The sequence below is a fragment of the Kitasatospora sp. NPDC088742 genome, from assembly GCF_055584905.1.
Genome location: NZ_JBVJLD010000002.1, coordinates 377099 through 431326 on the forward strand (window position 1 = coordinate 377099; position 54228 = coordinate 431326).

General features: G+C 73.8%; 52 protein-coding genes and 1 pseudogene (1 of these 53 running past the window's edge). 28 read left to right on the forward strand and 25 right to left on the reverse strand.

All coding sequences use genetic code 11. The annotated features are described in order from the left end of the window. Window positions 1-27: 27 nt before the first annotated feature. Window positions 28-297 (reverse strand): hypothetical protein, encoded by a 270-nt coding sequence (locus ACZ6ZR_RS03830; protein ID WP_465639042.1) that lies wholly within the window; start codon window positions 295-297, stop codon window positions 28-30. A gap of 141 nt (window positions 298-438) precedes the next feature. Beyond that, window positions 439-1293 carry a hypothetical protein gene (locus ACZ6ZR_RS03835; protein WP_465639044.1) on the reverse strand — a complete coding sequence of 285 codons (855 nt, stop codon included), beginning with the start codon at window positions 1291-1293 and terminating at the stop codon, window positions 439-441. A 450-nt stretch (window positions 1294-1743) separates the two neighbouring features. On the opposite strand from ACZ6ZR_RS03835, the gene ACZ6ZR_RS03840 reads away from it, so the two are divergent. After that, window positions 1744-2775, forward strand: coding sequence for a glycosyltransferase family 2 protein (locus ACZ6ZR_RS03840; RefSeq protein ID WP_465639045.1), 1032 nt, complete (start codon window positions 1744-1746; stop codon window positions 2773-2775). 141 nt (window positions 2776-2916) lie between these two features. Here ACZ6ZR_RS03840 and ACZ6ZR_RS03845 read toward each other — a convergent pair whose 3' ends face one another. Further along, entirely contained in the window at window positions 2917-3510 is a 594-nt protein-coding gene (locus tag ACZ6ZR_RS03845) for a TIGR03086 family metal-binding protein (protein ID WP_465639047.1), read from the reverse strand. 99 nt (window positions 3511-3609) lie between these two features. Between ACZ6ZR_RS03845 and ACZ6ZR_RS03850 the strand changes: the two genes are divergently transcribed. After that, window positions 3610-4638, forward strand: a complete 1029-nt coding sequence (locus ACZ6ZR_RS03850) for a helix-turn-helix transcriptional regulator (protein WP_465639049.1) — start codon at window positions 3610-3612, stop codon at window positions 4636-4638. A 131-nt stretch (window positions 4639-4769) separates the two neighbouring features. Continuing rightward, window positions 4770-5438 (forward strand): lysophospholipid acyltransferase family protein, encoded by a 669-nt coding sequence (locus ACZ6ZR_RS03855; RefSeq protein ID WP_465639051.1) that lies wholly within the window; start codon window positions 4770-4772, stop codon window positions 5436-5438. On the opposite strand, the gene ACZ6ZR_RS03860 is transcribed toward ACZ6ZR_RS03855, so the two are convergent. Both ACZ6ZR_RS03860 and ACZ6ZR_RS03865 read right to left on the reverse strand, forming a co-directional pair. Further along, on the reverse strand, window positions 5411-7297 hold the full coding sequence (locus ACZ6ZR_RS03860) for an ABC transporter ATP-binding protein (RefSeq protein ID WP_465639053.1): 1887 nt from the start codon (window positions 7295-7297) through the stop codon (window positions 5411-5413). The two genes, ACZ6ZR_RS03855 and ACZ6ZR_RS03860, sit on opposite strands and share 28 nt — an antisense overlap. A 122-nt stretch (window positions 7298-7419) precedes the next feature. Next, on the reverse strand, window positions 7420-8193 hold the full coding sequence (locus tag ACZ6ZR_RS03865; protein WP_465639055.1) for an SDR family NAD(P)-dependent oxidoreductase: 774 nt from the start codon (window positions 8191-8193) through the stop codon (window positions 7420-7422). 162 nt (window positions 8194-8355) lie between these two features. On the opposite strand from ACZ6ZR_RS03865, the gene ACZ6ZR_RS03870 reads away from it, so the two are divergent. From ACZ6ZR_RS03870 to ACZ6ZR_RS03885, 4 genes are all read left to right on the forward strand, one after another. After that, window positions 8356-8556, forward strand: a complete 201-nt coding sequence (locus ACZ6ZR_RS03870) for a hypothetical protein (protein ID WP_465639057.1) — start codon at window positions 8356-8358, stop codon at window positions 8554-8556. 234 nt (window positions 8557-8790) lie between these two features. Next, entirely contained in the window at window positions 8791-9441 is a 651-nt protein-coding gene (locus tag ACZ6ZR_RS03875) for a hypothetical protein (protein WP_465639059.1), read from the forward strand. Beyond that, window positions 9438-10349, forward strand: a complete 912-nt coding sequence (locus ACZ6ZR_RS03880; RefSeq protein WP_465639060.1) for a DUF6895 family protein — start codon at window positions 9438-9440, stop codon at window positions 10347-10349. Before ACZ6ZR_RS03875 ends, ACZ6ZR_RS03880 begins: the two co-directional genes overlap by 4 nt. A gap of 163 nt (window positions 10350-10512) precedes the next feature. Beyond that, the gene (locus tag ACZ6ZR_RS03885; RefSeq protein WP_465639062.1) at window positions 10513-11088 is read left to right on the forward strand and encodes a Uma2 family endonuclease; all 576 of its coding nucleotides are present in this window, start codon (window positions 10513-10515) and stop codon (window positions 11086-11088) included. A gap of 107 nt (window positions 11089-11195) precedes the next feature. Here ACZ6ZR_RS03885 and ACZ6ZR_RS03890 read toward each other — a convergent pair. After that, window positions 11196-12242 (reverse strand): annotated as a pseudogene (locus ACZ6ZR_RS03890) (ISL3 family transposase); the annotation flags it as partial. A 22-nt stretch (window positions 12243-12264) separates the two neighbouring features. On the opposite strand from ACZ6ZR_RS03890, the gene ACZ6ZR_RS03895 reads away from it, so the two are divergent. Beyond that, window positions 12265-12690, forward strand: coding sequence for a hypothetical protein (locus ACZ6ZR_RS03895; protein WP_465639210.1), 426 nt, complete (start codon window positions 12265-12267; stop codon window positions 12688-12690). Between the two features lie 109 nt (window positions 12691-12799). Here the strand turns inward: ACZ6ZR_RS03895 and ACZ6ZR_RS03900 are convergent, their stop codons facing one another. The 3 genes from ACZ6ZR_RS03900 to ACZ6ZR_RS03910 are packed head-to-tail and all read right to left on the reverse strand — an operon-like array spanning window position 12800 to window position 16166. Continuing rightward, window positions 12800-13681, reverse strand: coding sequence for an SDR family oxidoreductase (locus tag ACZ6ZR_RS03900; protein ID WP_465639064.1), 882 nt, complete (start codon window positions 13679-13681; stop codon window positions 12800-12802). Beyond that, window positions 13678-14616, reverse strand: a complete 939-nt coding sequence (locus ACZ6ZR_RS03905) for an alpha/beta fold hydrolase (RefSeq protein WP_465639066.1) — start codon at window positions 14614-14616, stop codon at window positions 13678-13680. The genes ACZ6ZR_RS03900 and ACZ6ZR_RS03905 overlap by 4 nt, the downstream gene beginning before the upstream one ends. Further along, window positions 14613-16166, reverse strand: coding sequence for a flavin-containing monooxygenase (locus ACZ6ZR_RS03910; protein WP_465639068.1), 1554 nt, complete (start codon window positions 16164-16166; stop codon window positions 14613-14615). The genes ACZ6ZR_RS03905 and ACZ6ZR_RS03910 overlap by 4 nt, the downstream gene beginning before the upstream one ends. Window positions 16167-16393: 227 nt before the next feature. On the opposite strand from ACZ6ZR_RS03910, the gene ACZ6ZR_RS03915 reads away from it, so the two are divergent. Both ACZ6ZR_RS03915 and ACZ6ZR_RS03920 read left to right on the forward strand, forming a co-directional pair. Further along, window positions 16394-17137: a MerR family transcriptional regulator gene (locus tag ACZ6ZR_RS03915; RefSeq protein WP_465639070.1), complete on the forward strand. Its 744-nt coding sequence runs from the start codon at window positions 16394-16396 to the stop codon at window positions 17135-17137. Between the two features lie 250 nt (window positions 17138-17387). Then, complete coding sequence (locus tag ACZ6ZR_RS03920; RefSeq protein WP_465639072.1) at window positions 17388-18599, forward strand: MFS transporter; 1212 nt, start codon at window positions 17388-17390, stop codon at window positions 18597-18599. A gap of 251 nt (window positions 18600-18850) precedes the next feature. On the opposite strand, the gene ACZ6ZR_RS03925 is transcribed toward ACZ6ZR_RS03920, so the two are convergent. Beyond that, window positions 18851-19630: an iron-sulfur protein gene (locus ACZ6ZR_RS03925; RefSeq protein ID WP_465639074.1), complete on the reverse strand. Its 780-nt coding sequence runs from the start codon at window positions 19628-19630 to the stop codon at window positions 18851-18853. Between the two features lie 187 nt (window positions 19631-19817). Here ACZ6ZR_RS03925 and ACZ6ZR_RS03930 point away from each other — a divergent pair, with 187 nt between their 5' ends. The 10 genes from ACZ6ZR_RS03930 (at window position 19818) to ACZ6ZR_RS03975 (ending at window position 31927) form a co-directional block, all read left to right on the forward strand. Beyond that, window positions 19818-20777: a FecCD family ABC transporter permease gene (locus tag ACZ6ZR_RS03930; RefSeq protein WP_465639196.1), complete on the forward strand. Its 960-nt coding sequence runs from the start codon at window positions 19818-19820 to the stop codon at window positions 20775-20777. Beyond that, the gene (locus ACZ6ZR_RS03935) at window positions 20777-21832 is read left to right on the forward strand and encodes a FecCD family ABC transporter permease (RefSeq protein WP_465639076.1); all 1056 of its coding nucleotides are present in this window, start codon (window positions 20777-20779) and stop codon (window positions 21830-21832) included. The genes ACZ6ZR_RS03930 and ACZ6ZR_RS03935 overlap by 1 nt, the downstream gene beginning before the upstream one ends. Beyond that, complete coding sequence (locus ACZ6ZR_RS03940) at window positions 21829-22668, forward strand: ABC transporter ATP-binding protein (RefSeq protein ID WP_465639078.1); 840 nt, start codon at window positions 21829-21831, stop codon at window positions 22666-22668. The genes ACZ6ZR_RS03935 and ACZ6ZR_RS03940 overlap by 4 nt, the downstream gene beginning before the upstream one ends. A gap of 97 nt (window positions 22669-22765) precedes the next feature. Further along, entirely contained in the window at window positions 22766-23752 is a 987-nt protein-coding gene (locus ACZ6ZR_RS03945) for an ABC transporter substrate-binding protein (protein WP_465639079.1), read from the forward strand. An 83-nt stretch (window positions 23753-23835) separates the two neighbouring features. Then, on the forward strand, window positions 23836-25032 hold the full coding sequence (locus ACZ6ZR_RS03950) for an ATP-grasp domain-containing protein (protein WP_465639080.1): 1197 nt from the start codon (window positions 23836-23838) through the stop codon (window positions 25030-25032). Continuing rightward, window positions 25029-26747 carry an IucA/IucC family protein gene (locus ACZ6ZR_RS03955; RefSeq protein ID WP_465639082.1) on the forward strand — a complete coding sequence of 573 codons (1719 nt, stop codon included), beginning with the start codon at window positions 25029-25031 and terminating at the stop codon, window positions 26745-26747. The genes ACZ6ZR_RS03950 and ACZ6ZR_RS03955 overlap by 4 nt, the downstream gene beginning before the upstream one ends. Next, on the forward strand, window positions 26744-27958 hold the full coding sequence (locus tag ACZ6ZR_RS03960) for an MFS transporter (protein WP_465639084.1): 1215 nt from the start codon (window positions 26744-26746) through the stop codon (window positions 27956-27958). Before ACZ6ZR_RS03955 ends, ACZ6ZR_RS03960 begins: the two co-directional genes overlap by 4 nt. Beyond that, complete coding sequence (locus ACZ6ZR_RS03965; protein WP_465639085.1) at window positions 27942-29681, forward strand: IucA/IucC family protein; 1740 nt, start codon at window positions 27942-27944, stop codon at window positions 29679-29681. The genes ACZ6ZR_RS03960 and ACZ6ZR_RS03965 overlap by 17 nt, the downstream gene beginning before the upstream one ends. Further along, a complete protein-coding gene (locus tag ACZ6ZR_RS03970) occupies window positions 29681-30868 on the forward strand; it encodes a type III PLP-dependent enzyme (protein ID WP_465639087.1) in 1188 nt (395 codons plus the stop codon). The genes ACZ6ZR_RS03965 and ACZ6ZR_RS03970 overlap by 1 nt, the downstream gene beginning before the upstream one ends. Before the next feature lie 264 nt (window positions 30869-31132). After that, window positions 31133-31927, forward strand: coding sequence for an inositol monophosphatase family protein (locus tag ACZ6ZR_RS03975; RefSeq protein ID WP_465639198.1), 795 nt, complete (start codon window positions 31133-31135; stop codon window positions 31925-31927). A 4-nt stretch (window positions 31928-31931) separates the two neighbouring features. Here the strand turns inward: ACZ6ZR_RS03975 and ACZ6ZR_RS03980 are convergent, their stop codons facing one another. Then, window positions 31932-32837 (reverse strand): MBL fold metallo-hydrolase, encoded by a 906-nt coding sequence (locus ACZ6ZR_RS03980; RefSeq protein WP_465639089.1) that lies wholly within the window; start codon window positions 32835-32837, stop codon window positions 31932-31934. 100 nt (window positions 32838-32937) lie between these two features. Between ACZ6ZR_RS03980 and ACZ6ZR_RS03985 the strand changes: the two genes are divergently transcribed. Then, window positions 32938-33945 (forward strand): AraC family transcriptional regulator, encoded by a 1008-nt coding sequence (locus ACZ6ZR_RS03985; protein ID WP_465639091.1) that lies wholly within the window; start codon window positions 32938-32940, stop codon window positions 33943-33945. On the opposite strand, the gene ACZ6ZR_RS03990 is transcribed toward ACZ6ZR_RS03985, so the two are convergent. The 5 genes from ACZ6ZR_RS03990 to ACZ6ZR_RS04010 all read right to left on the reverse strand — a co-directional run bounded on the left by ACZ6ZR_RS03990 (window position 33908) and on the right by ACZ6ZR_RS04010 (window position 39683). Continuing rightward, complete coding sequence (locus ACZ6ZR_RS03990) at window positions 33908-35104, reverse strand: cytochrome P450 (RefSeq protein WP_465639092.1); 1197 nt, start codon at window positions 35102-35104, stop codon at window positions 33908-33910. The genes ACZ6ZR_RS03985 and ACZ6ZR_RS03990 overlap by 38 nt on opposite strands. Window positions 35105-35136: 32 nt before the next feature. Continuing rightward, complete coding sequence (locus ACZ6ZR_RS03995) at window positions 35137-35859, reverse strand: tRNA-dependent cyclodipeptide synthase (protein ID WP_465639094.1); 723 nt, start codon at window positions 35857-35859, stop codon at window positions 35137-35139. A gap of 360 nt (window positions 35860-36219) precedes the next feature. Further along, entirely contained in the window at window positions 36220-36678 is a 459-nt protein-coding gene (locus tag ACZ6ZR_RS04000; RefSeq protein WP_465639096.1) for a peptidylprolyl isomerase, read from the reverse strand. A gap of 48 nt (window positions 36679-36726) precedes the next feature. Further along, a complete protein-coding gene (locus tag ACZ6ZR_RS04005; RefSeq protein ID WP_465639098.1) occupies window positions 36727-38169 on the reverse strand; it encodes a pyridoxal phosphate-dependent decarboxylase family protein in 1443 nt (480 codons plus the stop codon). Window positions 38170-38345: 176 nt separating this feature from the next. Beyond that, window positions 38346-39683 carry a diaminobutyrate--2-oxoglutarate transaminase family protein gene (locus tag ACZ6ZR_RS04010; RefSeq protein WP_465639100.1) on the reverse strand — a complete coding sequence of 446 codons (1338 nt, stop codon included), beginning with the start codon at window positions 39681-39683 and terminating at the stop codon, window positions 38346-38348. A gap of 265 nt (window positions 39684-39948) precedes the next feature. On the opposite strand from ACZ6ZR_RS04010, the gene ACZ6ZR_RS04015 reads away from it, so the two are divergent. Then, the gene (locus ACZ6ZR_RS04015) at window positions 39949-41139 is read left to right on the forward strand and encodes a UDP-N-acetylglucosamine--N-acetylmuramyl-(pentapeptide) pyrophosphoryl-undecaprenol N-acetylglucosamine transferase (protein ID WP_465639101.1); all 1191 of its coding nucleotides are present in this window, start codon (window positions 39949-39951) and stop codon (window positions 41137-41139) included. On the opposite strand, the gene ACZ6ZR_RS04020 is transcribed toward ACZ6ZR_RS04015, so the two are convergent. Next, window positions 41136-41711, reverse strand: coding sequence for a putative glycolipid-binding domain-containing protein (locus ACZ6ZR_RS04020; RefSeq protein WP_465639103.1), 576 nt, complete (start codon window positions 41709-41711; stop codon window positions 41136-41138). The two genes, ACZ6ZR_RS04015 and ACZ6ZR_RS04020, sit on opposite strands and share 4 nt — an antisense overlap. Window positions 41712-41794: 83 nt before the next feature. On the opposite strand from ACZ6ZR_RS04020, the gene ACZ6ZR_RS04025 reads away from it, so the two are divergent. After that, window positions 41795-42826: a PQQ-dependent sugar dehydrogenase gene (locus ACZ6ZR_RS04025; protein WP_465639105.1), complete on the forward strand. Its 1032-nt coding sequence runs from the start codon at window positions 41795-41797 to the stop codon at window positions 42824-42826. A 58-nt stretch (window positions 42827-42884) separates the two neighbouring features. On the opposite strand, the gene ACZ6ZR_RS04030 is transcribed toward ACZ6ZR_RS04025, so the two are convergent. Then, on the reverse strand, window positions 42885-43838 hold the full coding sequence (locus ACZ6ZR_RS04030; RefSeq protein WP_465639107.1) for a GNAT family N-acetyltransferase: 954 nt from the start codon (window positions 43836-43838) through the stop codon (window positions 42885-42887). A 74-nt stretch (window positions 43839-43912) separates the two neighbouring features. Here ACZ6ZR_RS04030 and ACZ6ZR_RS04035 point away from each other — a divergent pair, with 74 nt between their 5' ends. The 4 genes from ACZ6ZR_RS04035 to ACZ6ZR_RS04050 all read left to right on the forward strand — a co-directional run bounded on the left by ACZ6ZR_RS04035 (window position 43913) and on the right by ACZ6ZR_RS04050 (window position 46330). Next, the gene (locus tag ACZ6ZR_RS04035; protein WP_465639109.1) at window positions 43913-44737 is read left to right on the forward strand and encodes a class I SAM-dependent methyltransferase; all 825 of its coding nucleotides are present in this window, start codon (window positions 43913-43915) and stop codon (window positions 44735-44737) included. Between the two features lie 33 nt (window positions 44738-44770). Further along, window positions 44771-45358: a class I SAM-dependent DNA methyltransferase gene (locus ACZ6ZR_RS04040; RefSeq protein ID WP_465639111.1), complete on the forward strand. Its 588-nt coding sequence runs from the start codon at window positions 44771-44773 to the stop codon at window positions 45356-45358. A 90-nt stretch (window positions 45359-45448) separates the two neighbouring features. Further along, entirely contained in the window at window positions 45449-46051 is a 603-nt protein-coding gene (locus ACZ6ZR_RS04045) for a class I SAM-dependent methyltransferase (protein WP_465639113.1), read from the forward strand. A 9-nt stretch (window positions 46052-46060) separates the two neighbouring features. Then, complete coding sequence (locus ACZ6ZR_RS04050) at window positions 46061-46330, forward strand: hypothetical protein (RefSeq protein WP_465639115.1); 270 nt, start codon at window positions 46061-46063, stop codon at window positions 46328-46330. A 100-nt stretch (window positions 46331-46430) separates the two neighbouring features. Here the strand turns inward: ACZ6ZR_RS04050 and ACZ6ZR_RS04055 are convergent, their stop codons facing one another. Beyond that, window positions 46431-47135 carry a response regulator gene (locus ACZ6ZR_RS04055; RefSeq protein WP_465639117.1) on the reverse strand — a complete coding sequence of 235 codons (705 nt, stop codon included), beginning with the start codon at window positions 47133-47135 and terminating at the stop codon, window positions 46431-46433. Beyond that, window positions 47132-48766 carry a sensor histidine kinase gene (locus tag ACZ6ZR_RS04060; protein WP_465639119.1) on the reverse strand — a complete coding sequence of 545 codons (1635 nt, stop codon included), beginning with the start codon at window positions 48764-48766 and terminating at the stop codon, window positions 47132-47134. Before ACZ6ZR_RS04060 ends, ACZ6ZR_RS04055 begins: the two co-directional genes overlap by 4 nt. 158 nt (window positions 48767-48924) lie before the next feature. Between ACZ6ZR_RS04060 and ACZ6ZR_RS04065 the strand changes: the two genes are divergently transcribed. Continuing rightward, window positions 48925-50283: a cation:dicarboxylate symporter family transporter gene (locus ACZ6ZR_RS04065; protein ID WP_465639121.1), complete on the forward strand. Its 1359-nt coding sequence runs from the start codon at window positions 48925-48927 to the stop codon at window positions 50281-50283. 75 nt (window positions 50284-50358) lie between these two features. Here ACZ6ZR_RS04065 and ACZ6ZR_RS04070 read toward each other — a convergent pair whose 3' ends face one another. The 5 genes from ACZ6ZR_RS04070 to ACZ6ZR_RS04090 form a co-directional block, all read right to left on the reverse strand. After that, complete coding sequence (locus ACZ6ZR_RS04070) at window positions 50359-51327, reverse strand: hypothetical protein (RefSeq protein ID WP_465639123.1); 969 nt, start codon at window positions 51325-51327, stop codon at window positions 50359-50361. A gap of 89 nt (window positions 51328-51416) precedes the next feature. After that, complete coding sequence (locus tag ACZ6ZR_RS04075) at window positions 51417-52028, reverse strand: GTP-binding protein (protein ID WP_465639125.1); 612 nt, start codon at window positions 52026-52028, stop codon at window positions 51417-51419. Continuing rightward, window positions 52009-52344 (reverse strand): DUF742 domain-containing protein, encoded by a 336-nt coding sequence (locus ACZ6ZR_RS04080; protein WP_465639200.1) that lies wholly within the window; start codon window positions 52342-52344, stop codon window positions 52009-52011. The genes ACZ6ZR_RS04075 and ACZ6ZR_RS04080 overlap by 20 nt, the downstream gene beginning before the upstream one ends. Before the next feature lie 104 nt (window positions 52345-52448). Further along, complete coding sequence (locus tag ACZ6ZR_RS04085) at window positions 52449-52859, reverse strand: roadblock/LC7 domain-containing protein (protein ID WP_465639127.1); 411 nt, start codon at window positions 52857-52859, stop codon at window positions 52449-52451. Beyond that, window positions 52856-54228: the 3' portion of a sensor histidine kinase gene (locus ACZ6ZR_RS04090; protein ID WP_465639128.1), read on the reverse strand. It continues 1015 nt past the right edge of the window; only the last 1373 of its 2388 coding nucleotides appear in the window; its start codon lies off the right edge, out of view; it ends in the stop codon at window positions 52856-52858. Before ACZ6ZR_RS04090 ends, ACZ6ZR_RS04085 begins: the two co-directional genes overlap by 4 nt.

A 54228-nucleotide genomic window follows, 5' to 3' on the forward strand; every position in this document is an offset into this window, starting at 1 on the left:
GTGCCGGGTCGTCCGGGGCGGGGGCGGTCAGCCCCTGCTGCCGAACAGGCTCCGCTTGAGCCGCCGCAGCGGCGCGAGCAGCAACACCCGCGTGCTCCGCCGGGTCACGGCCGCCGGGGGCGTGACGCCACGGGGCGTCAGCTCCCTTATCAGGCCGAGCGCCTCGACGGTGTCCACCGCGGGGATCGCCGGAGCACCGAGCACCGAGAGATGGCGGTCGAGGCGGCGGCCGGTCGAGCCGACACCGCACTGGATCGCCGGCACCCGAGGCCGGGGCCGCACTTGCATGTGTTCCATCAGTTTCCCACCCCTACGAGGCGCCAGGGCCGTGAGGCGAAGACTATCCGCGAGTGCCGGAGTCCGCGCAACCGTCCTGGTGTATCTGCCACCGTATCGTGCGACAAGAACTGACGCCGCACCAGATCCGGTCGCAATCGATCACGAGTGCGCATCGACGGGGGCGGGCGGCGCCTGCGGGAGCGCCGGGTCGAGCATCCAGCCGACCCCCAGCCCGGAGAGGCCGAGGCCCAGGAACGCGCAGAGCACCAACACCACGGCCCAGGCGCCGGTCTGACCCCAACTCACCTGCCCCGCCTCGCGGACCAGGCCGACCAGGCCGAACACCCCGGTGACCAGCAGGGCCGCCATCCCGTTGCGCACCCGGCGCAGTTCGGCCTCGACCCAGGTGAGCAACAGCGCGGCCCCGAAGACCAGGCACCAGGCACCGAGCATCCGGACCTCCAACTGGCCTGCGGTCCAAGGCCAGTGACGGACCGCCAGACCGGGCGCCGCGTACAGCAGCAGGCCGAGGGCGGTGAGGCCCAGGCCGTGGCCGGTGACCGGCCCGGCGACCCACCAGGGCAGCCGGGGCGGACGCGGCGGACGCTCCTCCCGGGCCAGCCACTGGGCGGTCAGCGCGATCAGGCCGAGCAGCGGGGCCCCGGCGTGCACGGCGGCCCAGCCCCAGGCGGCCAGCACCCCGAGCAGCGGCCCGCCGGTGAGCTGGAGCGAGCCCCGGCCGAGCAGGGTGGCCAGCCCGGCCAGCGGCATGAACAGCGCCCCGGCGGTCACCGCGACCCGGACGTCCACCCAGCGCCGGGCCCGCAGCGCCAGCAGGTACATGACGCAGCTGCCGCCGTACCCGGCGCCGAGCAGGGCCGCGGAGACCGGGGACATCCGCCAGGCGAACAGGGTGCCGGTGGAGCCGGGGAAGAGGGTGAGCAGCACGAAGAGGTACCCGGCGCCGAGCGCCAGCGGCGCCACCATCAGCGCCTTGAGGACCGGGCTGACCATGGCACTCCCCCTTGTGAGACTAGTCGTCAATATAGAAGTCCGACAGGCTCACGACAACGCATCGCGCAAGATTCAAGAAGTGAACACATTCAGGGGATTGACGCAACTGAAACCTACAAGCAATATCTCTAATGACGCCGAAACGTGGGCCGACTCCGGTCGATTGCCTGCGAGAGCTGAACAGAAGCTGAACAACTGAACTTCCGACACCAGGTGAGCCACTGTCCGGCCGTCTCGACGCTGCGGCGGCCCGGCTCCCCCCTGGTGGACGGGACCGGCGGTCGGCCGTTGAGGGTCGGCCGGACCGCCAACACCGGACCGCCGGTGCCCGCGCTCGCACGGCGCGGGCACCGGCGGTCGCCTTTTCCGGGCCGGTGCGACGGTTCAGTAGAGTGGCGCCAGACCCGGTCAGCCGCCCCTCGGCCCGGCTTCCCCTCGGAGTGAACCAGCGTGAGCCCCCTCCTCAGCATCGTGCTGCCCGTCCACGGCGTGGAGCGCTTCCTCCCCCAGTGCCTGGAGTCGCTCGACGGCCCGCGGGACGGCGAGGTCGAGGTCATCGCGGTGGACGACCTCTCCCCCGACGGCTGCGGCGCCCTCCTGGACGCGCACGCCGCCACCGACTCCCGGTTCAAGGTGCTGCACCTGACGGAGAACCAGGGCCTGGGCGGCGCCCGGATCGCCGGGATGGCCGAGGTCACCGGACGGTACGTCTGGTTCGTGGACAGCGACGACTGGGTGCCCGAGGGGACGCTGGACGCGCTGCTCGCCGAACTCCGCAAGGAGGCCGCCGCCGAGCACCCCGTGGACGTCCTGCTCACCGACTTCGTCCACGTCTACCCCGACGGCACCACCGAGCCCAACCCCTGGGGCCACGTGCTGCGCGGCTCCCCGTTGGAGGCCGGCTGCCGCGCGGTGGACCACCCCGCGCTCTTCCAGAGCGTGATGTCGGTCTGGAACAAGGTCTTCCGCTGGGAGTTCCTGCTCGGCCTGGGCGTGGAGTTCGGGCGCGGGTTCTACGAGGACATCTCCGTCACCTACCCGGCACTGCTCACCGGGCGGCTGCGCTACCTCGACCGCTCCTGCTACAACTACCGGCGCGGGCGCCCCGGCGCGATCACCGCGACGGCCTCCCCCAAGCACGCCGACGCCTTCGCCCAGTACGACGCGATCTTCGCCACGCTGGACCGGCCGGGCAACGACCCCGGGCCCGCGATGCGGCAGCTGGTCTTCGACCGGACGGTCCGTCAGGCCCTCACCATCCACGACACCCCGGGGCTCGTCCCCGCCGAACTCCGGGCCGACTTCTTCGCCCGGATCGCCGGCCACTTCGCCCGCCACCGCCCGGCCGGATACCGCTTTCCCGGGGGAGTCCGCGGCATCCAGTACCGCCTCGCCGCCCGCAACTCCCGGATCGCCTACAACGAACTCCGCCGCGGCGGAGCCCTCCCGGGCAAGCTCCGGAAGGTGCTGGCCAGGGGGTAATACCGGGGGCGCGGGGAACTGCGCGATTCGGAAGGCGGACCAGCGTGCGATCGGAGCACGTCGGCCAGTTGCACGTGTTGCCGTTCCCCCACGCGCCCGCGCGGCGGAGCCGCAGATCAGCAGAGCCTCGCGCCCCCGGCGTCACCACTCCCGTGAGACGTCCCGCCCGAGCCAGGCGGCGAGCTGGGCCGTCGGGCCGGCGTCGGCCGGTGCGGGGCGGACCGGCCCGAAGGGGACGGTGGCGTCACGGCCGTCCGCCGGGAGGACCTGCCGGGCGGCGGCCAGGGCGCCGAGGCCGAGCTCCTCGTCGAACTCGGTGGTGGGGTCGACCACCTGGGCGACGTCCCAGGTGTGGGCGACGGCCTCCATCACGTAGCCACCGAGGGCGAAGCGCCCGGGGATGACGCCCCACGGCACCGAGGCCGGGCCGTCGAGCTTGGCCTCGTCGGCCCAGGCGGCGGCCGCCCGCTCCCGCGCCCGTCCGAGCGCCTGCGCCCACTCCCCGTCCCCGACCTCCCCCACCGAGGCGGCGACGTCCTGGCTGCGACCGCCCTCCCCGACGTAGGCGATCCGGTGGACCCCGCCCACGGCGTGGGAGAGCAGCGCGCGCAGGTCGTACTCCTCGCACGGGGTGGGGCGGTCCAGCTGCTCGGGGGTGACCAGGAGCAGCAGCTTCTCCAACTGCTCGAGGGCGCGCAGGTAGTCGGGGCGGGGGTCGTAAGCGGTGGCGTCCATGGCGGGCGGACCTCTCTCGGATCTGACGTTCCGTCGGGCTGACGAGGGGCACTCTGCCTGGATTACCGGACATCCTCTGTCAGGTTTTACGCTGACCCGGTGCGAGCCGACCGTCTGCTGTCGATCATGTTGCTGCTCCAGACCCGCGGTCTGGTCCCGGCCTCCGAGCTGGCCGAGCGCCTGGAGGTCTCGGTCCGAACCGTGTACCGGGACGTGGAGGCGCTGTCCGCCGCCGGGGTGCCGGTCTTCGCGGAGCGCGGCCGCAACGGCGGGATCCGGCTGCTGGCGGGCTACCGCACCGACGTCACGGGGCTGACCGCGGACGAGGCGCGGGCGCTGTTCGTGCTGGCGACCGACGGCACGCACGACGCGCTGGGCCTGGGCGGGGCGATCGGCTCGGCGCTGCGCAAGGTGATGGCGGCGCTCCCGGCGCCGCACCGGCCGGAGGCGGAGCGGATCAGCGAGCGGATCCTGGTCGACCCGGCCCGCTGGGCCAAGGGCCAGGCGGCCCCCGGCCCGGCCGACTTGGGCGAGCTCCAGCGGGCGGTCTTCGAGGACCGGCGGCTCGAACTCGACTACCGCCACGGCCGGGCGAGCGGACCGAGCGAGTACACCGTCGACCCGTACGGCCTGGTGAGCAAGGCGGGCGTCTGGTACCTGGTGGCCGATCTGGACGGGGAGCCGCGGCTGTTCCGCGCCGACCGGGTGCTGCGGGCCGGAACCACGACGGAGCCCGTGCGGCGGCGGGACGGGGCGGGGCTGGCGGAGGTGTGGGCCGTGCTGAGGGAGAAGGTGGAGCGGCAGCGGGACGACGTGCGGGTGCGGGCCCGGGCGCACCGGCGGCGGCTGGACCTGCTGCTGCGGATCCACGGCTCCTCGCTGCTCGGCCCGCCCGTGCCGGACGGTCCGTCACATGTGCTGGCGGAGTTCGGGTTCGGGGCGGTCGAGGAGGCGCGGACGCTGCTGCCGTTCGGCACCGACGTGGAGGTGCTGACCCCGCCGGAGGCCCGCCGACTGCTGGCCCGGGCGGCGGCCGACACCCTGCGGATGTACTCCGACGCGCGGGGCGAGGGAGACGATCCGTCAGAAGAGCACCCCAACACGGACATTCCACCCCGCGCGGCGTGACGCGGATCGCACCGTCCACGGAGCGGAGCAGTGGACGGGCGGCGGGGTCGATGACGTAACCTGCGGACTGGTCCCGCCCGAAGTTACCGGGCGGGAACTTAGCGCGACGACCGGCCGGCCAGGGAGACCAGATGATCAACCTCATCACCAAGCTCGTGCTCAAGCCCCTGGCGAAGGCGGTCTACCGCCCCGTCATCGAGGGGCTGGAGAACGTGCCGCGCGGTGGTGGCGTGATCCTGGCCAGCAACCACCTGTCCTTCATCGACAGCGTGGTGATCCCGCTGACCGCGCCGCGCCAGGTGTTCTTCCTCGCCAAGGCCGAGTACTTCACCGGCACCGGCCTCAAGGGCGCGCTGTCCAAGGCGTTCTTCAACGCGATCAACGCGGTGCCGGTCGAGCGCGGCGAGTACCGCTCGGCACAGGCCTCGCTGGAGTCGGCGCTGGAGATCTTGAACGACGGCAAGGCCTTCGGCATCTACCCCGAGGGCACCCGCTCGCTGGACGGCCGGCTCTACCGCGGCAAGACCGGGGTGGCCTGGCTGGCGCTGACCGCCGGGGTGCCGGTGGTGCCGGTGGCACTGGAGGGCCCGGAGGAGATCCTGCCGGTCGGAAAGCGCTTTCCGCGCCTGCGGAAGGTCACCGTCCGCTTCGGTGAGCCGCTCCGCTTCGACGAGCTGCACGGCCAGGCCCGCTCGGCCCGGGCCCGCCGCGAGGTCACCGACCAGGTGATGGCGGCGATCCACGAGCTCTCCGGCCAGGAGCTGGCCGAGGTCTACAACGAGCGCCCGATGGCGGCCTGACGCTCCGTCTCCTCCTCGACCGCGTCCTCGACTGCCTCCTCGGCCGCCTCCCCGGCTGACGGGGTCGGCAGCTCCCGGCGCAGCAGCGCCGCGTACCGCCCGTCCAGCGCGAGCAGCTCCTCGTGCGTGCCCAGCTCGGCCACCCGGCCGCCGTCCAGCACCGCGATCTGGTCCGCCCGGCGGACCGTGGAGAGCCGGTGCGCGATGGTGATGGTGGTGCGGCCCTCGGAGAGCGCGTCCACGGCCTGCTGGACGGCCCGTTCGGTCTGGTTGTCCAGCGCGCTGGTGGCCTCGTCCAGGATCAGCACCGGCGGGTTGCGCAGCACGGTGCGGGCGATGGCCAGCCGCTGCTTCTCGCCGCCGGAGAAGCGGTGCCCGCGCTCGCCGACCACGGTGTCGTAGCCCAGCGGCAGGGCGGCGATCAGCTCGTGGATCTGGGCCGCCCGGGCGGCCTCCTCCAGTTCCTCATCAGTGGCCCCGGGCTTGGCGAAGCGCAGGTTCTCCGCCACCGAGGCGTGGAAGAGGTAGGTCTCCTGGGAGACCACGCCGACCGCTTCGGCCAGGCTGTCGAAGGCCAGCTCGCGCACGTCGGTGCCGTCGATCGTCACCCGACCCCCCGTCACGTCGTAGAGCCGGGGCACCAGGTAGCTGAGGGTGGTCTTGCCGGAGCCGGTCTCGCCGACCACGGCCAGCGAGCCGCCGGCCGGGACCTTGAGGTTCACGCCGCTGAGCGTGGGCCGCTCCTGCTCGGGCTGGTAGCGGAAGTCCACGTCCTCGAAGACCACGTCGCCCCGGACGGCCGCCGGGCGGACCGGCTCGGCCGGTTCGGCGATCTCCACCGGGAGGTCCAGGTACTCGAAGATCCGCTGGAACAGCGCGAGCGAGGTCTGCACCTGCACACCGGTGGAGAGCAGGCTGACGGTGGGCCGGAGCAGCCCCTGCTGGAGCGAGACGAACGCGACCAGGGTGCCGATCGAGACGAACGGGGCGCCGCCCGCGACCGCCATCCCGGCGGCCCAGTAGATGACGGCCGGCATCGCGGCCATCACGATCCCGATGGTGGCCATCCGCCACCGCCCGGCCATCGAGGTGCGCACCTCCAGCCCGGCCAGCTCGGCGGACTGCCGGTCGAAGTCGGCGGAGAGCGAGTCGGAGCGGCCCATGGTGCGGCCGAGCAGGATGCCGCTGACGGAGAGCGACTCCTGGACGGCGGAGCTCATCGCGGCCAGCTGCTTCTGCCGCTGAGTGGTGATCTTCTTGCGCTCCTTGCCGACCCGGCGGCTGATCCAGACGAAGAGCGGGAGCAGCAGCAGCGAGACCACGGTCAGCCTCCAGTCCAGCGCCACCATCGCGACCACGGTGGCCACCACGCCGGTGAGGTTGGAGACCAGGGAGGTGGCGGTGGAGGTGACGGTGGACTGCATCCCGCCGATGTCGTTGGCGATCCGGGACTGCACCTCGCCGGTGCGGGTGCGGGTGTAGAAGGCCAGCGACATCCGCTGGAGGTGCCGGTACACCGCGGTGCGCAGGTCGTGCATGACGTGCTGGCCGACGGTGGTCGAGATCAGCGTCTGCAGCACCCCGAAGACCGAGCTGACCACGGCGGTCGCGACCATGCCGAGGGCCAGCAGGCTGAGCAGGCCGGTGCGGCCCTGCGGTATGGCGGTGTCCAGCACCGCGCGGAGCAGGAACGGCGTCACCACCGAGACCAGGGCGGACGCCGCCACCAGCAGCCCGACCCCCAGCAGCCGCCACCGGTAGGGGCGGAACAGGGCCAGGATCCGGCGCCACTGCGCCGGCGGGCGCGGTTCGTCCTTCGCCCTGGCGGGCGGTGTCCAATCGACCGAGTCGGGCCGCACAGGCGTCCTCCATGAACCGGGTACGCGGGCAGGGGGTGTCCCAGCCGCGTACCGAGCATAGCTCATAGTTAGGCGCGCTAATAATGAGCTCCGGTCCTGATCCGCCGTCAGGACCCACGGCCTCAGTCCGTGCGGTACGTGCGGGCCGCCTTGGAGGAGACACCACCCAGGCCGCCGCTCGGCAGCAGCCGGGCGATCGCCACCACGGCCTTGTACCGCTTGCCCGGCACCGACAGCGAACGCCCGCGCGCCAGGTCGGCCAGCGCCTCGTCCACCACCCGCTCCGCCGACAGCCAGCCCCAGCCCGGCACGTTCTTGGTGCCCATCCCGGCCCGCTGGTGGAACTCGGTCCGGGTGAAGCCCGGCGCCAGCGCCATCATCCGCACGCCCGTCCCGCCCAGGTCCCGGGCGATGCCCTGGGTGAACGAGACCACCCACGCCTTGGTCGCCCCGTACGTGCCGCGCGGCAGGAAGGCCGCCACCGAGGCGACGTTGACGACGGCGCCGAAGCCGCGCTCGCGCATGCCCGGGATCGCGGCGGAGGTGGTCCGCAGGATCGCCTCGACGTGCACCTTGAGCATGTCGAGCTCCTGCTCCAGCGGCACAGTCAGATACGCGCCCCGGTTCCCGAAGCCGGCGTTGTTGATCAGGATGTCCACCGGCTTCACAGTGGCCCGCAGCCGGTCCTCGACGGCGGTGATGCCCTCGTCGGTGGCCAGGTCGGCCGGGAGCACCTCGACCTCGACCCCGTACCGCTTGGTGAGGTCGGCCGCGGCGTCCGCCAGCCGCTGGGCGTCACGGGCGACCAGCACCAGGTCGCGCCCGTCCCTGGCCAGCCGGGTGGCGAAGGCCGCGCCGATTCCGGCGGTCGCGCCGGTGATGAGAACAGTCGTCATGCACCGACCGTACCGGTCGGTAATCACCCGTGCACCGGCGCGTCGCCGCCGATCTGACGGCACGTCCGGCGCGCCCCGGGCATTCCGGTCGATTCGTGCTCATAGCGTTGCCGGGTGCGGCGTCAATGTGGACGCCGTACCCGAACAACATGGAGACATCTGATGCCCACTCAGATCCGCACCGGGATAAGACCGGTCGCCGGCCCGGCCGCACGTGCCGCGCTGGCCGCCCTGCTGGCCGAGGGCGAGACGACGCTCAGCGCCGCACCGGCCCACCGTCCCGAGGCCACCGGCGCCCTCCTCCTCACCCCGAGGACCACCCCGGAACGGCGCCCGGCCAGGCCCCCCGAGGAACGCGGCTGACCCCGTCCCCCTGGCGCCCGCCGTCCCACCGGGCCCAGGGGGACACCCTTCTGCAGGCTTGCGCACCTGGCTGCGCCACCGGGGGCGCGAGGAACCGCGCGAATCGGAAGACGGCCCAGAGCCGGATCGGGGCACGTGAGCCAGGTGCACGTGCTGCCGTTCCCCTGCGAGCAGAGCCCCGCGCGCCCGGGGTAACCACCCCGGCCCGAAGCGACCACCTGCCAGGAGCCGTCCGTGCCCAACACCGCCCTGCGGGACCAGTACACCGCCGCGGCCGAGCGCCTCGCGGACCGCGTCCTGGACGCCCTCGACGGCGTCGCACGTCCCGTCGCCCCGTCCCACCCCACCGACCCGGCCGAGCTCGCCGCACTCCGCCTGCTCGGCCCGGACCTCTTCGTCCCCCAACTCCTCACCGGCACCGCCCCCGACCGCCGCACCGCCACCGCCCTCTCCACCGCCCTCGACGTCTTCCCGCCCTCCCCCGACCCCCTCACCACCGCCTGGCTCGACCACACCTCCGGCCTCCTTGCCGGACGCCCCGTCCCGCAGCCCGACCGCACGCCCGACCCGGCCGACTCCTGGCAGCGCTGGTCGGCTCAACTCGCCCTCCTGGCACCGCTCGCACTGCCCGGCCTGGACGGCCCCGTCCACCGCTCCGTCCGCCGCGAACCCCTCGCGCTGGCCCGCGGCACCGTCCGCGCCGTGCTCCGCGGCGACCACCGCACCGCCCTGCGGCTGCTCCGCTGGTGCGCCTGGCTCTCCCATCACCACGAGCCCGCCCTCGACCTGCCCCCGCTGCTCGCCAGGCTCCGCCTCACCGGCGACGGCAGCCGCCGCACGTCCCTCCAACTCGCCGTCACCGAAAGACTGTTGAGCACCCGATGACCGATCGCCTGCTCCGGGCCGCCCAGCAGCTCTCCTCCCGCGCCCTGCACTGGCTGCACCGGGCCCACCAACTCGGCCACGGCGTCTTCCCACCCGACGCGACCCTCGACCCGACCACCCCGGACAGCACCTACAAGCCGCTCGGCGAGTCCGCCCTGGCCGCCTCGCTGGTCCTGCGGGACGGCGTCGCCGGGCGGCGGGACCTGGCGGCGGCGGGCGAGACCATCGAGTTCTGCTGGCACCAGCTCCAGAGCGGGAACCTGCTCTACGAGCGGCAGTTGCGCTTCCCGCAGGCGACCGATCCGCTGGAGGCGTACGCGCACTTCGCCCGGGTCGGCTACCGGCACCGGGAGCTGGACGAACTGCTGCGCACCCTCACCACCCTGCGGGCCGCCGACGCCGTCGAACTCCTCCCCCACCACCGCCTCGCCGTGGCCAACGCCCGCCGCCTCACCGGCCTCCCCCACCAGCGCACGGACTGGGCCACCCTCGCCGCCACCACCTGGCTGGGCGCCACCCCCGAACCCTGGACCATCGACTGGCCCACCGGCTACCACCTCGCCCAGACCGTCTTCCACCTCACCGACTGGGGCGCCGAACCGGACCGGATGCCCGAGCCCCTCCGCGACTACCTCCGCACCTGGCTCCCGGTCTGGGTCGACATCTGGCTGGAGACCGGCCAGTGGGACCTGGTCGGCACACTCCTCGCCGCCGACTCCTGCACCGCCACCCCCGCCTGCGGCCTCGACCCCTGGGAACGCCTCTGCGCCACCCAGCACCCCAACGGCCTCACCCCCCGCGACACCACCCCCGTCAGCCCCGACCCCTCCCAAGCCTTCCGCGACCACGAACACACCGCCACCGTCGCCGTCATCGCCGGCACGCTCGCCCTCGCCCGCGCCCTGTGACTCACAGGGGGAAGGCCGGACAAGCACGGAACGAAAGGAGTTGGTGCGGATGGCCGATCGCGCGGCAACCGAAGGCGTCCCGGACTTCACCCGCCACGACCGATGAAGCGATGACGCGTCCGGCAGAATGAGCTCCGGCCACGAAAGGTGAAAGGCAGAGGACATGACGCAGGCAGAGCCGGCGTACGACCGTCATCGCAGGCTGCTCGAGGACGCTCGGCAGGCCCAGGCTGCCTTGCCTTCCGGCTACAAGATCGAGATCTCCGGCGACGAGATCATCATGATGTCGGCGCCCACCATCATCCACCAGCGGAACCTGCTGCTGGTGCGGCGTCAGTTCGACGCGCACTGCCCGGACGACCTGATCCCGTCCGAGAACACCGACCTCTCCTCCCCCGAGACCGCCAAGCTCCGCAATCCTGACCTCACCTACCTCTCGCTCGACGCCCAGCACGGCTTCGGCACCGAGACCCCCGCGCACTACGCCGCGATCGTGGTCGAGGTCGTCTCGCCGACCAACCCCGAGAACGACTGGCACGGCAAGGTCCGCGACTACCCCCTCATGGGCATCCCGACCTACCTGATCGTCGACCCACGCGACAAGCAGGTCACCCTGCTGACTGGCCTCGCCTCCGGCCGCTACCACCTGCGCACCACGGTCGACTTCGGGACCCTGCTCCCCGTCCCGGCGCCGTTCGGCTTCACGCTCCGGACCGACGCCCTCATCCCCTACACCTGATGGCACGACAACGCCCGGGGCGGGGCGGACCATTGTGGTCCGCCCCGCCGGGAGTGTCAGTTTTTTCTTGGCTCTGTCCCGCATCCGGTGGTAACGCTGCGTGGTGATCACTGGAGGAGGATGCGGTGGCGGAGCAGGGGGAATCCGGCCCGGCCGTGCATCTGCCTCATGATCCGCTTGGTTCGCGTGTTGACGCCCTCGGTGCGGCCGTTGTGGAACGGGAGGGTGAGGCCGGCGTCGACGGCGGCGCGGTCGAGTTCGAGGCCGTTCGCGAAGGAGTGCAGCTGGCGAAGGTCGGTGGCGCGGAGTGCCGTGATCCAGTCGGTGAGCTTGGCGTTGTTGCCCTCAACTGGGGTCAGTAGCTGCGCGAACTCGCGGGTGAGTATGGCGAGTTCGGCCATCCCTGGGCAGGCTTGGGTGAGGTGCCGCGGAAGGACGGTGTCCTTGTCGTACGGATTCTCGGGGCGGGTGAGCAGGAGGCGGGCGAAGCGCTGCGGGGTGGTGACCGGTCTGTCGCCCTCGGCGCGGCCCTGGGTGAGGTAGCGGACCAGGAGGTTCGCGCTGCCGGTGTAGCCCAACTCTTTGATCTCGCGTAGGAGGTGGGTGACGTGCACCGCGGGGTCCTCGGCCCGGCGCCTGCGCAGGTGTCGCGGTAGGGATCGACGAGCGTGGGCTTGTAGCTGGGTGCGCGGCGCTCGCCGGTGGGCTCCTTCATGCGGGCGTACCGTTTGACGGTGTTCAGGGCGACGTCGGGGCGGTGGGCGCATTCGAGCAGTCCGACGCCTTGGTCGAGCAGGTGGTGGACTCGCTGCCAGCGCTCACGGGTGGTCTGCTCGCGTACGCCCCCGGGCCGGGCGGGGTTCACGGCGGTGGCCCGGCAGGCGGCGTGGGAGCGGACCTCGGCCAGGACCCTTGCCGCAAAGGTTGCTCCATAGGTGCCATCTGTCGCTGACCTGCACCGCTTCGGGCAGGGCCTGGCGAATCGCCTCACCGTAGGAGTCGGAGCCGTCGCGGCAGACGTACTCCGCGCCGGGGTGCTCGCGCAGCCACGCGACCAGCGTATGGGCGGTGCGGTCGGGCAGAACAGCGACACGTTCGCCGGTCTCGGCGTCGATGATCACGGTGGCGTAGCGGTGCCGGCGTTTGAGGGCGAATGTACCGGGACGGACGAGACCAGTGACGCACGGGACCCAGCAGCTGGACCCGTTCCTGGACGGCGCGCAGGTGCGTCTGTCACCCGACCGGGTGGTCTCCCTGCGGAGTCTGCTGGAGTTCTGGGCCCAGGACGTCGCCCCCCTCTCCGAGCAGACTGCGGAGGAGGCCGGGGGGCGTGGCGGGTGGAACGCGTACGACACGGCTGGTGCGCTGTACTTCCGCGACCGGGTCGAGCGGGAGATCGAGTCCGCGCCGGAGGCCCTTGTGGTCAAGGAGGCGGACGACCGGTACGGGGCCTGCACCGAGGACGATCCGCGGATGCTCGTCGCGAGGAACGCGGGCGACGAGATCGGTGATCAGGGCTGGTGGTGGAGGCGGCTCTCGGTCTCCGGTCCGGTCCGCGCGGACGCGCTCGAGTACGGCAGGTGGCTGGAGACGGACGAGTAGAGGCGGCGCCCAGGCGCGGCCTGTTCGGCAGCCGCACCCGTCATTGACGGTCCGGCAGTTGAGGGGTGGTCCTTCCGCGTGGTGCGGGAGGGCCACCCCTCGGGTGTGTTCAGTGCACCGGGCGGGAGGTGTCGGCTTCGCCCCCGGCGCCGACGGGGCGGAGGCGGGTGGTGGCGGTGGCCTTGAGTTGGGGGGCGAGGCGGGCGACGTCGCGGGAGCCCACGGCGGCGATGAGGGTGGGGAGGGTCCAGCGGAGGGGTTGCATGGCGCGGAGCCAGGGCTGGGCGTAGACGTGGGCGGAGCGGCGGGCGATGCCGTCGACGATGCGGTCGACGGCGGGCGGGAGGGGGTAGGTCTTGTTGGCGGGCCAGGGGAGGCGGGCGCGCATCTGGCGCAGGACGTCGTCCTGGTCGGCGCCGCGGACCATGTCGGTGTCGGTCCAACTCAGGTAGCCGACGCCGACCTTGACGCCCTGGTGGGCGACCTCCGCGCGGAGGGAGTGGGCGAAGGCCTCGACGCCGGCCTTGGAGGCGCAGTAGGCGGCCATCAGGGGAGCGGGGGTCATGGCGGCCAGCGAGGCGATCTGGAGCAGGTAGCCGCGGCTCTCGGTGAGGGCGGGGAGGAAGGCCCGGGCGGTGGCGACGCTGCCGAGGAGGTTGACCTCGATGACGCGGTCGAAGGTGCGCGGGTCGGAGTCCACCAGCGGGCCGCCGATGGCGATGCCGGCGTTGGCCATCACGGCGTCGATCCGGCCGTGCCGCTCCTGGATCTCGGCGGCCACCGCCGTCAGACCGGCGAGGTCGGTGACGTCGGCCTCGTGCCAGGTGGCCAGCGGGCCGCAGGCCTCCGCCGCGGCCTTGAGCTCGGTGGGCTCCAGGCCGACCAGCGCGGGGCGGGCGCCGCGTTCGGCGAGCTTACGGGCCGTCAGGGCGCCGACGCCGCGGGCGGCACCGGTGACGACGACGACCTGACCGTTCAGCTGGGGGCTCATGAGGCGGCCTTCCGGGAGCGGGAGGGACGGGCGGACGGCAGGTGCGCGGCCACGAGGCGGCGGATCTCGCCGGCCACCTCGGCGGGCCGTTCGACCGGGGCCATGTGGCCGATCCGGGGCAGTTCGACCAGGCCGGCCGGGGCCGGCAGGGCGGAGAGCAGGCGCCGGGAGTGGACCGGCGGGGTGAGCCGGTCGTGGGTGCCGACCAGCACCGCCGTGGGGGCGGCCAGCTTGGCGACCTTGGCGTAGAGGTCGAGGGTGCCGAGCACCCGGGACCACCGGTGGCGGACGCCGGTCGGGCAGGCGTGCACCACCTCGGCGGTGGCGGCGACCCGGTCGGGGGAGGTGTCGGGGCCCATGGTGGCGTACTTCAGGGCGGCCCGGCTGACCGCGCTGGAGCGGCCGAGCGGCATCCGGGACTGGAGCAACTGCCGCCCCAGGAAGGTGCGGAGGGGGCGCGGCACGGAGGCCGGCACCACGTTCAGCTCGGCCAGCAGGTCGCCGGGACCGGTGGAGCAGAGCAGGTTGGCGGCGGTACGGGCGGCCACCTCGCCGCGTTCGGCGGCGGCCATGATGGTCATGCCGCCCATGCTGTGCCCGGCGACCACGGCCTGCCGGCCGTCCGGGACGACCCTCAGCAGCACCGCCTCCAGATCGTCGGCCAGCTTGACGGTGGAGTAGCCGGAGACGGTGGCCGGGATGTCGCTGCGGCCGTGGCCGCGCTGGTCGTAGGCCACCACCCGGTGGTCGGCGGCGAGTTGGCGGATGACCGGGGCCCAGAAGACGGTGGAGCAGGTCCAGCCGTGGGCCAGCACGACCAGCGGGGCGTCCTCGGGACCGAAGGCGGCGGCGTGGATCCAGTGGCCGTCCTCCGAGCGGATCCGGTACTCCTCGGCGGGCACCGGCATCACGCAGTCGGGCGGAAGTGCGGTCATGCGAGGGCCTCCTGAGGATTCGTCACGGTCCCGGCAGTGGTCGAGGAGCGGCGGACCACCTCGTACTCGGCCAGGTCGATCCGGCGGGTGGCGCGGCGGAAGGAGCTGGTGGAGCCGGGCCAGAGCACGGTGTTCTTGCCGCTGCCGTCCAGGTACCAGCTGAGGCAGCCGCCGGTGGACCAGACGGTCCGGTCCATCTTGTGCTGGAGTTCGAGGTTCCACTGCCGCTGGGCCCGGGCGGTGGGCTGGAGGGCGCCGCCGCCGATCGCGTCCAGGGTGGTCAACGCGTCGATCAGGTAGTTCAGTTGGGACTCGATCATGAGGATCATCGAGCTGTTGCCGAGGCCGGTGTTGGGCCCGATCACGAAGAACAGGTTGGGAAAGCCGCGCACCGTGGAGCCGCGCAGCGCCTCCATGCCGTCCTTCCACTCCTCGGCCAGGCTGACCCCGTCCACGCCGAACACCCGCTGGGCGATGGGCATGTCGGTGACGTGGAAGCCGGTGCCGAAGACCACCGCGTCCACCTCGTGCTCGCTGCCGTCGGCGGCGACCAGGGTGGAGCCGCGCAGCTCGCGCAGGCCGCCGGCGACCACCTCGGTGTTGGGGGCGGCGAGCGCCGGGTAGTAGGTGTTGCTGAGCAGGATGCGCTTGCAGCCGATCCGGTAGTCCGGGGTCAGCTTGGCCCTCAACCCCGGGTCCTTGATGCCCTGGTGGATGTTGCGCACGGCCAGCTGCTGGACCAGCTTGAGGGCTCCGGGGCGGCGGACGAAGGCGTCCACCTGGAGCTCGCGGAGCGCGAAGAGCACGCCGCGGCGGAGCTTGCCGGTGGGCGGCAGGGCACCGTGCAACCACTTCTCGGCGGCCGTGATCTCGCGGTCGTTGCGCGGCAGGACCCAGGCGGGGGTGCGCTGGAAGACCGTCAGCTTGCCGACCTTCGGCTGGATGGCCGGGATGATCTGGGCGGCCGAGGCGCCGGTGCCGACGACGGCGACCCGCTTGCCGGTCAGGTCGAAGTCGTGGTCCCAGCGGGAGGAGTGGAAGACCTTGCCGGTGAAGTCCTGCAGGCCCGGGAGGTCGGGGATCTGCGGGTCTGCCAGCGGGCCGGCGGCGGAGACCACGGCGTCGGCGGTCCAGGTGCCGGCGGCGGTGGTGACCCGCCAGCGGGTCTGCTCCTGCTCCCAGCGCAGCTCCAGCACCTCGGCGCCGAAGCGCAGGTGCGGGCGCAGGCCGAAGGTGTCGGCGACGCGCTCCAGGTAGGCGCGGATGTCCGGCTGGAAGGAGAAGCTGCGCGGCCAGTCCGGGTTGGGCGCGAAGGAGAAGGAGTAGAGGTGCGAGGGCACGTCGCAGGCGCAGCCGGGGTAGCTGTTGTCCCGCCAGGTGCCGCCGACCGAGGAGGCCCGCTCCAGGATCACGAAGTCGGTGATCCCGGCCCGGCGCAGCCGGACGCCGGCGCCGAGGCCGCCGAAGCCCGAGCCGACCACGGCGACCCGGACGTGCGGGGCCTCCTCCGGGACGGGGTCCTGCTTGGAGAGCTTGGGGCTGGCTGCCATGCGTCGGCCTCCGGTGGGGTGGGAGCGCTGAGGGGCGGGAGCGGTGCGGAGCGGGAGCGGTGCGGAGCGGGAGCGGTGCGGAGCGGGCGTCTCCGCTCCATTAGAACCGCGCCAGTAATTGCTGGCGCGATTGGCAGGGTAGTCCTTGCTGACACTCAGTGGAAGAAGGCGGACAGCATCGGTTTTCCACGACCGGCCGGGCCCGCGCCGCGCCTATGCTGGGCGCCGTGGAGATCGAGCAGCGGCGCGGACAGCGCGAGTACCGGGTCGAGGAGCTGGCCGAGGCGGCCGGGATCACCGCCCGCACGCTGCGGTTCTACCGGGAGCGCAAGCTGCTCCAGCCGCCCCGCCGGGAGGGCCGGATCGCCTGGTACGGGGAGCGGCACCTGGAGCGGCTGCGGGTGATCGGCGAACTGCTGGAACGCGGTCACACCCTGGGCGGGATCGCCGAGTTGATCGGGGCCGGGGAGAGCGGGCAGGACGTGGCCGGGCTGATCGGGCTGCGCGACGCCATCACCGCACCATGGTCCGACGAGACCCCGGTCCACCTCAGCTGGACCGAACTGCAGCAGGCCTTCGGCGAGCAGCTGACCGAGACCACCACGGCCGAGTCGATCGCCCAGGGCTACGTCACGGTCGAGGAGGACGGCATCACCCACGTCAGCCGCCGGCTGATGGACGCCACCCGGGAGCTGGTGGCCGAGGGCGTCCCGCTGGAGGCGGTACTGGAGGTCAGCCGGAAGGCGCAGGAGTACGCGGACGCGATGGCGGAGGCGTTCACCTCGCTGATCCGCGATCAACTGCTCGGCTCGCTGGAGCACGTGGCGGAGCTGACGCCGGGTGAGGCGGCCCGGCTGGCCGAGAAGGTGCGGCGGCTGCGGCCGCTGGCCCGCTCGGTGGCGGACGCCCAGTTCGGCCTCGCGATGGACCGCCGGGTGGCGGCGGAGTACCGGGCACTGGTCGAATCCTGAGACGGCTTGCGCCGCCGGGCAGCACCAACCTACGAGGTGCGTGGCCCGCCCCCCGATTGCCGGTCGGTCTTGGTAGGACGCCCCCTGTCACGGTCCGTCAGGGGGCGTCCCGCTTGGGTGATCGCACTGTTCCTTCACACCGTCCAGCCGCCCTAGGGTCGGGTCACGCACCCGCGGGATGACCACTCCTCAGGGCCGGTGGACGGGAGGCGGGCGCCCCGAGACCGGCCCGGACTCCCGGGGGGCTGGGATGGCCGCTGTCTTCTCCACCGGCGTCGTCGCCACGTTCGCGACCGCCGCACGACTCACCGGCGGGCGGGTGCTGCTCTGGTCCGCGCTCGGCCGGCTGCCCAACGCCATGTGCCCGATCGGCGCGCTGCTGCTGGTCACCCACGACTCCGGCAGTGTCTGGCGCGGCTCGGCCGCGACCGGCGTGCTCGCCCTCGGCCAGGCGGCCGGCGGCCCGCTGGTCGGACGGCTGGCCGACCGGCACGGACAGCGCGGCGTTGGGCTCGTCGCGGCTGCCGTCAACGCGCTGGCGATCGTGGCCCTGGTGCTCGGCTCGCGACTGGACGCCGCCATGCCGCTGCAACTCGCCGCCGCCACCCTGATCGGGCTCTCGGTGCCGCTGATCGGCCCGCTCGCCCGCAGCCGCTGGATCCGACTGGCGGACGGGGACGGCGAGTTGACCTCGGCGACGCTCTCGCTGGACGGCACCGTGGACGAGATCAGCTTCACGGCCGGGCCCGCGGTGATCGGTCTGCTGGCCACCCTGGTCGATCCGGCCGCCGGACTGCTGCTGGCCGCCGGGCTGGTCGCGGTCTGCGGCACGCTGTTCGCCCTCCACCCGACGGCCGCACCCGGCCACGGCACCCAACAGCGGTCACCCGGGCGGCTGTTGAGCACGCCGTACGCGCTCCTGCTGGCCGGGATGGGGCTGCTCGGCGCCTGCTTCGGCTCGGTCCAGGTCGGGGTCACCGCCTCCGCCGAGGCCTTCGGCCACCCGGGGGCGGCGGGACTGGTCTACGGACTGATGGGCGGCACCAGCGCGGTGGCGGGCGTCATCACGGCGGCGCTGCCCGCCCGTTGGGACCTGCCGCTGCGACTGCGGGTCTCGGCGGGGCTGCTGCTCGCGGCCGCACTGCCGCTGCTGCTGGTCTCCACCGTCACCGGCCTGGCCCTCGCGGTGGGCGGGCTCGGGCTGGCGGTCGCGCCCCAGATGATCACGATGTTCGGCCTGGTCGAACGGACCGTCCCCACCGCCCGGTTGGGCGAGGCGATGGCCGCCCTGGTCAGCTCGATCACCCTCGCCCAGGCGGCCGGCACCCTGGCCGCCGGCCGGATCGCGGAGAGCTACGGCTCCACCGCGCCGTTCACCCTCACGGCCTGCTTCGCACTCGCCGCCCTGCTCCTCACAGCAGCGACCGCCACCGCCGACCGCTACCGCCCCGCAGTGGCCTAACGCCTCCGGGGGCGGGGGGAACGGCGCGCGGGGGAACGGCAACACGTGCAACTGGCTCTCGTGCCCCGATCTAGCGCTGGTCCGCCTTCCGAACTCGCGCAGTTCCTCGCGCCCCTACGGGGCGCAGCCGCGGGCGAGGCCGGTCCCCGTCGCCCTCAGGAAGTGGCGGGGACCGGCGCACTGCACCACGGTAGGCAGCCGGCGGTGGCGTGCCCAGGGCGAGGGGTGCTCTCCGTCAACTGCCGGGTGGGTCAGGCCTCCAGGCGGGCGACGCGTTCGGCGTCGGGGGTGCGGGGGCAGGTGACGCAGGCGGCGGGGGGCTTGACGGCGTAGTAGAGGCAGCAGCCCAGGCGGGTGCGGGTGAGGTGGGTGCGGCCCTCGGTGCCGGGGAGGGTGCGGAAGTCGGCTCCGCCGGGGAACGGGGCCGTGGAGCCGGGGAGGACGGCGGCGGCGGTGCGGGCGGCGTGGTCCTCCTGGCCGAGCATCCGGCCGAGGTACCAGATGCCCGAGACCAGATCGTCCGTCACCATGCCCCACAGGGCGCGGGCTCCGCGCCGCAGGTGCGGCTGGAAGGCGTCGAGCACGGGGGTGACGTGGTCGGCCACGGCGGCCCGCAGCAGGTGCTCGTCGCCGGGGGCGGAGCAGCCGGGGCGGAGCGCCAGGTCCCCGGTGGCGGGCGAGATCCAGAGCTGTTCCGGGTCGATCGCCGGGATCCGGCCGGTCAGGTACCAGGGGCCGGTGAAGAGCAGGCAGACGGACCAGAGGTAGTGGTGCAGCAGGCGGGAGGCGGCCACGTGCGGGCGAGGGACGGCGCCGTGCTCCTCCGTGATCCGGGTCACCTCACCGGCGATCAGGTCCTCGACCCGGGCCGGGAGTTCGGAGACCGGGATCCAGCCCTGACGGTCCGTCGGCGCGTCCTTGCCGGATTCGATGATCCGGACACGGAGCGTCCCGCAGACGTCGACCACCGAGCGCAGCGTCTCGGCCAGTCGGGCAGCCTCGGAGGGGGCTGCGGGCACCACCTGGAGCATCCGGTCTCCTAGATCGAATAAGGTGAGCCTCACCTTATAGACATCGGGGCGAGATGAGAAAGCCACACGATCCGGCTTGACTCACTTAGGGCAAGCTAACCTAAGATCTTGCCCTGTGCTCACCACCGACCAGCCGGACTCCACAGCCCCGGCGCAGCGGACCTCCCCGGCCAGGCGAACTCTCGTCCTGCTCGTCGGTCTCGCCGCGCTCGTGCTGTGCGCGGCGCTCAGCCTCGCCCTCGGGACGCGACCGATCCCGTTGGGCACCGTCCTTGACGCGCTGTCAGGGCGGATCACCGGAGGCGACGCCGACGTGGTCACCGGCCTGCGGGTCCCCCGCACGGTGATCGGACTCGCGGTCGGCGCCGCGCTCGGCGCCGCCGGAGCGGTCGCCCAGGGCGTCACCCGCAACGCGCTGGCCGCCCCCACCACCCTCGGGATCAACGCGGGCGCCGGCCTGGCCGTGGTGGTGGCCATCTTCGCCCTGAAGCTCAGTCAGCCCATCGAGTACGTCTGGTTCGCCCTCGCGGGCGCGGCGGGCGCCGCCGTCCTGGCCTACTCGATGGCCCGCCGCTCGGGCGACCTCGACCCCGTCCGCCTCGCCCTCGGCGGCACCGTGCTGACGGCCGTGCTCACCGCCTGGACCTCCGCCGTGATGCTGGCCAGCCGCCGCACCCTGGACGAGGCCCGGTTCTGGCTGGCCGGTTCGATCGGCGGCCGCAGCCTGGACGTGCTGTACCCCGTGCTGCCGCTGCTGCTGATCGGCCTGGTGCTGGCCCTGCTGGTCTCCCCCGCGCTGAACGCGCTGGCGCTCGGCGACGAGGCCGCCCAGTCGCTGGGCGTGCCGGTGGCCCGGATCCGGGTGCTCGGCGGACTGGCGGTGATCCTGCTGGCCGGGACCGCCGTCGCGGTGGCCGGGCCGGTGGCCTTCATCGGGCTGGCCGCGCCCCACCTGCTCCGTCCCTTCCTCGGCAACGACCACCGCTGGCTGGTGCCCGGCTGCATGATCGGCGGCCCGGTGCTGCTGCTCGCCGCCGACGTGCTCGGCCGCCTGGTGGTGCGTCCCTCCGAGATCGAGGTCGGCATCGTGACGGCCTTCCTCGGCGCCCCGCTGCTCGCGCTGCTGGCCCGGAAGGTGGCCCGCTGATGACCGCCGACGTCCTCGCCACGCCCGCCGCGCCGCGCACCAGCGCGCCGGCCCGGCAGCGCCGCCGCACCCTGCTGACCGGCCTGGCCCTGACGGTGGCTCTGGTGCTGCTCACCGGGCTGGCCCTGAGCACCGGTCAGGTGAAGCTGCCGCTGCTGGACGCGCTGCGCGCGCTGGTCGGCCTGGGCGACTCGGGCAACGTGCTGGTGGTGCAGGAGTTCCGCGCGCCCCGGGTGGTCTCCGCGCTGATCGCGGGCGCCGCGTTGGCGGTCTCCGGCTCGCTGCTGCAGCGCCTGTTCCGCAACCCGCTGGCCTCGCCCGACGTGGTCGGGGTGACCGGCGGCGCCTCCTTCGGCGCGGTGCTGATGCTGGCGCTGGGCGCCTCCCAACTGCTCATCCCGCTGGCCGCGCTGGGCGGCGGCCTGCTGGCCGCGCTGCTGCTCGGCGGTTTCGCCTGGCGCTCGCGGATCGCCGTCACCCGGCTGGTGCTGGTCGGCCTGGCGGTGCAGTCCGGGCTGGCGGCCGCGGTCAACCTGATGATCGTCCGCTTCCCGGCCGAGCTGGCCTCCTCCGCCATGCAGTGGACCACCGGCTCGCTCTACGGGCGGAACTGGACCGAGATCCAGCTCTGCGGCTCGGCCATCGCCGTGCTCACCGTGCTGGTGTTCCTGCTGAACCGTCAGGTCGCCGTGCTGGACCTGGGCGACGACTCGGCCGGCGGTCTCGGGCTCGACCCGCACCGCACCCGGCTGGCGCTGCTGCTGCTCACCGTCACGCTGGCCTCGCTGGCGGCCGGGCTGACCGGCCCGGTCTCCTTCGTGGCGCTGGCCGTGCCGCACCTGGTCCGCTTCCTGGCCGGGCCGCCCACCCCGGGCACCCTCGCCCTGACCGCGCTCACCGGCGCCCTGCTGCTGCTCGGCTCCGACTACGCGGTGCTCAACCTGCTGCCCGTCCACGGCCTGCCGGTCGGCGCCGTCACCGCGACCCTCGGCGCGCCCTGGCTGCTGATCCTGATGATCCGCCAGGGGCGCCTGCCCAAGGGGAGGAACGCATGACCACCGAACGCCCGGCCGTCGGCAGCGCCACCAAGGCCAACCAGCTGGCCACCGCCGGTCTCCAGCTGCGCTACGGCGACCGCCTGATCGTGGACGGCCTGGACCTCAACCTGCCCGGCGGCGCGGTGACCGCGATCGTCGGCCCGAACGCCTGCGGCAAGTCCACCCTGCTGCGCGGCCTGACCCGGCTGCTGGCCCCGGCGGCCGGCACCGTCACCCTGGACGGCTCCGACATCCACCGGATGCCGGCCCGGGCGCTGGCCAAGCGGCTCGGCCTGCTGCCGCAGAGCCCCGTCACCCCCGAGGCGATCACCGTGGAGTCGCTGGTCCGGCTCGGCCGGTACCCGCACCAGCGGATGCTCAGCCCGTGGTCGGCCGCCGACCAGGCCGCCGTCGAGGAGGCGCTGACCCGGACCGGGACGGCGGAGCTGCGCGACCGGCCGGTGGACCAGCTCTCCGGCGGCCAGCGCCAGCGAGCCTGGATCGCGCTCGCGCTGGCCCAGGACACCGAGCTGCTGCTGCTGGACGAGCCGACCACCTTCCTCGACCTGCGCCACCAGCTGGACGTGCTCGACCTGGTCGCCGACCTGCACGAGGAGGCCGGCCGCACCGTGGTGATGGTGCTGCACGACCTCGGCCAGGCGGCCCGGTACGCCGACCACCTGGTGGTGCTGAAGGACGGTCACCTGATGGCCGCCGGCGCACCGGCCGAGGTGCTCACCGCCGAACTGGTGGAGAGCGTCTTCCAGGTGCCCTGCCAGATCGTCCCCGACCCGGAGACCGGCACCCCACTGGTCGTCCCCCGCGCCAGGAGCCGCCGCCCGGCGCGCGTCTGACGCACCCTCACCCCCCGTACTCCCGGCCCTGGCTCCCCCGCCCCGCCGCCGGTCGCTCCACCCTGCTCGCACCCACTCACAGCAAGGAACCCCCGTCATGCGCAGAACCCCCGCCGTCCTCCTGGCCGCCGCCCTGACCGTCTCGCTCGCCGCCTGCGGCTCGAGCGCCACCTCGGGCGACGCCAAGCCGGCCGCCGAGGGCTCGAAGGCCGCCGACGCCGCGGTCTTCCCGCGCAGCGTCAAGCACGCCATGGGCACCGCCGAGATCAAGGCCCAGCCCAAGAAGGTCGTGGTGCTGGACAGCGGCGAGCTGGACGACGTGGTCCTGCTGGGCATCACCCCGGTCGGCGCGGTGGCCCCGCACCTGAAGACCGAGGGCGGCTTCCCGGCCTACCTCGACGGCAAGGTGAAGGGCACCAAGGACGTCGGCCCGAGCGCCGAGCCGAACCTGGAGCTGATCGCCTCCCTGAAGCCCGACCTGATCCTGACCTCGAAGGTCCGGCACGAGAAGGTCTACGACAAGCTCAACGCCATCGCCCCGACCGTGATGGCCGAGACCACGGGCTTCCCGTGGAAGGAGAACCTGGCCCTCTACGCCCAGGCGCTGGGCAAGGAGGCCGAGGCCAAGCAGAAGCTCTCCGACTACGAGGCCAAGGCCAAGAAGCTCGGCGAGGCCATCAAGGCCAAGAACGGCGGCACCGAGCCGACCGCCTCGGTGGTCCGCTTCGTGGCCGGCCCGACCCGCCTCTACGCCAAGTCCTCCTACTCGGGCACCGTGCTCAAGGACATCGGCCTGAACCGCCCGGCGGCGCAGGACGTGGACAAGAACATCCTGGACATCTCCACCGAGCAGATCAGCCAGGCCGACGCCGACCTGGTCTTCGTCACGGTCGCCACCGACCCGAGCAAGACCAAGCAGGCCGAGACCCAGGCCAACCCGGTCTGGCAGGGCCTGAACGCGGTGAAGAACAACAAGGTCTTCAACGTGCCGGACGAGACCTGGATGTCGGGCATCGGTGTGCTGGCCGCGGAGCAGATGCTCGGCGACATCGCCAAGGCCGCCGGCGTCGAGGCGCCCAAGTAGTCACCCCCTCCCGGCCGTCGGGGAGGCGTGCCCACACCACGCCTCCCCCGGCCACCCCCTCACCCCGAAGAGGACCTTCCGGCATGCGGATGTACCTGCTCGCGCTCAACCCCACCGACTCCGTCACCCAGGGATTCCTGCCCGCCGCAGCGAGACTGGGCCTGACGGTCACCGTGCTCACGGACCACGCCGAGGCGCACCGACGCGCCTACGAGGGCCTGGAGTTCGCGCCCGAGGTGCTGGAGTGCGCGGTCCAGGACCACCGCGAGGTGATCGGCCTGATCTCGCAACTCCCGGCGCCCGACGCGGTGTTCAGCAACAGCGACCACCTCCAGATGCAGACCGCGCTGGCCGCCGAGTACTTCGGCCTGCCGGGCAAGGACTGGAAGGCCGCCTTCCGGGCCAAGAACAAGGGCGAGCTGCGCCGCCACCTGGCCGCCGCCGGGCTGGACGAGGTCTGGTCCGCCGAGCTGTCCCCGGAGGACGACCCGGCCGCCCTCACCCCGCCGTTCCCCTGCGTGGTCAAGCCGCGCGAGGGCGTGGCCAGCGAGGACGTCACCCTGGTCGAGGACGCGGCCCAGCTGGCCGCCGCCGTCGAGGCCATCCGCGGCCGCCGGGCCGGGGCGGTGCTGCTGGTCGAGGAGTTCCTGACCGGTGAGCTGTACACCCTGGAGACGCTGGGCGACGGCACCACCCGGCACGTGCTGGGCGGCTTCCACACCCGGCTCTCGCCGCCGCCGAACTTCATCGAGGAGGTGCTGTTCTACGTCCCGGCGCACCCGGAGGCGGTCACCGCCCAGGTGCTCGCCCAGCTGGACGCGGTCGGCGTCGACCTCGGTGCCTGCCACACCGAGTTCGTGGTGCAGGCCGACGGCCGGGCCCGCCTGATCGAGGTCAACTACCGCGCCATCGGCGACACCTGTGACCTGATGCTGGCCGAGCTGCTGGAGATCCCGTTCTTCGAGCACGTCCTCAACGCCCACCTCGGTGTCCCGCTCCCGGCCGACCTGGGCGCCCGCACCGACCGGCGGGCCCGGAACGAGGGCGTGCTGGCCGACCGGGCCGGCACCCTGCTCGCCGCCCCCGGCCCGTACGACGGCGAGCTGGACGGCGTGCGGCTCTCCTACCGCCCGGTGCGCGAGGTCGGCGAGAAGCACGACCACTACGGCACCAACCGGGACTACCTCGGCATGGTCTGGGCCGTCGGCCCCGACCAGGAGTCGGTGGACCGCACGGTGGCGGAGTTCGTCGCCGCCAACCGCTGGGAGATCGGCGCATGAGCGCCGTCCGGCTCCACACCGCCGCCGAACAGCTGACCCTGCGGGTGCTCGGCGCCCTGCTGCGCGAGGACGTGCTCGGCCTGCGCACCCAGAGCACCCTGGAGCAGCGGGCCGACGGCGCCTGGCTGCGGGCCGGCACGCTGGCCCTGCCGGTCCGCCCGGACGGCTTCCAGAGCGAGTGGACCGCCCGGCTCCCGCTGCTGCGCGCCGACGGCCGTGAACTCACCACACTGGACGCCGTCCTGGCGCACCTGGCCGAGCTGGCCGACCCGCAGGACCGGGACGGCTACCGGGGCTTCGCCCAGGAGTGCCGCCAGACCCTGGCCACCATGGAGCTGCACGAGGCCGTCCACGGCCAGGTGCTGGACCTGCTGACGCTGCGCCACGGCGAGGACCCCGCCCACTGGGAGGGCCTGGACGCCTCGGTCGCCTTCGACACCCTGGCCGCCTTCCTGGACCACCCGGTCTACCCGACCGCGCGCGGCCGCTCCGGCCTCAGCGACGCCGAACTCCGCTCCTACGCACCGGAGTTCCACCCCTCCTTCGAACTGCGCTGGCTGGCCGTGCCGACCGCCGCACTCGCGGCGGACACCCTCGGGGAGCGCCCCGCCTGGTGGCCGACCCTGGAGCGCCTCGGCCTGCCTGAGCTGACCGGCAGTCACCTGCCCCTCCCGGTCCACCCGTTGAGCACCGCCGACGCGCTGGCCGCCACCCCCGGCGCGGTGCTGGCCGATCCCTCCTACCTGGAGGTGGTGCCGACCCTGTCGATGCGCACCGTCGCCCTGGTCGAGCACCCCGAGTGGCACCTCAAGCTGCCGCTGGCCACCGCCACCCTCGGCCTGCGCAACCGGCGCACCATCAAGCCCGGGGTCCTGGAGGACGGCGCCGCCGGGCAGCGGCTGATCGAGGCCGTACTGGCCCGCGAGCCGCGCTTCGCCGACCGCATCCTGCACGCCGACGAGCAGGGCTACGCGCACACCGGCCACGAGCTGGTCGCGGTGCTGGCCCGGCGTTACCCGGCGGGCCTGGAGCGGGCCGTGACGGTGCCGCTGGCCTCGCTGCTGGCCGAGGCCCCCGGCGGGCTGGTGATCGACCTGCTGGCCGGGCGCTTCTACGACGGCTCGGCTCTCGCCCTCTACCGGGACCTGCTGGAGCTGCTGATCGACTGGCAGACCACCCTGTTCGGCCTGGGCCTCGCCCTGGAGTCGCACCAGCAGAACACCTCGCTGGTGCTGGACACCGTGGACGGCGCCACCCGGCTGCGGCTGCTCTACAAGGACAACGACGGCCCCCGGGTGAACTCCGCCCGGGTCGGCGAACTCGCGGTTTACACCGCCGACTTCACCGACCCGCGGACCTTCTCCGAGGACGACCGGGCGATCGCCGACCTGTTCACCACCATCACCGGCCACCTCTGCACCGCCTCGCTGGCCTTCGGCCTGGCCGAGCACGGCCGGGCCCCGCTGGCCGAGACCCTCGGCCTGCTGCGCGAGGTGCTGGAGCGCTCGGTGGACCGGATCGGCCCGGCCGGGGAGAGCCTGCGGGCCGCCCTGCTGGAGGCCGAGCGGCTGCCGGTGAAGGCGATGGTCACGGCCGGCTCGCTGCTCAGCAAGGAGCGCTCGGGCGCCACCGACATCAACAAGCACTACACCTCCGGCCCCAACTACCTGCTTCCGAAGAGCACTTCGGAGCGCACCCCGGCGGCCGGCCGATGAGCACCGCTGCCGCCGAGCGCACCGCCCTGGCTCCGGACCCGGCCCCGGCCGGGCTGGCCCGCCGTCAGGTGCACGCCGTCGCCGCCTGCTACTTCGTCGCCTCCTTCGCCGCGCTCGGCCTGCCGCCCTTCCTCACCGCGATCCTGCCCGGGCTCGGTGACGCGGACGGCAGCTGGGCCGGGGTGCTCTACATCGTGCCGACGGTCTTCAGCGGCCTGGGCGCCCCGCTCTGGGGCCGGCTGGCCGACCGCTTCGGCCGCAAGCGGCTGCTGCTGCGGGCCCAACTCGGGCTCACGGTCTCGTTCCTGCTGGCCGGGTGGGCCGACAGCCTGCCCGCCTTCACGGTGGCGCTGGTGCTCCAGGGCTTCCTCGGCGGCACCTTCGCCGCCACCAACGGCTACCTGGCGGCGGCGCTGGAGGGCTCCCAGCTCTCCAAGGCGCTCACCCTGATGCAGGGCGCCGCCCGGGCCTCGCTGGTGGCCGCGCCGATCCTGGTCGGCGCCCTCTCCCCCTGGATATCCCCGCACCGGCAGTACCTGGTGATGGCCGTACTACCGCTGGCCGCCGCCGCACTGCTCTTCCTGCTGCCCGAACCGGCCTGCCCGGAGCGGCCCGCCCGCTCCGCCGCCGACGGCGCCGAGCAGCCCGTCGGCTCGCTCAAGCTGCTCTACGCGCTGGAGTTCGGCTTCGTCTTCTCCACCATCATCTCCTTCCCGTACCTGGTCTCGCTGGTCCAGGAGCGGCTGCCCGGGGTCGGCGGGACCGTCACCGGACTGCTGTTCGCGCTGCCGCACCTGTGCTACCTGGCCGCCGCCGGGCGTGTCCACACCCGCTTCGCCGAGCGTCCGCGCACCGGGATGGCGCTCGGCCTCGGCTTCGTCGCCCTGGGCCTGGCCGCGCACTGGCCGGCCCACTCCCTGCTCACCTTCACCCTCGCCCGTCTGCTGCTCGGCGTCGGCCTGACCCTCGGTCTGGTCTGCCTCTCGGTGCTCGCCGCCGAGGCCGCGCGCGGCCGGGCCCCGGGCCGGATGTTCGGCTCGCTCGAATTCGTCTCCAAGGGCGGCGCGGTCGCCGCCGGGGTGGTGGCCGCGCTGGTCAACGGCGCCTTCGGTGCCTCCGCCCCCGTGCTGACGGGCACCGTCGCCGCGCTGGCCGCCGCCCTCCTCGCCCTCCTCTCCCGCAGGAGCCACACCCATGCCCTCTCCCGCTGACACCGACACCGGTATCAACACCGACGCCTCCACCGACCTGCGGTCCGTGGCGCCCACCGAACTGCCCACCGCCGACCACGCGGTGGCGCACACCCTGCTCAACTGCCTGCTCCGCGAGGTCTCCGGCCCCGAGCACCAGAGCGCCGTCGCCGACGGCATGCTGCACCTGCGGCTGCCCCGGCGGGGCGTCACCCTGCGGGTCGCGCTGCGCCGCACCTCGCTGGTCGGCGCACACCGCTTCACCGGCCCGGTGGTCGAGGAAGGCCCGGGCGAGGAGCGGGAGTTGACCTGGCAGGAGCTGGCCGGGCACGTGCAGGCCGAGCTCACCCTGCGCACCGGCGTCACCAACGAGGAGTTCCTCGCCCAGCTGACCTCCAGCCGCGCCGGGGTGGCCCACGGCCTGGACCGCCGCCCCGCCGCCGGCCCCGACCGCTACCTGGAGTCCGAGCAGGCCCTGGTCTTCGGCCACCGCTTCCACCCGGCCCCCAAGTCCCGCTACGCCGAGCGCGGTTCCTGGGATGACTACGCACCCGAGGCCCGGGCCGCGTTCCGGCTGCGCCACCTCGCGGTGCGCAGCGAGTACATCGCCCAGGACACCGCCGACCCGGGCGCACTCGCCCTGCTGGACTCGCTCGGCGAGGTGCCGGAGGGCTACACCCTGCTGCCCGCCCACCCCTGGCAGTACGAGCTCCTGCACGACCACCCGGGCCTGACCGCCGCGATCGGGCGCGGCGACGTGATCGACCTCGGCGAGCGCGGCGAGGACTTCACCGCCACCGCCTCGGTGCGCACCCTGCACGGCGCCGGTGCCTTCCTCAAGTTCAGCCTGAACGTGCGGATCACCAACTGCCTGCGCAAGAACGCCGCCTACGAGCTGACCGGCGCCGTCACCCTGACCAGGCTGCTGGCCGAGCCCTTCGCCGCCCTGGCCGAGCGGCACCCCGAGGCCGCGATGCTGCGCGAGCCCGCCTTCCGCACCCTGGCCCTGCCCGGCCCGGACGGCGAGCCGGACCTCTCGCTCTTCGAGGGCTTCGGCCTGATCGTCCGCGAGGGCCTGGAGCGCCACCTCAAGCCGGGCGTCACCGCGCTGCTGGCCGCCGCGGTGGCCGACGAGTACCCGACCAGCTCGGCCCAACTCGGCGTCCTGCTCGACGGGTCGGGCCCGGCCGAGGCGCTGGACTGGTGGGGCGCCTACCTGCGCCTGGCGGTGCCGCCGGTGCTCTCCGCCTACTTCGAGCACGGCGTGGTGCTGGAGCCGCACCTGCAGAACGTGCTGGTCGGCGTGGACGACGCGGGCCGCCCGGTCCAGGTGCTCTACCGCGACCTGGAGGGCACCAAGCTGCTCCCCGAACAGAACTCCGGGCTGCTCGCCACCCTGCCGCCCGAGGTGGCCGGGCCGATGACCTACGACGCGCAGCGCGGCTGGGACCGGGTGGTCTACTGCCTGGTGGTCAACCACCTCTCCGAGTTCGTCTCCGCCCTGGCCGACCTGCACCCCGGGTCGGAGGCCGCCTTCTGGGCCGAACTCCGGTCCGTGCTCGGCGAGTACGCCGACGCCCACGGCTGCCCGCCGCGGCTGGCCGCCCTGCTCGCCGGGGTGCCGCTGCCCGCCAAGGCCAACCTGCTGACCCGCTGGGCGCGCAAGGCCGACCGCGAGGCCGGCTACGTTCCGCTGCCCTCGCCGCTGGGCGAGTCCGTCCTCGCACTGAGCTGGAGCGTCTGATGTCCGAGTCCGTCTCGCAGCTGGTGGCGTCCCTGACGCCCGAACAGTTCCCGGTCTACGTCTACGACCTGGCCGAGCTGCGCGCCCACGCGGCCGAGGTCCGGGCCGCGCTGCCCGAGCGGGTCGAGCTGTACTACGCCGCCAAGGCCAATCCCGAGCAGCCGGTGCTGGCCGCGCTGGCCGGCGCGGTGGACGGCTACGAGGTGTCCTCCGGCGGCGAGTTGGCCCATGTGCGTGCCGCCGTCCCGGACCACCCGCTGGCCTTCGGCGGGCCCGGCAAGACCCCGGCCGAGATCGCCGCCGCGCTGGAGCTCGGCGTGCGGCGCTGGCACGTGGAGAGCGAGCACGAGCTGCGCCTGCTGGCCTCGCTCGCCCATCTCGCCGTCGAACCCGTGGACGTGCTGCTGCGCGCCAACCTGCCCGTCACCGACGGCTCGCTGGACGGCGTGAAGCTGGCCATGGGCGGCCGGCCGACCTCCTTCGGCCTGGACCCGGCGCTGGTGGAGCGCTGCGTGCGGCTGCTGGCGGAGCCCGGCTTCGAGCGGCTGCGACTGCGCGGCGTGCACGCCCACCTGGCCAGCGGGCTGGACGCCGCCGCCCAACTCGGCCTCGCCGAGCGGGTGGTGGCCTGGTCGGCGGCGCTGGCCGAGGAGCACGGCTTCACCCTGCACGAGGTCAACGTCGGCGGCGGCATGGCGGTGGACTACGCCGACCCGTCCGCCCGCTTCGACTGGGCCGCCTTCGGCAAGGGCCTGGCCGAGCTGCTGGACAGTCACCCCGGCCTCACCCTGCGGATCGAGCCCGGCCGGGCCCTCACCTCGTACTGCGGCTACTACGCCACCGAGGTGCTGGACGTGAAGCAGAGCCACGGCGAGGACTTCGCGATCGTCCGCGGCGGCACCCACCACCTGCGCACCCCCGCCACCCGCGGCCACGACCAGCCCTTCACCGTCCAGCCCGTCGAGGAGTGGCCGCACCCCTGGGACCGCCCCGCCGTCACCACCGGCCGGGTCACCGTCTCCGGGCAGCTCTGCACCCCCAAGGACGTGCTCTCCGCCCACCAGCCGGTCGACGCCCTGCGGGCCGGCGACCGGGTGGTCTTCGCGATGGCCGGGGCCTACGCCTGGAACATCTCCCACCACGAGTTCCTGATGCACCCCCGCCCGGGCTTCCACTACCTGGGCTGACCCGCCGCACCGGTCCGGGGCCCCTACTCCCCCGGACCGGCCGCCCCCCGCTGCCGGTGCTGACGGTGTCGGTGCTGACGGTGTCGGTGCGAATCATGTCGCCGTTCTCGCCCGTGCCCGCATCCTGGAACCCTGCCGCCGGTGACAGGGCCGGGCGACGTTCGCCGCCGCGCCCGCTGACGACCCGTCGGAGCCAACCCGGCAGGTCGGCGCGGGGGGAGGCGTGGGAGAGTGGTGGTGGGTGAAGGGAGCACGAAGGTGCTGATGGAGAAGGTGGCCGAGATCCTCGCCGAGGCGTCGGCCGAGGTGGTCGAGCCGCGGTTCCGGGCACTGGCGGCCGGTGAGGTGATGGAGAAGGCCCCCGGCGAGGTGGTCACGGTCGCCGACCGGGAGGCCGAGGTGATCATCTCCCGGCGGCTGCGCGAGCTGCTCCCCGTCCCCGTGGTCGGCGAGGAGGCCGTCGCCGCCGACCCCGCGCTGGCCCGGGCCCTGCTCACCGAACCCGCTGTCTGGCTGGTGGACCCGGTCGACGGCACCTCCAACTTCGCCGCCGGGAACCCCGACTACGCGGTGATGACCTCCCTGGTCCGCGCCGGGCAGACGGTGGCCTGCTGGATCTGGCAGCCCGTCACCGGTACGGCCTACGCCGCCGAGCTCGGCTCCGGCGCCTGGCGCAACGGCCACCGGCTGCTCCGCCCGCCCGTCACCGACCCGGCGGAGAAGTGGCGCGGCGTCCTCAAGAGCCGCTTCCTGGACCCGGCCGAGCACCACCGCCTCCAGTCCGCCGCCACCGTCTTCGGCCGTACCTCCGGCGGCCTGCGCGCGGCCGGCATCGAGTACCCCCTGGTCGCCGAGGGCGAGCTCGAGTTCATCCTCTACTGGCGCACCCTCCCCTGGGACCACTCCCCCGGCTCCCTCCTGGTCACCGAGTCCGGCGGCGTCTCCGCCCGCCTGGACGGCACCCCCTACATCCCCGACCCCCCGGGCGGCCCCGAGGGCCTCCTGGTCGCCGCCGACCCCGCCACCTGGGACCACGTCCGCACCGTCCTGACGGGCTGACCGTTCAGGCCGCCGCCCACCCGACGAGGGTGAAGCCGCTGCCGGAACGACGGACCTCGGTCGCGCCGGGGCCGGCCAGGTGGGCCGGGAAGACCAACTCGCGGCGATCGGCGGCGCGTTCGAGGACGCGGCGGCGGCTGGCCGCGGCCCGGTCCGGGTCCAGGCAGAAGCAGCTGTTGCGGGACGGGTCGAGGATCTGCACCGGGCTGTGCAGCAGGTCGCCGACGAACACCGCCCGGTCGCTGCCGGAGGTCAGCCGCAGCACGGCCGACCCGGGCGTGTGGCCGGGCGCCGGCTCCAGCACCAGGTTGCGGTCGATGGTGTGGGCTCCTTCCCAGAGCACCAGCTGCCCCGCCCGGTGCACCGGCGCGATGCTGTCCTCGTAGAGCAGCCGCGCGGTCGCCGTCACGCCCCGCCCGTAGTCGTTGCCCGGCCCGTAGTAGCGGTCGTCGGCGGCAGGCAGCAGGTACTGCGCGTTGGGGAAGGTCGGTACCCAACTGCCGTTCTCGCTCCGGGTGTTCCACCCGACGTGGTCGGCGTGCAGATGGGTGTTGACCACGGTGTCCACCTCCTCCGGGCGGACTCCGGCCTCCGCCAGCCGCTCCAGGAACCGCCCCTGCCGCTGGTGGAACTGCGGTGCGTCCGGCCGCTCCCGGCCGTCGCCCACCCCGGTGTCGACCACCACCGTCCGCCCGCCGCTGCGCAGCACCCAGGTCTGCAGGGCCATCACCGCCTCGCCGGTCGCCGGATCCCAGTGGTCGGGGGCGAGCCGGTCGGCGTTCTCCCGCCACAGCTCGGGCGGAGCCTCCGGGACCAGCTCGGAGGCCGGCCGGAACGGGCCCTGGTACTCGACGATGCGGATGGCCTCGACGTCGCCGAGGAGGATGCGCTGTGCGCTCTCGATGCTCATGCCGACGAGCCTAGGAGCACCGGATGATGCGTCAAATGCCGTATCGGCTCAGTTCGATACGCGATCGTCTCAGCGGCGAGTGGATGACTAGGCTGCGCCCATGGACGTAGTGAGCGACGCGATCGCGGCGGTGCGGGTCGGCAGGCCCTCCAGCAACCGCTTCCGGGCCGCCGGGAGTTGGAGCACCCGGCTGTCCCCGTACGAGGGTGCCGGGTTCCACGTGGTGCTGGAAGGCGGCTGCCGGCTCCTGCTCGACGACGGCGAGCCGCTCACGCTCCGCACCGGTGACGCGGTGCTGCTGCCGCACGGCACCGGACACGTCCTGCTGGACGCGGACGGCGACCCGGCGGCCGCCGCCGGCACGGCCGTGCCGTTCGAGCGGCTGATGGACGGCAGCGCACCCCGCCCGCCCCGCACCGGACCCGGCCAGGTCGAGCTGCTCTGCGGCAAGTACCGGATCGACCGTAGCCGCACCCACCCGCTGATGGCCGAGCTGCCACCCGTCGTCCACCTGCCCAACCGGGTCGGCGGCCACCCCGGACTGCGCGCCGCCATCGACCTGCTCGGCGGCGAACTCCTCGAGCAGCGGCCCGGCGGCCAGCTCGCCGTCCCCAGCCTGCTCGACCTGCTACTGGTGTACATGGTCCGCGCCTGGCTGGCCGAGGACAGCACCGGCGCGTGGTCCGCCGTGCTCGGCGACCCGGTGGCCGCGGCCGCGCTGCGCGCCCTGCACGCCGACCCGGCCGCCGGGTGGACCAACGACCGCCTGGCCGCCGCGGCCGGCGTCTCCCGCCCGACCCTGGCCCGCCGGTTCACCGCCCTGGTCGGCCGCCCTCCGATGGCCTACCTCACCTGGTGGCGGCTCACCTTCGCAGCCACCCTGCTGAGGGACACCACCGACTCGCTCGCCGCCATCGCCCACCGGGTCGGCTACGGGACCCCGTACGCGTTCTCGCACGCCTTCACCCGCCACTTCGGCACCACACCGGGGCGCTACCGGGCACGCGAGACGGCCTCCGCCCAGCCCGGGCAGGCCGAGGCCGAGGCCGTCCCGCCGGGGGCCGCCCGGGTCACCAGAGGACGGGGAGGCGCTCCGGCAGGCGCTTGATGAAGCCCGGGCGCCAGGCCAACTGCTCCACCGGGATGGCGAGGCGCAGCTCCGGGAGGCGTTCCACCAGAACCTGGAGGGCGATCTCCGCGTGGGTGCGCCCGAGGGCCGAGGCCGGGCAGAAGTGGCGGCCGGCGCCGAAGGCGAGGTGGGGGTTGGTCTCGCGGTCGAAGTCGATCCGCTCCGGATCCGGGAAGACCGCCGGGTCGTAGTTGGCGCCCTCGATCAGGACCAGGACCAACTCGCCCTTCCGGACCAGCACTTCGCCGAGCTGGACGTCCTCCAGGGCGAGCCGCGGCAGGGCGTCGCCGATCGAGAGGTTGTACCGGAGCAGCTCGTCCACCGCCCGGCCGATCACGGCCGGCTCCCGCCGCAGCCGCTCCGCCAGCTCCGGCTGCTTCAGCAGCGCGATGATCGCGTGCAGCAGGAAGGCGGAGGTCGAGACCGCCCCCGCGCCGAAGAGCGAGAGCGCCACGGTGGCCAGCAGCTCGTCGTCCTCCAGGTCGTCCCGTTCCTCCCGCAGCGCCGCGAACCGCCCGAGCAGCCCCTCCTTCGGCTTCGGCTCCGCGTTCAACTGGCCCAGCATGTACGCGAGATCGCGGTACCAGTTGGCCGCCGAGCCCTCGAACACCTCGGGGCTGGTCAGGAAGGCGACGTCGATCCCGGACATCAGCTGCCGCCAGTCGTCCGTCGGGATCCCCAGCAGCCGGCAGTGCAGCGCCGCCGAGTACGGCTCGGTGAAGCCGTCCCGCAGCTCGCCGGGTGCTCCCTTGGCGGCCAGCTGGTCCACCAGCCGGTGTGCCTCGGCCTCCAGCCAGCCGGTCAACTCCCGGTCGGCGCGCGGGGAGAGGGTCTTCATCACGGCGTCCCGCAGCCCGGCGCTGTTGATGTTGCCCATGTTGTTGACCACCTCCGGCGGGATGGTCAGCGCGTACTGGCGCGGCACGCCCGGGTTGGCGGTGTCCTTCAGGCTGAACCGCTCGTCCTCCAGCACCTGCTTGGCCAGCTCGTAACTGCTCACCAGCCAGGCCGGATCGCCGGTCAGCGTGGTCACCCCGGCGACGGGGGCCTGCTCCCGCAGCAGGGTGGCCTCCTCGGGCAGCACGTCGCCGCGCCGGGAGAGCGGGAAGGTGTACGGGCACTCTGCACTCGTGGTCATCGGAAGGCTCTCTTCTCAACAGGTCTCAGGAGTCAGGCGGCTTCGGCCAGTTGCGGCAGGGCGCGGGGCCGGAGCACCGCGTAGCCCTGGCCGGGGGCCGCCCGCAGGCCGTGGTCGCGGCCGAACAGGACGGGGGTGAGCGGGAGTTCGACGTGGTAGCAGGAGACCGAGGACTCCACGCCGAGCAGGGCGGGGGTGTCCAGGAAGAACGGCAGCTCGGCGGCGATGTAGCCGAGCCCGGCGGCCAGTTGCTCCGCCGTGGGGTCCTCGCCCTCGGGCAGCCGGGAGGCCAGGAACCCAGCCGCCATCAGTTCGGCGGCGGTGCGGAACTCGGCGTCCTCGGCCAGCGCGGACGCCACCTCGCCGCGCAGCCGCCGGTAGACCGCGGTGTCGGCGAACTCGGAGAGGGCGTGCACACCGACCCCGGTCCGGGCGGCCAGCGCCACCCCGCGCTCGATCCGGCGCCTGGTCGCCTTGATCTCCTTTCCGGCCCGGCGGAGCGCCAGCTCGGCCGGGTAGCCGTTCACGGCGTACTGGGTGTCGACGTGCAGGTCGGCGTAGACCACGTCCACGGCCTGGAAGAACTGGCGCCCCCAGCGGACGAGTTGGGCGATCCGCAGTTGGCTGAAGTAGCTGTTGCCCGGGCTGACGCCGATCAGCAGGTGGTCGCCGCGCTGCCAGACCCGGTGGCAGCGGTCGGAGAACGGGAGGGCCTGGAAGGTGCTGAAAGTGGTGCTCAGGAGTGTTTCGGTCATGCCGAGGCCTCCGCAGGACAGGGCTGAGTACGGGGGAAGGGTCGAGCAGATGCGGGAGTGGCCACGCCGGATGACGGCGGGTTCGCTGCTCCCTCGCGCCGCGAGTCCCAAGGAGCCGTGTGCTCCCGGTGTGGCGGCGGCTACAAGAAGTTACCGCCGGGCTTCGTGCGATTCGCAAGCACACACCGGCGGTTGGCGAAATCCCGTCCGACAGCGGCCGAAAACAGCTGGACAGCTCCGGCGAAGGTATGTCCACGGATCCACCCCGGAATTACCCACGGGGCGTCAACTGCTCTGTCTTACCTACGAATTGTGACAGCCGGAGCGGTGCCCCGGCTGTCCTTTCCGCCAATTCCCCGGTCAGCCGCCAAAGGTGGCGCGGACCACCTTGTCACCGGCCCTGAGCTGCTCGACCACGTCCATCCCGGAGCTGACCCGGCCGAACACCGCGTAGTTCATGTCCAGGAAGGGGGCCGGGCCGAGGGTGATGTAGAACTGGCTGGAGGCACTGTTGGGATTCTGGCTGCGGGCCATCGCCACCGCGCCGGCCTCACCGTGCTTCAGATCCGACTTCACCTCCAGCGGGATGGTGCGCTCCTGGCCGGTCTCCGGATCGGTGAAACCGCCGGTGCCGTTGCCCTTCGGATCGCCGCCCTGGACGACGAATCCCGGTTCGTGCCGGTGGAAGGTCAGCCCGTCGTAGAAACCACGGCCCACCAGGTCGGCGAAGTTCGCCGCCGTGACAGGTGCCTCGTCCTCGTAGAGCTCCACGGTGACCGAGCCCTTGGAGGTCTCGATCAGCACGGTCCGGTTCGCCACAGCCAACCACCTGCCATCACTGTGAGTGTCCTATTTTCTCACCATACGTCACTTCCGTCCGGCCCGTTCGGTTCTGATGCGCCCTCCGACGGCCACCACCTCCGCCAGCACCGCCGCCGTGTCGGCGGGCACCGCCTCCGGGTTGAGCAGGGTCAGCTTCAACCGGATCCGCCCCGGCCCCTCGCCGGGCAGCTCGGTGCGCCCCACCACCGCCCGGCCGGTCCGCAGCAGCTCCCGCCGCAGCTCCGCGTTGAGCCGGTCCAGCTCCTCGGGCCCGGCCCCGCCCTCCGGGCGGTAGCGGAACACCACCGTGCTCAGCACCGGCTCGCAGTACAGCTCCAGACCGGGCATCCCGCGGACCGAGTCGGCGGTGGCCAGGGCCAGTTCGTGGCAGGCCTCCACCCGCGCGCCCAGCCCGGCCCGGCCGTAGGTGCGCAGCGTGACCAGCAGCTTGAACGCGTCGGCCCGCCGGGTGGTGCGCAGCGAACGGCCCAGCAGGCTCGGGTACCCGGCCTCGTCGTCGTCCACCGGATTGAGGTAGACCGCCCGGCGCTCCAGCGGCCCGAAGCTCTCCGCCCGCCGGGCCAGGAACACCCCGGCGGCGGCCGGCTGCCAGCCGAACTTGTGCCAGTCGAGCGAGACCGAGTCCGCCCGCTCGATCCCGGCCAGCAGCGGCGCCAGCCGCTCGGACAGCAGCGCCCCGCCGCCGTACGCGGCGTCCACGTGCAGCCAGGCCCCGTACTCCGCCGCCAGCTCCGCCGCCGCCGGCAGCGGATCCACCGCCCCGGTGTCCGTCACCCCGGCCGTGGCCACCACCGCGACCGGCGTCCGCCCCTGACGCACCGTCTCCTTCAACCGCTCCGCCAGCGCCGCCGGGTCCATCCGCAGCGTCCGGTCCACCGCGACGGGGACGACCGCGCGCTCGCCGAGGCCGAGCAGGGCGGCGGCGCGCTGCACCGAGAAGTGCACGGCCGCCGAGGCGAGGACCACTCCGTGCCGGTCCGGCGGCAGGCCGTCGAGGGAGACCTCACCGCCGAGCGCGCGGTCGCGGGCCAGGAACAGGCCCATCAGGTTGGACTCGGTCCCGCCGGTGGTCAGCACCCCGGCGGCGGCCGCCGGGTCGAAGCCGGCCAACGCGGCCAGCTCGGCGATCAGCTCGGCCTCCATGGTGGTGGCGGCCGGGGCCTGGTCCCAGGAGTCGAGGGAGGGGTTGAGGGCGGAGACGGCGAGGTCGGCGGCGACGGCGACCGGGAGGGGCGGACAGTGCAGATGTGCTGCGCACGCCGGATGCCCGGGGTCGGCGGAGCCGTACGCGAGCAGCTCGGTGAACCGCAGCAGCGCGTCGTCGTCCTGCTCCTGAAGGCGGAGCACCCCGCGGACCTGCTCGGCCAACGCCTCCGGACTCACCGCGGGCACCGGGCCGCCGCGCCGTGCCGCGCCCACCTCCAACCCGATCAACGCCAGCTCCACCGCGTCCCGCAGCTCGCTCATTTCACTCCGCTCCAGATAGGTGATGCCGGGGGCGCGAGGAACTGCGCGCAGGGGAACGGCAGCACGTGCAACTGGCTGACGTGCCCTCAGTTGCAGGTGAGCCGCCTTCCGACTCGCGCCCACGCGGCGGAGCCGCAGATCAGCAGAGCCTCGCGCCCCTGGGTCGCTGCCCGGCACTAGCTGGCTTCGATCGCGTCCGCGAGGCGGTCGAGGACCGCGTCGACCTGTTCGTCGGTGATGGTGAGGGGTGGGAGCAGCCGCAGGACCGCGTCGTGGCGGCCGCCGAGTTCGACGATCAGGCCGCGTTGGAGGCAGGCCTCGCGGACCCGCCGGGCCAGGGCGGGGTCGGCGGGGTGGGAGCCGCAGCGGTCGGGCTCGCCCGCGGGGTCGACCAGTTCGACGCCGATCATCAGGCCCCGGCCGCGGACGTCACCGATGACCGGGAGCCGCCCCTTGAGCCCGTCCAGCCGTGCGGTCATCCGCGCGCCGAGCAGTGCCGCCCGCTCCACCAGGCCGTGCTCCGCGACGTAGCGGAGGGTGGCCGCTCCGGCCGCCATGGCCAGGGTGTTGCCGCGGAAGGTGCCGGTGTGGGCGCCGGGGAGCCAGCCGTCGTACTCCTCGCGGTAGACGACCACCGCCAGCGGGAGGCTGCCGCCGATGGCCTTGGAGAGGACCATCGCGTCGGGCGTGATCCCGCTGTGCTCCACCGCCCACATGGCGCCGGTCCGGCCGACGCCGGTCTGCACCTCGTCCACGATCAGCGGGATCCCCCGCTCCGCCGTGATCCGCCGCATCTCCCGCAGCCAGCCGTCGGGCGCCGGCACCACGCCGCCCTCGCCCTGCACGGCCTCCAGGATCATCGCGGCGGGCGGCAGCACACCGCCCGACGGGTCGTCAAGGAGCCGCTCCACGTAGGTCGCGGAGAGCTCCGCGCCCCGCGCGCCCTCCCCGAACGGGCACCGGTAGGCGTACGGGTAGGGCAGCCGGGTGACCTCGCCGCCCGACGGCAGCGGGGCCTTGACCTCCACCGAGCCGGTGACGGCCAGCGCCCCCGCCGTCATGCCGTGGTAGGCGCCGGTGAAGGCCAGCGCGCCGCGCCGCCCCGTCGCGGTCTGCATCAGCTTCAGTGCCGCCTCGACCGCGTCCGTCCCGGCGGGGCCGCAGAAGTGGACCCGGGACGACCTCGCGAGTCCCTCGGGCAGGCTCTCGAAGAGGGCGGTGGTGAAGTCGTCCTTCTCCGCCGTGGCCAGGTCGAGCAGGTGGAGCGGGGCTCCGCTGTCGAGGGTGCGGCGGATGGCGGCGAGCACCACGGGGTGGTTGTGGCCGAGCACCAGGGTGCCCGCGCCTGAGAGGCAGTCCAGGTACCGGCGGCCGTCGGCGCCCTCGACCGTCATCCCGTTGGCGCGCACCGGCACGATCGGGAAGGAGCGGGCGTAGGTGCGGGCGGCCGATTCGCGGACGCGCTGGCGGCGCAGGATGGCGGCGCCGGCCGACGGGGCGGCGGTGAGGGACAAGGCGGACTCCCTTTGAGTTAGGTAAGCCTAACTTTACTGTCCGCCGATCTCCGCCCCGCCCGCACCCCCGAGATTCACCTGATCGGGTGGGCCTGACACACCATCAACGAGCGGACGCCACCGGAGAAACGGCCTCCGGGCGCGAAGCTCGCTCAGCACCCCGGCCCGGCACCGCCTGAGTCCGCGTCACCCGTCCGGGTTACGATCGAGCAACGCCGGGCCCTCGCCGCCCGTCACCACGGACAACTGACGGAGAGCCACCACCGTGTACGACCACCACGCACCGAGCACGACCGCCGGACGCTCGCTCCGGCTCATCGTCACCGGTGGCGGCACCGGCGGCCACACCTACCCCGCCCTCACCGCGATCCGCACCCTCCAGGCCCGGCTGGCCCGCTCCGGCGGCTCGCTGGACGTGCTCTGGGTCGGCACCGACAAGGGCCTGGAGGCCCGGGTCGCCCCCGCCGAGGGGATCCCGTTCAAGACGGTGGCCACCGGCAAGGTGCGGCGCTCCTCCAACCCGTTGAAGATGCTCTCCCCCGCCAACGTCAAGGACATGGCCCGGGTGCCGCTCGGCGCCGCCCAGGCCCGCTCGGTCGTCGCCGAGTTCCGGCCGGACGTGGTGCTCGCCACCGGCGGGTACGTGGCGGTGCCGGTCGGCCTGGCCGCCAAGGCCTGCGGCCGGCCGCTGGTGGTGCACGAGCAGACGGTCCGGCTCGGGCTGGCCAACAAGGTGCTCGCCAAGATCGCGGCCCGGGTCGCGGTCTCCTCCGAGTCCACCCTCGACCTGCTGCCCGAATCCGCCCGCGCCACCGCCGTGGTGACGGGCAATCCGGTCCGCCCCGAGGTGCTCACCGGCCACGCCGACAAGGCGGTCCAGGCCGTCGGGCTGTACGGCTTCGACCGCTCCCTCCCCACCGTCTACGTCACCGGCGGCGCCCAGGGCTCGGCCCAGATCAACGGCCTGATCGCCCAACTGCTGCCCTGGCTGCTCCAGTACGCCAACGTCTTCCACCAGTGCGGCCCGGCCAACGTCGAGGAGCTGGCCGCCAACGCCGCCACCCTCCCGCCGCACCTGGCCGGCCGCTACCACCTCACCGGCTTCGTCGGCCCCGAGCTCCCCGACGTCCTGGCCCTCGCCGACGTGGTGGTCTCCCGCAGCGGCGCCGGCACCCTCGCCGAGCTCACCGCCCTCGGCAAGGCCGCCGTCTTCATCCCCCTCGCCAGCTCCGCCGGCAACGAACAGGCCCACAACGCCCGCCACCTCCAGGACTCCGGCGCCGCCGCGGCCCTCCTCGGCGAGGCCACCCCCGAGGCCCTCCACCAGCTCATCTCCCCCCTCCTCGCCGACCCCCACCGCCGCGCCGACATGGCCGCCCGCGCCCGCGCGCTCGGCCGCCCCGACGCCGCCGAGCGCCTGGTCGACGTCCTCCTCTCGGCCGCCGGCATGGTCTAACCGGCCGCCTCCTGCCCGGCCACGTCCAGGCGGCGGGCGAGCCGGGGGTAGTCCAGGACCAGGCCACGATCGTCGACGGTGAGTTCGCTGTGGAAGTCGCCCGAGGCGTAGCGGACCAGGCCCGGGGCCAGGTGGGTGTAGTGCTGGCGGGACGGACGGACCGTCAGGTCCGGGACGGAGACCCAGGCCGTCAGGAGCTCGTGGCTGCCCGGCGTGTGGTGGAGGGCGTGCCGCAGCACCGGCATGGAGTTGGTGAACGGCGAGAGCCCCAGGTCGCAGTCGAGGGCCTCGGCGAGCTCGGGGAGGTCGCGGCCGTTGGCCTCCCAGCGGCCGCGCTCGTCGCGCCGCAGGTCGAGCTCACGGATGCCCCCGGCGGTGTCGGCGGTGACCCGCAGGCGGCGGGTGACGTAGCGGGGGCCGGTCTCCAGCCGGTACGTGAGCCAGTACGGGCGGGGCGAGGTGCCGACCACCCGGCCGCGGGCGGTGAGGGCGTCGGGGCTGAGCTCCACCCAGGCGGTCTCGTACCCCTGACTCTCGGTCACTTCCCAGGTCACGGCGGTGCTGGTGGTCATGCCCGCCACCGTAGTACGGACCGGGCTTCCGTCGGCCGAGGCCGCGTGGTGTGCTGGGAGGTGTCACCGAGGAGGTGTCCCGGATGAGCCTGCCCCGCGCGGTCAGCGTCGCCACCGCACTGCTGCTGGCCGTCGGCTGTTCCTCGACGGCCCCTACTCCGGGCCCCGCGGTCCGGGTGGTCGGCACGGTGGCCGAGGGCCTGGACACCCCGTGGGGCCTGGCCCGGCTGCCGGACGGCGGGCTGCTGGTCGGGTCGCGGGACGAGGGCCGGATCACCCGGGTCGCCCCGGACGGCTCCCGTACGGAGTTCGGTGCGGTGCCGGGTGTGGTGGCCGGCGGTGAGGGCGGGCTGCTCGGGCTGGCCGTCTCGCCGGACGGGCGGCGGCTGTACGCGTACCTGACCGCCGAGGAGGACAACCGCGTGCTGCGCTTCGAGCTCACCGGCTCGGGCCTCGGCCCGGCGAGCACCGTGCTCACCGGCATCCCGAAGGCCGGCAACCACGACGGCGGACGGATCGCCTTCGGCCCGGACGGCCTGCTCTACGTCGGCACCGGCGACGCCGGGCGGGGCGAGGCGGCCCAGGACCGCTCCTCCCTCGGCGGCAAGATCCTCCGGCTGACCCCCGACGGCGCCCCGGCCCCGGGCAACCCGTTCCCCGGCTCGCCCGTCTACTCGCTCGGCCACCGCAACGTGCAGGGCCTCGCCTGGGACGGCCAAGGGCAGCTCTGGGCGGCCGAGTTCGGGCAGAACACCTGGGACGAGCTCAACCGGATCCGCCCCGGCGCCAACTACGGCTGGCCCGTGGTCGAGGGCCGCGCCGGGCGCGAGGGCTACGCCGACCCGGTGGCCCAGTGGAAGCCCGCCGAGGCCTCCCCCAGCGGGATCGCGTACGCCGACGGCGCGATCTGGCTCGCCGCCCTGCGGGGCACCCGCCTCTGGCGCGTCCCGGTGGACGGCGACAGCCCGTCCTCGTCGCTGGGCGGCGCCCACGGCCGCCTGCGCACCGTCCTCGCCGAACCGGACGGCACGCTGCTGGTGACCACCAGCAACACCGACGGCCGCGGCGAGGTCGGGCCGGGGGACGACCGGGTACTCCGGGTCGCCCTCCGCTGACGCGGCCTCAGACCGGACAGGTCGGGCCGGGCGGGCGGGCGGGCCGGGCGGGCAGGCCTCAGACCGGGCGGGTCAACTCCCAGGTGTCGACGGCGAAGTCGAGGGTCATGCCGTGCCGCTCGTAGAGCGCCAGCGCGCCGGTACTGTTGTCGGTGTCGACGCCCAGGCCGACCCGGTCGCGGCCGAGGACGGTGGCGTAGTGGGCGAAGAAGTGCCGCAGCAGGTAGCCGCCGAGGCCCCGGCCGCGGGCGGCGGCGAGCACGCCGATGTTGCCCGCCCAGCCCATGGTGGTGCGGTCGTTGCGGGTGCGGAGGGCGGCCACGTCCTCGCCGTCGAGGGAGGCGATCCAGACCAGCGACCAGTCGGCGCGCTCGCCGTCGATGTCGTGCAGCCACTGCTCGTAGTTGCGCGACTGGAAGTCGAAGTGCTCGGCGAAGCTCTCCTGGAGCAGCCGGTGGGCGGTGCGGCGGTCCGCCTCCGCGACGCAGTCCCGGAGGGTGACGCCGGCGGGCGGCACGGGCACGGGGTGCTCGGCGGCCGCGACGTCCCGGGCCATCACGTTGTAGCGCCGGACCGGGCGCCAGCCGCGGGCGCGCAGGGCGTCGGTGTCGATGGTGGGGGCGATGTTCAGGTGCATGTGGATCACGGCACGCTCGGCGCCGTTGCCGGCCGCGCGCTCGGCTGCGCGGGCCTCCATCAGCTCGAACAGGCGCAGAGCGCCCGGGAGTTGGTCCGGCAGAACGTACTGGTCCATGTCGATCCGCTCCGCGCCCGAGTCGTCCCAGAGCAGCCCGTAGCCGACCAGCCGCTCCCCCTCGAACAGCAGCCAGGAGTCCTTGGCCAGGTCCACCTCGGGATGCTTGAGGTCGGCCTCGACCTCGTTCAGCTCAGTCTCGGCCCGGCCGATCTCCAGCAGGTCGATCTCGTTCAGCAGCGCGCAGACCGCCTCGGCGTCGCCGAGCGTCGCCGGACGTACCGTCAGCCCGGCGGGGGGCGTTCCTGTCGTGGTCATACCCTTCACCCTCCCACCGCGCCCCGCCCCCCGCGAACGATTTTCCGCCGCCCGCCCGGGCGTAGCGTGGGTGCATGATCACGAACACGGCGGCGCAGGAGCGGTTCCTCCGGGCCTTCCACGCCGAGCACCCGGCGGTGACCTCGGAGGCCTTCGCCCACGGCCGTTCCCCCGACGGCCGCTCCAGCTACCAGCTCCTCTGCGATCAAGTGACCGGCCTCCGGCGGGTGTTGGACCTCGGCTGCGGCGACGGCCTGCTGCTCGACCTGCTGGCCCGGGCGCCGGGACGGGAGCTCGCCGGGCTGGACCTCTCCCCGCAGGCCCTGGACCTGGCCCGCCGCCGGCCGACGCTCGCGTCGGCCCGGCTGGAGCAGGGGCGGGCCCAGCAACTCCCGTTCGCTGACGGCGGGTTCGACGCCTGCGTATCGCACATGGCGCTGATGCTGATGGGCGAGGTCGAGCTGGTCGCGGCGGAGCTGGCCCGGGTGATCGCGCCGGGCGGGGTGCTGGCCTGCGTGATCGGCGGCGCGGCGGTCGGCGGCGAGGCCTACGAGGCGTTCGTCGGGCTGCTGCGGGCCGCCGTCGCCGCGACGCCCCCCGCCGAGCGGATCCCCTCCCTGGGCGACCGGCGCACCCGCAGCCGGGAAGGCCTGGACGAGCTGCTGGGCCCGGCGGGCTTCGATCCGGTGGAGTGGGAGACGGTGCCGATCGACCTGACCGGTCCGGTCGACGAGGTGTGGGCCTCGCTCTCCGGCCTCTACGACCTCGCCCCGCTCTCCGGAGGGGCCCTGGAGGAGCTGCGCCTCGCCGTCCTGGCGGCGGCCGACGAGCTGACCACCCCTCAGGGACTGGTGCCCTGCGGCTTCCGGATCCACCTCGTCACGGCGCGTCGCCGCTGACCCGGCCCGGTGGCCGCCCCGTACGCTTGCCGGATGGCAGAGGACCGAGCGTCCGTCCGGGCGTTCTTCGCGGAGCGGGCGGCGGGCTGGAACGCGAAGTTCGCCGACGACCCGCCGCGGTACGCCGCCGCGATCGCCGAACTCGGCCCGCTGGACGGTGCGTTCGCCCTCGACGCGGGCTGTGGCACCGGCCGCGCCCTCCCGCTCCTCCGGGCGGCCGTCGGCCCGACCGGGCGGGTGGTGGGAGTGGACCTGACGCCCGAGATGCTCGTGGAAGCCTCCGTCCATCCCGGCATCGACGCCCTGGCGGTTGCCGACTGCACCCGCCTCCCCCTCCCGGTCGCCGTCGCCGACCTGGTCTTCGCCGCCGGCCTGCTCCCCAACCTGCCCGAGCCCGCCACCGGCCTCCGCGAACTCGCCCGCGCCACCCGCCCCGGCGGCCGCCTCGCCCTCTACCTCCCCCTCTCCCGCACCGCCCTCGCCACCCGCCACGACCGCGACCCTGCCACCGACCCGCAGTCCGAGCCCCTCCTCGGCCCGCTCCTGACCACCACCGGCTGGCACCTGGTCAGCCACCACGACACGGACGACCACTTCCTCGCGGTGGCGGTACGCACCTGAGCCCCGGGGCGCCGGCCCGAGGTGGCAAGGTCCACTCCGCTACGGCCATCTCCCGGTCCGTTCCCGACCTCAGCCCCTAAGCTGCTGGTCATGGCACACGAAGCGAGCATCCCCGCCATCCGTGAGTTCTTCGCCGCCCGGGCGGACACCTGGGACTCCAAGTACCCCGACGACAGCCCGCGCTACGCCGCCGCCATCGCCGAACTCGGCCCGTTGGAGGGCGCGTTCGTCCTCGACGCGGGCTGCGGCACCGGCCGCGCCCTCCCCCTCCTGAAGGCCGCCGTCGGCAAGAGCGGCACCGTGCTCGGAGTGGACGTCACGCCCGAGATGCTCCGTCGCGCAGCCTCCCACGCCACCGAGGCCCGCGTCGTCCTGGCCGATTGCCAGCAACTCCCCCTCCCCGACGCCACCGCCGACGTGGTCTTCGCCGCCGGCCTGGTCAACCACCTCCCCGACCCCGCCGCCGGCCTGTGCGAACTCGCCCGCATCACCCGCCCCGGCGGCCGCCTCGTCCTCTTCCACGCCATCGGCCGCGCCGTCCTGGCCGCCCGCCACCAGCGCACCCTCACCCCCGACGACCTCCGCGCCGAACCAAACCTCCGCCCCCTCCTCGCCGCCAACGGCTGGCACATGGACGCGTACACGGACACCGACGACCGCTACCTGGTGATCGCGGCCAAGCAGGGCCAGTAACCTGACGCCATGTCCGGGGCACCGCACAAGAAGTACAGCGTCTCGATGCCGAAACGCGTGGCCGACGAGGCCCGCGAGCGCGCAGGCCGGCGCGGCTTCAGCGCCTACGTCACCACTGCGGTCCTGCACCGGCTGGCCCTCGACCGAGCCGCCGAACCTCGTGCCGATGGCGGCGGCCAACTCGCGGACACCCGTGCTCCGGGGGTGGCGATCGGTCAGTTCCGTGGCGTTGAAGAAGATGACGGACCGGTCACGAACCCCAGCGGAGCCCGCCCATAGGCCGGCAAGCAGCTCACAGGCACGGGCCCTCCTGCCCGCAGGGACGGCCGGGACGCTGTTGCTCCGTGCCCGTCGGCCGACCGGTGCGTGACCTGCGGGGCTACGGGCGGGTGCTGCGCCAGTGGTAGTGGAGTTCGGGGCGGCCGACGGTGCCGTAGCGGGGTTCGCGGGCGGCCAGGCCGGTGGTGACGAGGTGTTCGAGGTAGCGGCGGGCGGTGATGCGGGAGACGCCGGTGGCGGTGGCGGCGGCGGTGGCGGTGAGGCCTTCGGGGGCGGTGCGCAGGACGGTGGCGAGGGTGGAGAGGGTGGGGGCGCTGAGGCCCTTGGGGAGGGCTGTGCGGTCGGGGGTGCGGAGGGCGGCGAGGGCCTGGTCGACCTCGTCCTGGCCGGTGGCCTCGCCGGTGCGGGCCAGGGTGGCGTGGTAGCGGGCGTAGCGTTCCAGACGGTCCGTCAGGGCGGCGCTGGTGAAGGGCTTGAGCAGGTACTGGACCACGCCTTCGGAGACGGCCGAGCGGACCATGGCGAGGTCGCGGGCCGAGGTGACGGCGATGACGTCGGCGGTGTGGCCGGCGGCGCGGACGGTGCGGCAGAGCTGGAGGCCGTGGCCGTCGGGGAGGTGGAGGTCGAGCAGGATCAGGTCGACGGGGGTGCCCTCGGCGCGGGCCCGGTCGAGCAGGCGGCGGGCGGCGGCGCAGCTGTGGGCCGTCCCGGCGGCGCGGTAGCCGGGGGTGCGGGAGACGTAGAGGGTGTGGGCGTCGGCGGCGACCGGGTCGTCCTCGACGACCAGCACGGAAATGGGGGTCATGCGAGGGCCTCCCGTCGGAGGGGCAGACGGACCGTCAGGACGGCCCCGTCCGCCGGGGAGCCGCCCACCGTGACGGTGCCGCCGTTGCGGCGGGCGGTCTGCCGGACCAGGGCGAGGCCGAGGCCGCGTCCGCCGGCGGAGGCCTTGGTGGTCCAGCCGCGGTCGAAGACCTCACCGGCCGCGGCCGGGTCGATGCCGGGGCCGGAGTCGGCCACCCGGAGCAGGAGTTCGGGGCCGTCGACCCGGGCGGTGACGGTGACCTCGGGGGCGCGGGCGGCGGCGTTCTCGATGGCGGCGTCCACCGCGTTGTCGACCAGGTTGCCGAGCACGGTGACCAGGTCGCGCGGGGTGAGGCCGGGCGGCAGGACGCCGTCGTCGATCCGGCTGTCCTCGGTGAGGGTGAGCTCGACGCCGCGCTCGAAGGCCTGCGCGGTCTTGCCGAGCAGCAGGGCGGCGAGCACCGGTTCGCCGACCGCTGCCACCACCCGGTCGGTGAGCTGCTGGGCGAGTTCGAGCTCGGCGGTGGCGAACTCCACCGCCTCGCGGTGGCGGCCGAGCTCGATCAGGGAGACCACCGCGTGCAGCCGGTTGGCGGCCTCGTGGGCCTGCGCGCCGAGGGCCTCGGCGAAGCCCCGGACGGAGTCCAACTCTCCTGACAGCGCCTGGAGTTCGGTGTGGTCCCGGAGGGTGACCACGGTGCCGAGGCCGGGGCCGACGGCGGAGGTGTTGACCACCACGACGCGCTCCTCGGTGAGGTGCACCTCGTCGCGGACGGGCTCGTCGCCGGCGCCGGTGCCGGTCAGCGCCCGGACCAGGGAGGGCGGCAGGCCGAGCGCCCGGACCTCGACACCGCCCAACGGGCCGGTGAGACCGAGGAGTTCGCGGGCCGCGTCGTTGCAGAGCACCACCCGGCCGTGCCGGTCGAGCAGGACCAGGCCCTCCCGGACGGAGTGCAGCGTCGCCTGGTGGTAGTCGTAGAGGTGGCTCAGTTCGGCGGCGCCCATGCCGTGGGTGTGGCGGCGCAGCCGGGCGTTGGCCAGGTAGGTGGCGAGCCCGCCCAGCAGCACGGCGGCGGCCGCGACGACGCCCAACGCGAGCAGGGGGCCGCGCAGTTGGGTGCTGATGGACTGCACGGTGATGCCCGCGCTGACCAGGCCGACCACCCGGGTGCCGTCCTGGACCGGGACCACCACCCGGACGGAGGGGCCGAGGGTGCCGGTGTAGGTCTCGCGGAACACCTGCCCGGCCAGGGCCTGTTCGGTGTGGCCGAGGAAGCGCTTGCCGATCTGGGCCGGGTCGCGGTGGGTCCACCGGATGCCGTCGGGGGCCATCACGGTGACGAAGTCGACCCCGGTGTCGCGGCGGACCTGCTCGGCGTACGGCTGGAGCGCCGCGGAGGGGTCGGGGGTGAGCGCGGCCTCCCGGACGTTCGGCGCGTCGGCGACCGAGCGGGCCACGGCGGTGACCTGGCGCAGCGCGGCGTCCTCGGCCCGCCCGGCCGTGAACAGGTAGGCGAGCACCGCCCCTCCCGCGACCACGGCGGCGACGATGACCACCTGGACCACGAACAGCTGCCCCGCCAGGCTGCGGGCCCGGCGGCGGGGCTTGGTGAGGTCGGGAGGCAGGTCCATGCAGGCCAGTGTGCCTTGCCGGGCGGAGAGCGCGGCCCGCGAGGACGTGTGAACTCTATGAACGGAAACGTGACCTGGCTCACGCCCGCGGGTGAAGGTCTTACCCGGCCCACCCACCCAGGGGCCGTTGCCGTACCGCAGGCGAAGGAGCCTCCCCCATGACCAGCACAGCAGCCACGGGCCGCAGAGACCGGACCCAGTACCTCTATCTCGCGGTGATCGTCGCCGTGCTGGCCGGTGTCGTGGTCGGCCTGACCGCGCCGGAGTTCGCGGTGGAGCTCAAGCCGGTCGGCACCGGGTTCGTGAACCTGATCAAGATGATGATCAGCCCGGTGATCTTCTGCACCATCGTGCTCGGGATCGGCTCGGTCACCAAGGCGGCCAAGGTCGGCCGGGTCGGCGGCCTCGCGCTCGGCTACTTCCTGGTGATGTCCACCGTCGCCCTGGCCATCGGCCTGCTGGTGGGCAACCTGCTGGAGCCGGGCTCCGGTCTGCACCTGACCCAGGCGCTGGCCAAGGCGGGCCACGCCCAGGCCACCGCCGGGCACGCCCAGTCGACCACCGACTTCCTGCTCGGGATCATCCCCACCACGCTCGTCTCGGCCCTCACCGAGGGCAAGGTGCTGCAGACCCTGCTGGTCGCGCTGCTGACCGGCTTCGCGCTCCAGGCGATGGGCTCCACCGGCGCACCGGTGCTGCGCGGGATCGAGCACCTGCAGCGGCTGGTGTTCCGGGTGATGTCGATGATCATGTGGCTGGCGCCGGTCGGGGCCTTCGGCGCCATCGCCGCGGTGGTGGGCGCGACCGGGACGGCTGCCCTGAAGAGCCTGGCCGTCATCATGATCGGCTTCTACCTGACCTGCCTGCTCTTCGTGGTGCTGGTGCTCGGCGGGCTGCTGCGCCTGGTCGCCGGGGTGAGCGTCTTCGGCCTGCTGCACTACCTTGGCCGGGAGTTCCTGCTGATCCTCTCCACCTCCTCCTCGGAGAGCGCCCTGCCCCGGCTGATCGCCAAGATGGAGCACCTCGGGGTGAGCCGCCCGGTGGTCGGCATCACGGTGCCGACGGGTTACTCCTTCAACCTGGATGGCACCGCGATCTACCTCACCATGGCCTCGATCTTCATCTCCGAGGCGCTGGACAAGCCGATGGCGCTCGGGCAGCAGCTCGGCCTGCTGGTCTTCATGGTGATCGCCAGCAAGGGCGCCGCCGGGGTCACCGGCGCCGGTCTGGCCACGCTGGCCGGCGGCCTGCAGTCCCACAAGCCCGAACTGGTCGACGGCGTCGGCCTGATCGTGGGCATCGACCGCTTCATGTCCGAGGCCCGCGCCCTCACCAACTTCGCGGGCAACGCGGTGGCCACCGTGCTCATCGGCCACTGGACCAAGGAGCTCGACCGGGAGCGGATGACCGAGGTGCTGGCCGGCCGGCTGCCCTTCGACGAGACCACCCTGGTCGACGGCGGCCACGGCTCCGTCCCGGAGCAGGCCGCCGCACCGTCCCTCGAGAAGACGCGCTGACGCGTCATCAGGAACCACAGGCCTCGCCCGGGAACACCACGACCGGGCGGGGCCTGCGCCGTTTCCCGCCCGGGCTCAGGCCTCGTGGAGCGCGCCGCTGAGCACCCAGGACAGGCCGGTGGCCGGGTCCTCCAGGGCCAGGTGCAGGAAGCGCAGCTCGTCGTCCGGCTCGTACCAGGTGAAGCAGCGCAGCCGGGAGACCAGGGCGTTCACCTCCGGCACCGCGAGCGGGCCCCGGGGGTCCTCGCCGGTCATCGCGGCCAGCACCCGCCAGACCGCGAGGCGGCCCTCGGCGCAGCCCTGCCAGGGGCGTTCGGAGGCGGCCTGCACCAGCGCCGGGTAGGCCGCGCCGAACGGCAGGTGCCCTCCGGTGACCCGGTGGACGGAGGCCAGCTGGGCGGCGGCGGCCGGGCCGGGCCCGCGGACGCAGCGGGCCGTGGCCCACGGGACGGCGGCGGCCAGCAGCCGGGTGGCGGCCAGGCCGAGCACCTGGTCGGCGCGGTCGGGCAGCTCGACCGGGCCGAGGCCCTCCAGCCCGGCGGGCAGGGTGAGCAGGGCCCGGCGGGCGCCGCCGGCCGGCAGGTACTCGCGCACCAGCGCGTCCGGCTGACCGGCCGCCAGCTCCCAGGGCTCCAGGGCCAGCGGCACGCCGTCCGGATCGGGATCGCCGGCGGCGCCGAGGTGCTCGCCGAGCAGGACCCGGGTGTGCCGCACCAGGCGCCGCACCGATTCGGGGCCGAGCAACGGGGCCAGCCGGCGCCAGGTGTGACGGGTCGCCAGCACCTCCCAGAGCGGGCCGCTGTCGTGGTCGGCGGTGGTCGCCGCTGCGCCCGGGCCCCCGTCCGGGTCGAACAGCCGCGCCGCCAGCTCGGGCGGCGCCCCGTACGCGATCAGGTGCCCGAGCGGAGCGGTCTCGGCCGCCCCCTGGGCGTCGCCGCGCAGCTCGGCGCCGACCGCGCGGGACTCCCGGTAGAGCCCGAGCAGGTCGGGCCAGCGCTCCTCGTCGGCCAGCGTCCGCAGCGAGCGGCACTCGTAGGTGATCACATTTTCAGCGTACGGATCGTGACGGCCCGTCAAGGGAGGCGCGGCCGAGCGGAACGGTGGACGGCGCCGGCCGGGGCCGCGCCCCGGGCTCAGCCACCGACCTGCTCCAGCAGGCGGGCGGCGTGCACCCGGCCCGCGTGTTCGACCAGGTTGACCAGGACCTCCTTGCCGGACTCCCGGCGGCGGGCGTCGCAGATCACCACGGGGGTGGAGCCGTCCAGGTCCAGCGCGCGGGCGACCTCCTCCGGGCCGAACTCGCGGGTGCCGGCGAAGCGGTTCACCGCGACCACGAAGGGGATGCCCCGGTGCTCGAAGAAGTCCACCGCCGGGAAGCAGTCCGTCAGCCGCCGGGTGTCGGCCAGCACCACCGCGCCGAGGGCGCCCTGCGCCAGCTCGTCCCAGAGGAACCAGAACCGGTCCTGCCCGGGTGTGCCGAACAGGTAGACCGACAGGCCCTCCCGGATGGTGATCCGGCCGAAGTCCATCGCCACCGTGGTGGTGGTCTTCCGCTCCACCCCGCCGGTGTCGTCCACCTCCGCCCCGGCCTGGGTGAGCTGCTCCTCGGTGCGCAGCGGGCGGATCTCGCTGACCGAGCCGACCAGCGTGGTCTTGCCCACCCCGAAGCCCCCGGCCACCAGGATCTTCAGGGCCAGGTCGGCCTCTCCCGAGGGGGAGGAGCGGTCAGAGCGCGCGGAGTCCATGGATGACCTCACGGAGGATGTGCTCGTCGGGGAGCAGGGCGGGCGGGACGGGGCGGCTGACCCGGACGTACCCGGCGGTCAGCAGGTCGCCGAGCAGCACCCGGACCACCCCGAGCGGCAGGTCGGTCTCGGCGGCGATCTCGGCCACCGAGAGCGCGTCGTCCCGGCAGAGGTCGAGGATCGCGCCGTGCTCGGGCCCCACCCCCACCGGCAGCTCGGGGCCGTCGGGCAGGTCGCTGACCACCAGGGCGATCAGGTCGAACTCCCGCCCGGAGGGCACCGTCCGGCCCTGGGTGAGCGCGTAGGCGCGGACCATCGGCCCGGCCTCGCCGTCGTACCAGCGGGTGTGCCGCTCGGGCTCGGACGGGTAGCCGAAGGCGGAGCCGTCCAGGTGGCGGCGCTGTGGGTAGAGCACCGCGCTCACCCGCCGGCCGTGGAGCGCGGTGGTGTGTACAGGTGCTCGCCGACCCGGCGGACCAGCCGGGCCATCTCGTAGGCGATCAGGCCGAGGTCCGCGTCGGCCCGGGCGAAGACGGCCAGGCAGGTGCCCTCGCCGGCGGCCGCCACGAAGAGGAAGCCGTGCTCCAACTCGACCATGGTCTGGCGGACTTCACCCGCCTCGAAGTGCCGCCCGGCCCCCTTGGCCAGGCTGTGGAAGCCGGAGGCGACGGCGGCCAGGTGCTCGCCGTCCTCCCGGGCCAGGCCGGTCGAGCTGCCGATGGCCAGGCCGTCGGCGGAGAGCATCACCGCGAACCGGACCTGCGGAACGCGGGAGACCAACTCGTCCAGCAGCCAGTCGAGTTCGCCTCTGCGGTGAGTGGTCCCGTTCATCGTGGCTCTCCCTCGGTCGGGCCGGAGTAGGGGTGCGGGGGCTGCGAGGCGTCTGCGGAGGGCGGGTTGACGGGGCGTCGGGCCTTCCCGCGGGCCCAGCCGCGCTGGTAGGCGGACATCGCGGCCCTGGCCTCCTCCGGATCGCGCCCGTCCTGGCGGGGCGGGCGGGCCGCCGGGCGGGGCCGCTCCGGCGCCTGCCGCAGCTGCGGCACCAGGCTGGCCTGCCGCACCCGGCGCGGGAGTTCCTCGGGGTCGGCCACCGCCGGCCGCCCCAGCGGAGGCACCCCGAGCGGGGGCACCACCGCCAACGGCACCGGAGCCGGGACGGGGGCGGCGGGGGCCGGGGCGGGCGGGGGTACGGCGGCCGGGCCCGGCAGCGCCGGGAGGTCGAGCAGGTCCGGGAAGTCCCGCGCCTCGGGATCCGGCGCCGGAGCCTGCCGGTCCGTCTCCTCCAGCAGCGCGGTGGGCAGCAGCACCACCGCCGTGGTCCCCCCGTACGCGGAGGGCCGCAGCGCGACCCGGACGTCCTGGCGCCGGGCCAGCTTGCTGACCACGAACAGGCCCAGCCGGTCGCTGTCGAAGAGGTCCACCTGCTCGGCGGTCCCGATCCGCCGGTTGGCGTCGGCCAGCGCCTCGGGGCCCATCCCGAGCCCGCGGTCCTCGATCTCCAGGGCGTAGCCGTTGCCGACCTGCTCCCCCCGTACGTGCACCTTGGTGTGCGGGGGCGAGAACCCGGCGGCGTTCTCCACCAGTTCGGCCAGCAGGTGGATCAGGTCGGCCACCGCCTGCCCGGCCACCGAGACCTTCGGCAGCCGGTGCACCTCCACCCGGGGGTACTCCTCGACCTCCGAGACGGCGGCCCGCACCACGTCCACCAGCGGCACCGGATTGCGCCAACCCCGGCCCGGGGCGGCCCCGGAGAGGATGATCAGACCCTCCGCGTGGCGGCGCATCCGGGTGGTGAGGTGGTCGAGCCGGAACAGGTCGGCCAGCTCCGCCGGGTCCTCGGTGCGGCGCTCCATGGCGTCCAGCAGGGCGAGTTGACGGTGCACCAGGACCTGGCTGCGCCGGGCCAGGTTGACGAACACGCCGGAGACCCCGGAGAGCACCTCGGCCCGCTCCACCGCCGCCGTGACGGCGGCCCGCTGGACCGAGCCGAGCGCGCCGTGCACCTGTCCGATCTCGTCCGCCCCGTGCGGGCGGCGCGGCGCCTCGCGCTCCACGTCGATCTCCTCACCGGCCCGCAACCTGCGCATGGTGTCCGGGAGTCCGCGCCCGGCCAGCTCCAGCGCGGAGTTGCGCAGCGCGATCAGCTCGGTGACCAGGCCGCGTCCGATCTGCACCGAGATCAGCAGCGAGGCGACCACCG

What these genes read in the sequence shown, in the direction of transcription:
- ACZ6ZR_RS04055 (WP_465639117.1), bottom strand. Translation starts at nt 47,135, where the DNA reads ATGACCCCCATTTCCGTGCTGGTCGTCGAGGACGACCCGGTCGCCGCC.
- ACZ6ZR_RS03970 (WP_465639087.1), top strand. Translation starts at nt 29,681, where the DNA reads ATGTCCGAGTCCGTCTCGCAGCTGGTGGCGTCCCTGACGCCCGAACAG.
- ACZ6ZR_RS03885 (WP_465639062.1), top strand. Translation starts at nt 10,513, where the DNA reads ATGACGCAGGCAGAGCCGGCGTACGACCGTCATCGCAGGCTGCTCGAG.
- ACZ6ZR_RS03900 (WP_465639064.1), bottom strand. Translation starts at nt 13,681, where the DNA reads ATGAGCCCCCAGCTGAACGGTCAGGTCGTCGTCGTCACCGGTGCCGCC.
- ACZ6ZR_RS03960 (WP_465639084.1), top strand. Translation starts at nt 26,744, where the DNA reads ATGAGCACCGCTGCCGCCGAGCGCACCGCCCTGGCTCCGGACCCGGCC.
- ACZ6ZR_RS03920 (WP_465639072.1), top strand. Translation starts at nt 17,388, where the DNA reads ATGGCCGCTGTCTTCTCCACCGGCGTCGTCGCCACGTTCGCGACCGCC.
- ACZ6ZR_RS03925 (WP_465639074.1), bottom strand. Translation starts at nt 19,630, where the DNA reads ATGCTCCAGGTGGTGCCCGCAGCCCCCTCCGAGGCTGCCCGACTGGCC.
- ACZ6ZR_RS03980 (WP_465639089.1), bottom strand. Translation starts at nt 32,837, where the DNA reads ATGAGCATCGAGAGCGCACAGCGCATCCTCCTCGGCGACGTCGAGGCC.
- ACZ6ZR_RS03990 (WP_465639092.1), bottom strand. Translation starts at nt 35,104, where the DNA reads ATGACCACGAGTGCAGAGTGCCCGTACACCTTCCCGCTCTCCCGGCGC.
- ACZ6ZR_RS03955 (WP_465639082.1), top strand. Translation starts at nt 25,029, where the DNA reads ATGAGCGCCGTCCGGCTCCACACCGCCGCCGAACAGCTGACCCTGCGG.
- ACZ6ZR_RS04045 (WP_465639113.1), top strand. Translation starts at nt 45,449, where the DNA reads ATGGCACACGAAGCGAGCATCCCCGCCATCCGTGAGTTCTTCGCCGCC.
- ACZ6ZR_RS03965 (WP_465639085.1), top strand. Translation starts at nt 27,942, where the DNA reads ATGCCCTCTCCCGCTGACACCGACACCGGTATCAACACCGACGCCTCC.
- ACZ6ZR_RS03935 (WP_465639076.1), top strand. Translation starts at nt 20,777, where the DNA reads ATGACCGCCGACGTCCTCGCCACGCCCGCCGCGCCGCGCACCAGCGCG.
- ACZ6ZR_RS03975 (WP_465639198.1), top strand. Translation starts at nt 31,133, where the DNA reads ATGGAGAAGGTGGCCGAGATCCTCGCCGAGGCGTCGGCCGAGGTGGTC.
- ACZ6ZR_RS04075 (WP_465639125.1), bottom strand. Translation starts at nt 52,028, where the DNA reads ATGGACTCCGCGCGCTCTGACCGCTCCTCCCCCTCGGGAGAGGCCGAC.
- ACZ6ZR_RS03910 (WP_465639068.1), bottom strand. Translation starts at nt 16,166, where the DNA reads ATGGCAGCCAGCCCCAAGCTCTCCAAGCAGGACCCCGTCCCGGAGGAG.
- ACZ6ZR_RS03835 (WP_465639044.1), bottom strand. Translation starts at nt 1,293, where the DNA reads ATGGTCAGCCCGGTCCTCAAGGCGCTGATGGTGGCGCCGCTGGCGCTC.
- ACZ6ZR_RS04030 (WP_465639107.1), bottom strand. Translation starts at nt 43,838, where the DNA reads ATGACCACGACAGGAACGCCCCCCGCCGGGCTGACGGTACGTCCGGCG.
- ACZ6ZR_RS03945 (WP_465639079.1), top strand. Translation starts at nt 22,766, where the DNA reads ATGCGCAGAACCCCCGCCGTCCTCCTGGCCGCCGCCCTGACCGTCTCG.
- ACZ6ZR_RS04065 (WP_465639121.1), top strand. Translation starts at nt 48,925, where the DNA reads ATGACCAGCACAGCAGCCACGGGCCGCAGAGACCGGACCCAGTACCTC.
- ACZ6ZR_RS03880 (WP_465639060.1), top strand. Translation starts at nt 9,438, where the DNA reads ATGACCGATCGCCTGCTCCGGGCCGCCCAGCAGCTCTCCTCCCGCGCC.
- ACZ6ZR_RS04040 (WP_465639111.1), top strand. Translation starts at nt 44,771, where the DNA reads ATGGCAGAGGACCGAGCGTCCGTCCGGGCGTTCTTCGCGGAGCGGGCG.
- ACZ6ZR_RS04080 (WP_465639200.1), bottom strand. Translation starts at nt 52,344, where the DNA reads ATGGTCCGCGCCTACGCGCTCACCCAGGGCCGGACGGTGCCCTCCGGG.
- ACZ6ZR_RS04025 (WP_465639105.1), top strand. Translation starts at nt 41,795, where the DNA reads ATGAGCCTGCCCCGCGCGGTCAGCGTCGCCACCGCACTGCTGCTGGCC.
- ACZ6ZR_RS03985 (WP_465639091.1), top strand. Translation starts at nt 32,938, where the DNA reads ATGGACGTAGTGAGCGACGCGATCGCGGCGGTGCGGGTCGGCAGGCCC.
- ACZ6ZR_RS03950 (WP_465639080.1), top strand. Translation starts at nt 23,836, where the DNA reads ATGCGGATGTACCTGCTCGCGCTCAACCCCACCGACTCCGTCACCCAG.
- ACZ6ZR_RS04060 (WP_465639119.1), bottom strand. Translation starts at nt 48,766, where the DNA reads ATGGACCTGCCTCCCGACCTCACCAAGCCCCGCCGCCGGGCCCGCAGC.
- ACZ6ZR_RS03865 (WP_465639055.1), bottom strand. Translation starts at nt 8,193, where the DNA reads ATGACGACTGTTCTCATCACCGGCGCGACCGCCGGAATCGGCGCGGCC.
- ACZ6ZR_RS03845 (WP_465639047.1), bottom strand. Translation starts at nt 3,510, where the DNA reads ATGGACGCCACCGCTTACGACCCCCGCCCCGACTACCTGCGCGCCCTC.
- ACZ6ZR_RS04020 (WP_465639103.1), bottom strand. Translation starts at nt 41,711, where the DNA reads ATGACCACCAGCACCGCCGTGACCTGGGAAGTGACCGAGAGTCAGGGG.
- ACZ6ZR_RS03855 (WP_465639051.1), top strand. Translation starts at nt 4,770, where the DNA reads ATGATCAACCTCATCACCAAGCTCGTGCTCAAGCCCCTGGCGAAGGCG.
- ACZ6ZR_RS04035 (WP_465639109.1), top strand. Translation starts at nt 43,913, where the DNA reads ATGATCACGAACACGGCGGCGCAGGAGCGGTTCCTCCGGGCCTTCCAC.
- ACZ6ZR_RS03870 (WP_465639057.1), top strand. Translation starts at nt 8,356, where the DNA reads ATGCCCACTCAGATCCGCACCGGGATAAGACCGGTCGCCGGCCCGGCC.
- ACZ6ZR_RS04085 (WP_465639127.1), bottom strand. Translation starts at nt 52,859, where the DNA reads ATGAACGGGACCACTCACCGCAGAGGCGAACTCGACTGGCTGCTGGAC.
- ACZ6ZR_RS03940 (WP_465639078.1), top strand. Translation starts at nt 21,829, where the DNA reads ATGACCACCGAACGCCCGGCCGTCGGCAGCGCCACCAAGGCCAACCAG.
- ACZ6ZR_RS03830 (WP_465639042.1), bottom strand. Translation starts at nt 297, where the DNA reads ATGGAACACATGCAAGTGCGGCCCCGGCCTCGGGTGCCGGCGATCCAG.
- ACZ6ZR_RS03905 (WP_465639066.1), bottom strand. Translation starts at nt 14,616, where the DNA reads ATGACCGCACTTCCGCCCGACTGCGTGATGCCGGTGCCCGCCGAGGAG.
- ACZ6ZR_RS04005 (WP_465639098.1), bottom strand. Translation starts at nt 38,169, where the DNA reads ATGAGCGAGCTGCGGGACGCGGTGGAGCTGGCGTTGATCGGGTTGGAG.
- ACZ6ZR_RS03995 (WP_465639094.1), bottom strand. Translation starts at nt 35,859, where the DNA reads ATGACCGAAACACTCCTGAGCACCACTTTCAGCACCTTCCAGGCCCTC.
- ACZ6ZR_RS04050 (WP_465639115.1), top strand. Translation starts at nt 46,061, where the DNA reads ATGTCCGGGGCACCGCACAAGAAGTACAGCGTCTCGATGCCGAAACGC.